The 55,608-nt window shown below is 61.4% G+C and carries 56 protein-coding genes and 4 pseudogenes (2 of these 60 only partly in view); 40 read left to right on the top strand and 20 right to left on the bottom strand.

Annotated features, from left to right (window positions below; translation table 11 throughout):
• The 8 genes and pseudogenes from miaB to trmB all read left to right on the top strand — a co-directional run.
• A protein-coding gene (gene miaB / locus FZ934_RS18270) for a tRNA (N6-isopentenyl adenosine(37)-C2)-methylthiotransferase MiaB (RefSeq protein WP_153272229.1) crosses the window boundary here: on the top strand, positions 1–1,196 show its 3' portion. Its footprint begins 214 nt before the window's first position; the window shows 1,196 of its 1,410 coding nt (coding positions 215–1,410); the start codon falls outside the window, past its left edge; the stop codon is at positions 1,194–1,196.
• 18 nt (positions 1,197–1,214) lie between these two features.
• Positions 1,215–2,267 carry a PhoH family protein gene (locus FZ934_RS18265; RefSeq protein WP_153272228.1) on the top strand — a complete coding sequence of 351 codons (1,053 nt, stop codon included), beginning with the start codon at positions 1,215–1,217 and terminating at the stop codon, positions 2,265–2,267.
• Complete coding sequence (ybeY, locus tag FZ934_RS18260; RefSeq protein WP_153272227.1) at positions 2,267–2,782, top strand: rRNA maturation RNase YbeY; 516 nt, start codon at positions 2,267–2,269, stop codon at positions 2,780–2,782. The genes FZ934_RS18265 and ybeY overlap by 1 nt, the downstream gene beginning before the upstream one ends.
• Complete coding sequence (locus FZ934_RS18255; RefSeq protein WP_153272226.1) at positions 2,779–3,930, top strand: hemolysin family protein; 1,152 nt, start codon at positions 2,779–2,781, stop codon at positions 3,928–3,930. The genes ybeY and FZ934_RS18255 overlap by 4 nt, the downstream gene beginning before the upstream one ends.
• Before the next feature lie 77 nt (positions 3,931–4,007).
• On the top strand, positions 4,008–5,612 hold the full coding sequence (gene lnt, locus FZ934_RS18250) for an apolipoprotein N-acyltransferase (protein WP_153272225.1): 1,605 nt from the start codon (positions 4,008–4,010) through the stop codon (positions 5,610–5,612).
• A 152-nt stretch (positions 5,613–5,764) separates the two neighbouring features.
• Positions 5,765–6,184, top strand: a complete 420-nt coding sequence (locus tag FZ934_RS18245) for a helix-turn-helix domain-containing protein (protein WP_113361223.1) — start codon at positions 5,765–5,767, stop codon at positions 6,182–6,184.
• A 182-nt stretch (positions 6,185–6,366) separates the two neighbouring features.
• A pseudogene (gene metK / locus FZ934_RS18240) lies at positions 6,367–7,619 on the top strand (methionine adenosyltransferase).
• On the top strand, positions 7,616–8,317 hold the full coding sequence (trmB, locus tag FZ934_RS18235) for a tRNA (guanine(46)-N(7))-methyltransferase TrmB (protein ID WP_153272224.1): 702 nt from the start codon (positions 7,616–7,618) through the stop codon (positions 8,315–8,317). Before metK ends, trmB begins: the two are co-directional and overlap by 4 nt.
• Before the next feature lie 7 nt (positions 8,318–8,324).
• On the opposite strand, the gene FZ934_RS18230 is transcribed toward trmB, so the two are convergent.
• Positions 8,325–8,582, bottom strand: a complete 258-nt coding sequence (locus tag FZ934_RS18230; RefSeq protein ID WP_056816791.1) for a DUF1150 family protein — start codon at positions 8,580–8,582, stop codon at positions 8,325–8,327.
• A gap of 49 nt (positions 8,583–8,631) precedes the next feature.
• A complete protein-coding gene (locus FZ934_RS18225) occupies positions 8,632–9,063 on the bottom strand; it encodes an Hsp20 family protein (RefSeq protein ID WP_113361217.1) in 432 nt (143 codons plus the stop codon).
• A 263-nt stretch (positions 9,064–9,326) separates the two neighbouring features.
• Between FZ934_RS18225 and FZ934_RS18220 the strand changes: the two genes are divergently transcribed.
• Positions 9,327–10,271 (top strand): nucleoside hydrolase, encoded by a 945-nt coding sequence (locus FZ934_RS18220; protein ID WP_153272223.1) that lies wholly within the window; start codon positions 9,327–9,329, stop codon positions 10,269–10,271.
• A gap of 51 nt (positions 10,272–10,322) precedes the next feature.
• On the opposite strand, the gene grpE is transcribed toward FZ934_RS18220, so the two are convergent.
• Positions 10,323–10,952, bottom strand: a complete 630-nt coding sequence (gene grpE, locus FZ934_RS18215; RefSeq protein WP_153272222.1) for a nucleotide exchange factor GrpE — start codon at positions 10,950–10,952, stop codon at positions 10,323–10,325.
• A 219-nt stretch (positions 10,953–11,171) separates the two neighbouring features.
• On the opposite strand from grpE, the pseudogene FZ934_RS18210 reads away from it, so the two are divergent.
• Positions 11,172–11,605: pseudogene (locus FZ934_RS18210) on the top strand (GFA family protein).
• A gap of 4 nt (positions 11,606–11,609) precedes the next feature.
• On the opposite strand, the gene hrcA reads toward FZ934_RS18210, so the two are convergent.
• On the bottom strand, positions 11,610–12,698 hold the full coding sequence (gene hrcA / locus FZ934_RS18205) for a heat-inducible transcriptional repressor HrcA (protein WP_153272221.1): 1,089 nt from the start codon (positions 12,696–12,698) through the stop codon (positions 11,610–11,612).
• Positions 12,699–12,874: 176 nt separating this feature from the next.
• Between hrcA and rph the strand changes: the two genes are divergently transcribed.
• From rph to hemW, 4 genes are read left to right on the top strand one after another with little or no spacing between them, the layout of a single operon-like run.
• Positions 12,875–13,594 (top strand): ribonuclease PH, encoded by a 720-nt coding sequence (gene rph / locus FZ934_RS18200; RefSeq protein WP_153272220.1) that lies wholly within the window; start codon positions 12,875–12,877, stop codon positions 13,592–13,594.
• On the top strand, positions 13,591–14,007 hold the full coding sequence (locus tag FZ934_RS18195; protein WP_153272219.1) for a VOC family protein: 417 nt from the start codon (positions 13,591–13,593) through the stop codon (positions 14,005–14,007). Before rph ends, FZ934_RS18195 begins: the two co-directional genes overlap by 4 nt.
• A 7-nt stretch (positions 14,008–14,014) precedes the next feature.
• Positions 14,015–14,659 (top strand): RdgB/HAM1 family non-canonical purine NTP pyrophosphatase, encoded by a 645-nt coding sequence (gene rdgB, locus FZ934_RS18190; RefSeq protein ID WP_153272218.1) that lies wholly within the window; start codon positions 14,015–14,017, stop codon positions 14,657–14,659.
• Between the two features lie 8 nt (positions 14,660–14,667).
• Positions 14,668–15,870 (top strand): radical SAM family heme chaperone HemW, encoded by a 1,203-nt coding sequence (gene hemW, locus FZ934_RS18185; RefSeq protein ID WP_153272217.1) that lies wholly within the window; start codon positions 14,668–14,670, stop codon positions 15,868–15,870.
• On the opposite strand, the gene aac(6') is transcribed toward hemW, so the two are convergent.
• Positions 15,871–16,341: an aminoglycoside 6'-N-acetyltransferase gene (gene aac(6') / locus FZ934_RS18180; RefSeq protein ID WP_153272216.1), complete on the bottom strand. Its 471-nt coding sequence runs from the start codon at positions 16,339–16,341 to the stop codon at positions 15,871–15,873.
• Positions 16,342–16,400: 59 nt separating this feature from the next.
• Positions 16,401–17,318, bottom strand: a complete 918-nt coding sequence (locus FZ934_RS18175) for a DMT family transporter (RefSeq protein ID WP_194273814.1) — start codon at positions 17,316–17,318, stop codon at positions 16,401–16,403.
• A 217-nt stretch (positions 17,319–17,535) separates the two neighbouring features.
• On the opposite strand from FZ934_RS18175, the gene gcvA reads away from it, so the two are divergent.
• Positions 17,536–18,420 carry a transcriptional regulator GcvA gene (gene gcvA / locus FZ934_RS18170; protein ID WP_153272214.1) on the top strand — a complete coding sequence of 295 codons (885 nt, stop codon included), beginning with the start codon at positions 17,536–17,538 and terminating at the stop codon, positions 18,418–18,420.
• A gap of 264 nt (positions 18,421–18,684) precedes the next feature.
• The gene (gene fhuF, locus FZ934_RS18165) at positions 18,685–19,416 is read left to right on the top strand and encodes a siderophore-iron reductase FhuF (protein ID WP_194273734.1); all 732 of its coding nucleotides are present in this window, start codon (positions 18,685–18,687) and stop codon (positions 19,414–19,416) included.
• Positions 19,417–19,579: 163 nt separating this feature from the next.
• On the opposite strand, the pseudogene FZ934_RS18160 reads toward fhuF, so the two are convergent.
• The 5 genes and pseudogenes from FZ934_RS18160 to mutM all read right to left on the bottom strand — a co-directional run bounded on the left by FZ934_RS18160 (position 19,580) and on the right by mutM (position 25,320).
• Positions 19,580–20,661 (bottom strand): annotated as a pseudogene (locus tag FZ934_RS18160) (saccharopine dehydrogenase C-terminal domain-containing protein).
• Positions 20,662–20,782: 121 nt separating this feature from the next.
• Positions 20,783–22,336 carry a chromosomal replication initiator protein DnaA gene (gene dnaA / locus FZ934_RS18155; protein WP_153272212.1) on the bottom strand — a complete coding sequence of 518 codons (1,554 nt, stop codon included), beginning with the start codon at positions 22,334–22,336 and terminating at the stop codon, positions 20,783–20,785.
• Positions 22,337–23,177: 841 nt separating this feature from the next.
• Positions 23,178–23,456 carry a 30S ribosomal protein S20 gene (rpsT, locus tag FZ934_RS18150; RefSeq protein WP_056816740.1) on the bottom strand — a complete coding sequence of 93 codons (279 nt, stop codon included), beginning with the start codon at positions 23,454–23,456 and terminating at the stop codon, positions 23,178–23,180.
• A 185-nt stretch (positions 23,457–23,641) separates the two neighbouring features.
• The gene (locus tag FZ934_RS18145) at positions 23,642–24,415 is read right to left on the bottom strand and encodes an enoyl-CoA hydratase (protein WP_113361189.1); all 774 of its coding nucleotides are present in this window, start codon (positions 24,413–24,415) and stop codon (positions 23,642–23,644) included.
• 14 nt (positions 24,416–24,429) lie between these two features.
• The gene (mutM, locus tag FZ934_RS18140) at positions 24,430–25,320 is read right to left on the bottom strand and encodes a bifunctional DNA-formamidopyrimidine glycosylase/DNA-(apurinic or apyrimidinic site) lyase (RefSeq protein ID WP_153272211.1); all 891 of its coding nucleotides are present in this window, start codon (positions 25,318–25,320) and stop codon (positions 24,430–24,432) included.
• A gap of 151 nt (positions 25,321–25,471) precedes the next feature.
• Between mutM and ubiE the strand changes: the two genes are divergently transcribed.
• Positions 25,472–26,248 carry a bifunctional demethylmenaquinone methyltransferase/2-methoxy-6-polyprenyl-1,4-benzoquinol methylase UbiE gene (gene ubiE / locus FZ934_RS18135; protein ID WP_153272210.1) on the top strand — a complete coding sequence of 259 codons (777 nt, stop codon included), beginning with the start codon at positions 25,472–25,474 and terminating at the stop codon, positions 26,246–26,248.
• 56 nt (positions 26,249–26,304) lie between these two features.
• The gene (gene ubiB / locus FZ934_RS18130; protein ID WP_153272209.1) at positions 26,305–27,879 is read left to right on the top strand and encodes a 2-polyprenylphenol 6-hydroxylase; all 1,575 of its coding nucleotides are present in this window, start codon (positions 26,305–26,307) and stop codon (positions 27,877–27,879) included.
• A gap of 20 nt (positions 27,880–27,899) precedes the next feature.
• On the opposite strand, the gene FZ934_RS18125 is transcribed toward ubiB, so the two are convergent.
• Both FZ934_RS18125 and FZ934_RS18120 read right to left on the bottom strand, forming a co-directional pair.
• Positions 27,900–28,286: a VOC family protein gene (locus FZ934_RS18125; RefSeq protein WP_153272208.1), complete on the bottom strand. Its 387-nt coding sequence runs from the start codon at positions 28,284–28,286 to the stop codon at positions 27,900–27,902.
• A gap of 8 nt (positions 28,287–28,294) precedes the next feature.
• Positions 28,295–29,575, bottom strand: a complete 1,281-nt coding sequence (locus FZ934_RS18120; protein ID WP_153272207.1) for an MFS transporter — start codon at positions 29,573–29,575, stop codon at positions 28,295–28,297.
• Between the two features lie 96 nt (positions 29,576–29,671).
• Here FZ934_RS18120 and FZ934_RS18115 point away from each other — a divergent pair, with 96 nt between their 5' ends.
• Positions 29,672–30,544 (top strand): LysR family transcriptional regulator, encoded by an 873-nt coding sequence (locus FZ934_RS18115; protein WP_153272206.1) that lies wholly within the window; start codon positions 29,672–29,674, stop codon positions 30,542–30,544.
• Here the strand turns inward: FZ934_RS18115 and FZ934_RS18110 are convergent, their stop codons facing one another.
• The gene (locus FZ934_RS18110; RefSeq protein ID WP_153272205.1) at positions 30,545–31,450 is read right to left on the bottom strand and encodes a LysR family transcriptional regulator; all 906 of its coding nucleotides are present in this window, start codon (positions 31,448–31,450) and stop codon (positions 30,545–30,547) included.
• 123 nt (positions 31,451–31,573) lie between these two features.
• Between FZ934_RS18110 and FZ934_RS18105 the strand changes: the two genes are divergently transcribed.
• The 5 genes from FZ934_RS18105 to coaBC all read left to right on the top strand — a co-directional run bounded on the left by FZ934_RS18105 (position 31,574) and on the right by coaBC (position 35,819).
• Positions 31,574–32,338, top strand: a complete 765-nt coding sequence (locus FZ934_RS18105) for an SDR family oxidoreductase (protein WP_113361172.1) — start codon at positions 31,574–31,576, stop codon at positions 32,336–32,338.
• Between the two features lie 105 nt (positions 32,339–32,443).
• Positions 32,444–33,193, top strand: coding sequence for an SDR family oxidoreductase (locus FZ934_RS18100; RefSeq protein WP_153272204.1), 750 nt, complete (start codon positions 32,444–32,446; stop codon positions 33,191–33,193).
• A gap of 422 nt (positions 33,194–33,615) precedes the next feature.
• The gene (locus FZ934_RS28200) at positions 33,616–34,065 is read left to right on the top strand and encodes an EamA family transporter (protein ID WP_246737815.1); all 450 of its coding nucleotides are present in this window, start codon (positions 33,616–33,618) and stop codon (positions 34,063–34,065) included.
• Positions 34,062–34,538: a hypothetical protein gene (locus tag FZ934_RS28195; protein ID WP_246737814.1), complete on the top strand. Its 477-nt coding sequence runs from the start codon at positions 34,062–34,064 to the stop codon at positions 34,536–34,538. The genes FZ934_RS28200 and FZ934_RS28195 overlap by 4 nt, the downstream gene beginning before the upstream one ends.
• Positions 34,539–34,607: 69 nt before the next feature.
• On the top strand, positions 34,608–35,819 hold the full coding sequence (gene coaBC, locus FZ934_RS18090) for a bifunctional phosphopantothenoylcysteine decarboxylase/phosphopantothenate--cysteine ligase CoaBC (protein WP_153272203.1): 1,212 nt from the start codon (positions 34,608–34,610) through the stop codon (positions 35,817–35,819).
• On the opposite strand, the gene FZ934_RS18085 is transcribed toward coaBC, so the two are convergent.
• Positions 35,806–36,621, bottom strand: a complete 816-nt coding sequence (locus FZ934_RS18085; RefSeq protein ID WP_153272202.1) for a class II glutamine amidotransferase — start codon at positions 36,619–36,621, stop codon at positions 35,806–35,808. The genes coaBC and FZ934_RS18085 overlap by 14 nt on opposite strands.
• A 41-nt stretch (positions 36,622–36,662) precedes the next feature.
• On the opposite strand from FZ934_RS18085, the gene FZ934_RS18080 reads away from it, so the two are divergent.
• The 7 genes from FZ934_RS18080 (at position 36,663) to otsA (ending at position 44,071) form a co-directional block, all read left to right on the top strand.
• Complete coding sequence (locus FZ934_RS18080) at positions 36,663–36,851, top strand: hypothetical protein (protein ID WP_153272201.1); 189 nt, start codon at positions 36,663–36,665, stop codon at positions 36,849–36,851.
• A gap of 32 nt (positions 36,852–36,883) precedes the next feature.
• Positions 36,884–37,795 carry a pirin family protein gene (locus FZ934_RS18075; RefSeq protein ID WP_113361162.1) on the top strand — a complete coding sequence of 304 codons (912 nt, stop codon included), beginning with the start codon at positions 36,884–36,886 and terminating at the stop codon, positions 37,793–37,795.
• A 444-nt stretch (positions 37,796–38,239) separates the two neighbouring features.
• Positions 38,240–38,908: a FadR/GntR family transcriptional regulator gene (locus FZ934_RS18070; RefSeq protein ID WP_153272200.1), complete on the top strand. Its 669-nt coding sequence runs from the start codon at positions 38,240–38,242 to the stop codon at positions 38,906–38,908.
• Entirely contained in the window at positions 38,905–40,194 is a 1,290-nt protein-coding gene (locus FZ934_RS18065) for a CynX/NimT family MFS transporter (protein ID WP_153272199.1), read from the top strand. Before FZ934_RS18070 ends, FZ934_RS18065 begins: the two co-directional genes overlap by 4 nt.
• Positions 40,195–40,279: 85 nt before the next feature.
• A complete protein-coding gene (locus tag FZ934_RS18060) occupies positions 40,280–41,779 on the top strand; it encodes a S10 family peptidase (protein WP_432443595.1) in 1,500 nt (499 codons plus the stop codon).
• Between the two features lie 133 nt (positions 41,780–41,912).
• Positions 41,913–42,647: a trehalose-phosphatase gene (gene otsB, locus FZ934_RS18055; RefSeq protein ID WP_246737906.1), complete on the top strand. Its 735-nt coding sequence runs from the start codon at positions 41,913–41,915 to the stop codon at positions 42,645–42,647.
• Positions 42,648–42,694: 47 nt separating this feature from the next.
• The gene (gene otsA, locus FZ934_RS18050) at positions 42,695–44,071 is read left to right on the top strand and encodes an alpha,alpha-trehalose-phosphate synthase (UDP-forming) (RefSeq protein ID WP_153272196.1); all 1,377 of its coding nucleotides are present in this window, start codon (positions 42,695–42,697) and stop codon (positions 44,069–44,071) included.
• Here the strand turns inward: otsA and FZ934_RS18045 are convergent.
• On the bottom strand, positions 44,068–44,982 hold the full coding sequence (locus FZ934_RS18045; protein ID WP_153272195.1) for a choline sulfate utilization transcriptional regulator: 915 nt from the start codon (positions 44,980–44,982) through the stop codon (positions 44,068–44,070). The genes otsA and FZ934_RS18045 overlap by 4 nt on opposite strands.
• 112 nt (positions 44,983–45,094) lie before the next feature.
• On the opposite strand from FZ934_RS18045, the gene FZ934_RS18040 reads away from it, so the two are divergent.
• Genes FZ934_RS18040 through FZ934_RS18030 form a run of 3 tightly spaced genes read left to right on the top strand, consistent with a single transcriptional unit; the run spans position 45,095 to position 47,832 of the window.
• Complete coding sequence (locus tag FZ934_RS18040) at positions 45,095–46,030, top strand: choline ABC transporter substrate-binding protein (RefSeq protein WP_432443622.1); 936 nt, start codon at positions 45,095–45,097, stop codon at positions 46,028–46,030.
• Positions 46,031–46,051: 21 nt separating this feature from the next.
• Entirely contained in the window at positions 46,052–47,566 is a 1,515-nt protein-coding gene (gene betC, locus FZ934_RS18035; protein WP_153272193.1) for a choline-sulfatase, read from the top strand.
• 56 nt (positions 47,567–47,622) lie between these two features.
• Positions 47,623–47,832, top strand: a complete 210-nt coding sequence (locus tag FZ934_RS18030) for a TOBE domain-containing protein (protein WP_113361144.1) — start codon at positions 47,623–47,625, stop codon at positions 47,830–47,832.
• Here the strand turns inward: FZ934_RS18030 and tsaA are convergent.
• Positions 47,833–48,356 (bottom strand): annotated as a pseudogene (gene tsaA, locus FZ934_RS18025) (tRNA (N6-threonylcarbamoyladenosine(37)-N6)-methyltransferase TrmO).
• A gap of 314 nt (positions 48,357–48,670) precedes the next feature.
• On the opposite strand from tsaA, the gene FZ934_RS18020 reads away from it, so the two are divergent.
• Positions 48,671–49,384, top strand: coding sequence for a hypothetical protein (locus FZ934_RS18020; protein WP_153272192.1), 714 nt, complete (start codon positions 48,671–48,673; stop codon positions 49,382–49,384).
• Between the two features lie 4 nt (positions 49,385–49,388).
• Here FZ934_RS18020 and FZ934_RS18015 read toward each other — a convergent pair whose 3' ends face one another.
• The gene (locus FZ934_RS18015; protein ID WP_153272191.1) at positions 49,389–50,972 is read right to left on the bottom strand and encodes a peptide chain release factor 3; all 1,584 of its coding nucleotides are present in this window, start codon (positions 50,970–50,972) and stop codon (positions 49,389–49,391) included.
• 91 nt (positions 50,973–51,063) lie between these two features.
• Between FZ934_RS18015 and dut the strand changes: the two genes are divergently transcribed.
• Positions 51,064–51,534 (top strand): dUTP diphosphatase, encoded by a 471-nt coding sequence (gene dut, locus FZ934_RS18010; RefSeq protein ID WP_153272190.1) that lies wholly within the window; start codon positions 51,064–51,066, stop codon positions 51,532–51,534.
• Entirely contained in the window at positions 51,534–52,433 is a 900-nt protein-coding gene (locus tag FZ934_RS18005; RefSeq protein WP_153272189.1) for a GNAT family N-acetyltransferase, read from the top strand. Before dut ends, FZ934_RS18005 begins: the two co-directional genes overlap by 1 nt.
• Positions 52,434–52,436: 3 nt before the next feature.
• Here the strand turns inward: FZ934_RS18005 and FZ934_RS18000 are convergent, their stop codons facing one another.
• Positions 52,437–52,892, bottom strand: a complete 456-nt coding sequence (locus FZ934_RS18000; protein WP_113361133.1) for an Lrp/AsnC family transcriptional regulator — start codon at positions 52,890–52,892, stop codon at positions 52,437–52,439.
• Positions 52,893–52,998: 106 nt separating this feature from the next.
• Between FZ934_RS18000 and FZ934_RS17995 the strand changes: the two genes are divergently transcribed.
• Positions 52,999–53,895, top strand: a complete 897-nt coding sequence (locus tag FZ934_RS17995; RefSeq protein WP_153272188.1) for a DMT family transporter — start codon at positions 52,999–53,001, stop codon at positions 53,893–53,895.
• Between the two features lie 6 nt (positions 53,896–53,901).
• Here the strand turns inward: FZ934_RS17995 and FZ934_RS17990 are convergent, their stop codons facing one another.
• On the bottom strand, positions 53,902–54,420 hold the full coding sequence (locus FZ934_RS17990; protein WP_113361129.1) for a Dps family protein: 519 nt from the start codon (positions 54,418–54,420) through the stop codon (positions 53,902–53,904).
• Between the two features lie 227 nt (positions 54,421–54,647).
• Here FZ934_RS17990 and FZ934_RS17985 point away from each other — a divergent pair, with 227 nt between their 5' ends.
• Entirely contained in the window at positions 54,648–55,265 is a 618-nt protein-coding gene (locus FZ934_RS17985; RefSeq protein ID WP_153272187.1) for a LysE family translocator, read from the top strand.
• 131 nt (positions 55,266–55,396) lie between these two features.
• Positions 55,397–55,608, top strand: partial view of a cysteine synthase A gene (gene cysK, locus FZ934_RS17980; protein ID WP_194273733.1) — the 5' portion only. Its footprint extends 751 nt past the window's final position; 212 of the gene's 963 nt are visible here — the first part of the coding sequence; its start codon is at positions 55,397–55,399; its stop codon lies off the right edge, out of view.

The raw sequence follows: 55,608 nt of genomic DNA, 5'->3' as shown, positions 1-55,608 counted from the left end.
AGGCCGCTGAAAAGGTCTATTCTGCGCTCGGTCGCCTGCGCGACATGAAAAAGCAGCGCAACAAGGAAGGCCGCGAATTCATGATCGGCGTCGCCGGCTGCGTTGCGCAGGCCGAGGGCGAGGAAATCTTGCGCCGGGCGCCCGCTGTCGATGTCGTCATCGGCCCGCAGACCTATCACCGCCTGCCGGAAGCGCTGCGCAAGGCGAAGGAAGGGCAGCGGATCGTCGATACCGAATATGCCCTCGAAGACAAGTTCGAGCATCTACCGATCGCCGAAGCCAAGAAGATCCGCTCGCGCGGCGTGACCTCCTTCCTCACCGTGCAGGAAGGCTGCGACAAGTTCTGCACCTTCTGCGTCGTGCCCTATACCCGTGGTTCGGAAGTATCGCGGCCGGTCAGCCAGATCGTCGAGGAAGCCGAGAAGCTCGTCGAGGGCGGCGTGCGCGAGGTCACCCTGCTCGGTCAGAACGTCAACGCCTGGCATGGCGTCGGCCCGAACGGCGAGGAATGGACGCTTGGCGACCTGCTTTACCGGCTGGCTGCAATCCCAGGACTTGCGCGCCTGCGCTACACGACGAGCCATCCGCGCGACATGGACGATCGCCTGATCGAGGCGCATCGTGACCTGCGCGCCCTGATGCCTTATCTGCACCTGCCCGTTCAGGCCGGTTCCGACCGCATCCTGAAAGCGATGAACCGGCGGCATACGGCCGCCGAGTATCTGTCGCTGATCGAGCGCATTCGCGCCGCCCGTCCCGATATAGCGCTGTCGGGCGATTTCATCGTCGGCTTTCCGGGGGAGACAGACCAGGATTTTGAGGATACACTGCAGCTAGTGGAGAAAGTCCGCTATGCGCAGGCCTTCTCTTTCAAATACTCGACACGGCCGGGCACGCCCGGCGCGGAGCTGAAGGACCAGGTGCCGGAAGAGATCAAGGCAGAACGGCTGGAACGCTTGCAGGCGCTTCTCTTGAAGCAGCAGCTGGAATTTGCCGAATCCTGTGTCGGGAAAACGATCGAACTGTTGCTTGAAAAGCCCGGTCGCATGCCAGGACAGCTTATAGGCCGTTCTCCATGGCTTCAGTCTGTGAATGTTGATGCAAAAGCATCGCGAATCGGTGACATTATTAAAGTGCGAATCACCGGAACCGGAACCAACAGCCTGTTTGCCGAGATTGCAGAGGCTGAGGTCTAACCCAAGGAGCCTGACCGCTTGAACGGACAAGAATTGGTTTCTTCTTCACCGCGCCACCCACGCATAGCGAGCGACGCCAATCACTTCGTCCTGACGTTCGAGAACAATCGGTTCGCCAGTGAGCTTTTCGGTCAATTTGACCAGAACCTGAAGCTGCTCGAGGAGCGTCTCAACATCGATGCCCGAGCGCGCGGCAATTCCGTGGTGATTACCGGCGACATCGTTACCACCAATCAGGCACGACGGACGCTCGATTATCTTTACGAGAAGCTTCAGAAAGGCGGCAGCGTGGAAAGATCCGATGTCGAAGGCGCGATCCGCATGGCGGTCGCAGCAGACGATCAGCTGAGCCTGCCGACCCTGGAGCGTAAGGCCAAGCTGACGATGGCGCAGGTTTCCACGCGCAAGAAGACAATCATCGCCCGCACGCCGACCCAGGACGCCTACATCCGCGCACTGGAGCGCTCGGAGATGGTTTTCGGTGTCGGGCCGGCCGGTACCGGCAAGACCTATCTCGCGGTCGCGCATGCAGCGCAGCTGCTGGAGCGTGGTGCCGTTGAAAAGATCATCCTGTCTCGTCCGGCCGTCGAAGCGGGTGAGCGGCTCGGCTTTCTGCCGGGCGACATGAAGGAAAAGGTCGATCCTTATCTTCGCCCGCTCTACGATGCGCTCTATGACATGATGCCGGCCGACAAGGTCGATCGTGCAATCACCGCCGGCGTCATCGAAATCGCTCCGCTTGCCTTCATGCGTGGACGCACACTCGCGAACGCCGCAGTCATTCTCGACGAAGCGCAGAACACGACATCGATGCAGATGAAGATGTTCCTGACGCGTCTCGGCGAGAACTCGCGCATGATCATTACCGGCGACCCGAGCCAGGTCGACTTGCCGCGAGGCGTGAAATCCGGACTGGTCGAGGCTCTTCAGCTGCTGAACGGCGTGGAAGGCATCTCGATCGTCCGCTTCCGTGATACCGATGTCGTGCGTCACCCGCTTGTCGGCCGCATCGTTAAGGCTTACGACTCGACCTACATCGCGGAAGCAGAGGACGCCAGCCGGCAGGATTGATGCCCGAACTCGACATACAGATCAGCATCGAGGAAGGCGACTGGCCTTCCGAAGATGTGTTGCATGCATTGGCGGATCGGGTGCTGGAGACGGCGGCCACCTACTTGCGTGAGACGGTCAAGCAGCCTTTTCCGAAAATGGTGCCCGAGGTCTCGCTGGTTTTCACCGACGACGCCTCCATCCAGGACATCAATGCCGAATGGCGTGGGAAGGACAAGCCGACCAACGTACTATCCTTTCCGGCCTTCCCGGTGAAGCCGGGCAAAGTGCCGGGGCCAATGCTCGGCGATATCATCATCGCAAGAGAGACCGTGGAGCGGGAGGCCGTCGAACTCGAGAAGAGCTTTGATGACCATCTCACCCATTTGATGGTACACGGTTTCTTGCATCTCTTCGGCTACGATCATAATAATGATGCTGAAGCCGAGATAATGGAGGGGCTAGAGACTCGCATTTTGGCGGAACTCGGCCTATCTGACCCATACGAGGGTCAAGACCTTAAAATGGAACCATGAGCGACTTTACGACGAGACCGGCCGCAGAGGCCAAGGACGCCGACCAATCCTCCTCCTCAGACGAGGGTGGAAGTAGTAGCAGGCAGTCCGGACGATCCCAATCCTTCTGGTCGCGCGCTGCGCGCATCCTGAGACCGCAGCAAGGCTCTCGCCTCCGTGAGGACATCGCCGATGCGTTGATGACCGACGCGGCCGACGGTGATGTCTTTTCGCCCGACGAACGGGCGATGCTGCACAACATCCTTCGCTTCCGCGAAGTGCGTGTTGCCGATGTCATGGTGCCCCGCGCCGACATCGAGGCGGTCGATCAAAACATCACCATCGGCGAATTGATGATCCTCTTCGAGGAATCCGGCCGGTCCCGCATGCCTGTCTACGCCGATACTCTCGATGATCCGCGTGGCATGGTCCATATCCGCGACCTGCTGTCCTACATCGCCAAGCAGGCGCGCAACAAACGCCGCGGCAGCACGAAGGCCGCGAAACCGGCCGATCCGCTTGTCGAGGTTTCGCCTGAACACCTGCAGAAGACACCTCGCGTCGCCAGACCGAACTTCGATCTGTCTCGCGTGGATCTTCAAAAGACGCTGACCGAGGCCGGTATCGTCCGCAAGATTTTGTTCGTTCCGCCGTCCATGCTCGCCGCCGATCTGCTGCGCCGCATGCAGGTGAACCGCACCCAGATGGCGCTTGTCATCGACGAATATGGCGGCACCGACGGATTGGCATCGCACGAGGACATCGTCGAGATGGTCGTCGGCGATATCGACGATGAGCACGACGACGAAGAGGTGATGTTCAAGCGTATCTCCGAAGACATGTTCGTTGCCGACGCGCGCGTCGAGCTCGAGGAGATCGCCGAGGCGATCGGCTCGGATTTCGACATCGCCGAACAGGTCGACGAAGTCGACACGCTTGGCGGCCTTATCTTCTCCGAACTCGGCCGCATTCCTGTGCGCGGCGAGGTCGTGCAGGCATTGCCCGGTTTCGAATTCCACATTCTGGATGCCGATCCCCGACGCATCAAGCGCGTGCGGATTACCCGCAAGCGCCAGGCTCTCCGCCGGCGCGTTAAGACGGACGGCGATGGCTTGTCCGGGCCGGAGCATGGCGATGATCGACAGACCGAGGTTCCCACGGCAAACTGATCGCCACAAGCCACGACAAACAGTGCCTTTTTTGAAAGACTGCGGTCCTGATTGATTCGCGGCTTGGCGGGGTGTGCATGGAGCGACTTGCGGACAAGGTTATCCTGGTCTGGGGTTTCAGGAGAATGCTGCTGGCAGTGTTTGCCGGCGCATTCGGAGTCCTGGCGCTTCCGCCGATCGGCTTCTTTGCCGCGATGTTCGTTTCGTTCACGCTGCTGGTGTGGCTGATCGATGGCTCGGCGGCCGCGCCGAACAGCAACCCCATTGGACGCCTCTGGCCGTCCTTCGTCATCGGATGGTTGTTCGGCTTCGGCTATTTTGTCGGCGGCCTTTGGTGGCTTGGCCATGCCCTGATGATCGATGCGGAAGAGTTTGCCTGGGCATTGCCGCTTGCAATCTTCGGCCTGCCTGCCCTTCTCGCCATCTTCTACGGCCTTGCGACCGCGCTGGCACGTATCTTCTGGTCCGACGGCATAGGTCGAATTGCAGCACTTGCCGCTAGCTTCGGATTGCTGGAATGGGCGAGAAGCGTGGTCTTCACCGGCTTTCCCTGGAATGCAATCGGTTACGCAATGACGCCCGTTCCGCTGATGATGCAGTCGGCACATGTGATCGGCATCATGGGGATCACCGCTCTTGCCGTTTTCGTCTTCAGCGCGCCGGCCCTTCTCGGAACACGACAGGGAGCCAAGCTCGGCGTGCCGCTCGCCGCCCTGATCTTTGCGGCGCATCTCGGCTATGGCGCCTATACGCTCTATGGCCCTTCCACCCCAACCCAGAAAGCCGACGACAAGAGCCCGGTCGTTCGTCTCGTCCAGCCGATGATCGAGCAGACTGCGAAAATGGACAGCGATGGGGATCGCGCTGCGATCTTCGAGAAGCACCTGAAGCTTTCGGCCGAACCGCCGAAGGATGGCGGCAAGAAGCCTGATATCATCGTCTGGCCGGAAACATCCATCCCCTTCATCCTCACGGACAATCAGGACGCTCTTACGCGGATTGCGGACACCCTCGACGACAACCAGATCCTCCTCGCCGGCGCGGTACGCGTCGAAGACATGGGACCGGGGAACCCGCCGCGCTACTACAATTCGATCTACATGATCGACGGTCGCGGCCAGATCATCGGCGCCGCCGACAAGGTTCATCTTGTGCCCTTCGGCGAATACATGCCGTTCGAGAGCATCCTGAACGAGTTTGGCATACAGAACATCGTGGAGATGCCGGGCGGCTTTTCGTCCGCCGCCAACCGCCAACTCCTGACGCTACCCAGTGGCCTCAAGCTTTACCCGCTCGTCTGCTACGAGATCATATTCCCCGACGAAATGACCGGTGACATCGGTTCGGCCGCGGCAATTCTTAATATCACCAACGATGCGTGGTTCGGTGCGACGCCCGGACCTTACCAGCACTTTCAACAGGCGCGTGTGCGCGCCGTGGAGACCGGTTTGCCATTGATTCGCGATGGCAACAGCGGGATTTCGGCTCTCGTCGACGCCAAGGGCCGCGTGATTGCCGGTCTCGCACTCAATGAAACGGGTTTTATCGACGCAACCCTTGATGGAAGTGCGTTTAGTAGCTCTTCGACATATGCACGGCAAAGGTACTTCTGGTTGATCGAAATACTTCTGTTTGTAATTGCGACCGGTTCGCGTTTTGGTTTTGTTTTCAAGCAGAATTGACCCAAAACCCCTAAAATTGCATAGTGGTTGCGATCGGCGTTCTTAACGTATGTTTCAGGGTGATTAATCAAAGCTTTGCAACGTGGCGTTTTGGGGATGGGTTTGGGCATGCCGGTTTGAACAAGGTTGAAAATTATTGTTAGGGCAGGACCATGATTGAAAATAAGAAGAAGCCGAACCCCATCGACATCCACGTCGGCAGCCGCATTCGCCTCCGTCGAACAATGCTTGGAATGAGCCAGGAAAAACTAGGGGAAAGCCTCGGCATTACATTCCAGCAGATCCAGAAATACGAAAAAGGCACCAATCGCGTCGGTGCCAGCCGCCTCCAGAATATTTCCAGCATCCTGAACGTACCGGTCTCGTTCTTCTTCGAAGACGCACCCGGCGAACACTCCGGCATGCTGACCGGCATGGCAGAGGCCTCCAGTTCCAACTACGTGGTCGACTTCCTCTCCTCCTCCGAGGGCCTGCAACTCAACCGGGCCTTCGTCAAGATCACCGACCCGAAGGTCCGGCGGAAGGTGGTCGAACTGGTCAAGGCGCTCGCAGCCGAAGCCGACAGCGAATAATCGCCTATAAAAATAGAGAGTTTTGGGAAAGCGGTCTAAACAGCCGCTTTTTCTGCATTTTGGGGCATATTTTGCCACTTTGCCGCAGACATAAAGATATATTTATGTCCTTCTACGCTTGTTTTTCGCGCCTGAACTGGGTACCTACTACGCAGCTTTTGTTCTTTGAGGGAAATCCCGAAATGCGCGCCAATTATCTCTTCACCAGCGAGTCAGTTGCCGAAGGTCATCCGGACAAGGTGTGTGACCGTATCTCCGACGAGATCGTGGATCTGGTCTACCGCGAAGCGGCGAAGACCGGCGTCAACCCCTGGGGCGTGCGCATTGCGTGCGAAACGCTGGCCACCACCAACCGCGTCGTCATCGCCGGTGAAGTTCGCCTTCCGCCGAGCCTGATGAAGAAGGACAAGGACGGCAACGACGTCATCAACCCGTCGAAGTTCAAGGCCGCCGCCCGCCGCGCCATCAAGGACATCGGTTACGAACAGGACGGCTTCCACTGGAAGACGGCGAAGATCGACGTGCTCCTGCACTCGCAGTCAGCCGATATCGCCCAAGGCGTCGATAATGCCGCCGACCAGCAGGGCGACGAAGGTGCCGGCGACCAGGGGATCATGTTCGGTTACGCCTGCAAGGAAACGCCTGACCTCATGCCGGCGCCGATCTACTACTCGCACAAGATCCTGCAGCTGCTCGCCACCGCCCGCAAGAAGGGCGACGGCGATGTTGCCAAGCTCGGCCCGATGCTAAGAGCCAGGTGACTGTCCGCTATGTCGACGGCAAGCCGTCTGAAGTGACCTCGATCGTTCTTTCCACCCAGCATCTCGACGACAGCTGGGATTCCAAGAAGGTTCGTGCCGTTGTCGAACCCTACATCCGCGAAGCTCTCGGCGACCTGCCGATCGCCAGCGATTGCAAGTGGTACATCAACCCGACCGGCAAGTTCGTCATCGGCGGCCCTGACGGCGACGCCGGCCTGACCGGTCGCAAGATCATCGTTGACACCTACGGCGGTGCCGCTCCGCACGGCGGCGGCGCATTCTCCGGCAAGGACACGACCAAGGTCGACCGCTCCGCTGCCTACGCTGCGCGCTACCTCGCGAAGAACGTCGTTGCCGCCGGCCTTTCCGACCGCTGCACGATCCAGCTCTCCTACGCCATCGGCGTTGCACAGCCGCTGTCGATCTATGTCGACCTGCATGGCACCGGCAAGGGCGTGACGGAAGATCAGGTCGAAGCCGCGATCCGCAAGAACATGGACCTGTCGCCGACGGGCATCCGCCGTCACCTCGACCTTAACAAGCCGATCTACGCCAAGACTTCGGCCTACGGCCATTTCGGCCGCAAGGCTGGTCGCGACGGCTCGTTCTCCTGGGAGCGCACGGACCTCGTGAAGGGCCTCAAGGAAGCCGTCAAGGTCAAGGAAGCAGCATGACCGACATGGAACGCCGCGGACGCGCGACCGAAGCCTTCTTCGGTCGTCGCAAAGGGAAAGCGCTTCGCGAACAACAGGCGGAGAAGCTGAACACCCTGCTTCCGGCGTTCATCATCGATCTCTCAGCGGCTCCACCGGAGCCGCTGAAGGACCTCTGGCCGGTGCCCGTCGAAAAGCTGCGGCTGGAGATCGGCTTCGGCGGCGGCGAGCATCTCATTCATCGCGCGCTGGAAACGCCCTCGACAGGATTCATCGGTGTCGAGCCGTTCATCAATTCCATGCAGAAGCTGCTGTCGAGCGTCGACAACGCCGGAGCTCGCAATGTCCGCGTCTACAACGACGATGCGACGCAACTGCTGGACTGGCTGCCCGATGGCTCGATCGACCAGATCGATCTGCTTTATCCGGATCCGTGGCCAAAGCGTAAGCACTGGAAGCGCCGCTTCGTCTCAAAGACGAATCTCGACCGTTTCCACCGCGTGTTGAAGCCTGGCGGGCTGTTCTGCTTTGCCTCTGATATCGATACTTACATCAACTGGACGCTCTTGAAGTGCCGCGACCACGGCGGCTTCGAGTGGCTGGCACAAAACGCCGCCGACTGGCTGACGCCCTACGAGGGCTGGCCGAGCACGCGCTACGAGGCGAAAGCGCGTCGCGAAGGCAGATCGTCCGCCTATCTCACATTCAAGCGAGTCTGAGCCTGCGTTAGTGCAGGCTCACCGTTTTCAGTTCATCTTCCGCAGCCTTGAAGAAGGTGCTGGAACGATTGTCCGTCAGCAGGATCGGCGTGCCGTCTGCGCCGAACAGCGCCCAAAGGTCGACGCTTGGATCGATATCCGGCGCTTCGGGAAAGCATCTGGATACGTCTTCAGACCGTATTTTGCGGATGTATGCGACCTCGCCGTTGCCGATACCGGCAAGTTCGGTTTTGGTCAGGTGCGAATTGGCTTCTTTCATCAACATTCCTGTACCTCCATGAGAAGGGACCAACGGCTCAAACAGTGCCGTTGTTCTACTGTGAGACCGAAATGTTAATTTTCTTCACCATACGGGCCGGTTCCGGCCGAATGAGATCTACTGAAAGGAGACCGTTCTTAAGACTTGCGCCGAGAACCTGCATGCCGTCGGCCAGCACGAAGGTGCGCTGAAACTGGCGCGCTGCAATGCCGCGATAGAGGTAATCCCGCTCGCCCTGATCGACCTGGCGACCACGAATCGACAGTTGATTTTCCTCGACGGACACGTCGAGTTCCTCTTCGCTGAAGCCGGCAACGGCGAGCGTGATCCGCAGCCGCTCCGGATCGCCTGCTGAGCGATCCGCGGCAATGCGTTCGATATTGTACGGCGGATATCCATCGCTGGCCTTGGAAAGGCGCTCAAGCGTTTTTTCCATGGCATCGAAGCCCAGAAGCAACGGGCTGGCGAAGGGTGTAATGCGGCTCATAGTCATCAAGTCCTTGATTCAAGCGACCTTGCCGGACCTGACGCTCAGCATCCGGATAGTTCTAATATGGGAACTGCGACGCCCCTACGCAAGGCAAAGCTCGGTGCGGCCCGTTTGCATTCGCTTGACAAAGCTGACGGCGCCTCGCATCAAATCGTGCCCGCAGCGGCTGCGCCGATTTGCAGCGGGCGATGGACCAATGGTGCAAACCAAGAAGAAAAGCACCTAGGAGGATGACACCTAGGAGGATGGGAACAACTGGAATGGCAGACCCGAGAAAGATAATTATCGATACCGACCCAGGTCAGGACGATGCCGCCGCGATCATGCTGGCCTTCGGAAGCCCGGAAGAGCTTCAGGTCCTGGGCATCACGACGGTCGCCGGCAATGTGCCGCTCTCCTATACCAGCCGCAATGCGCGCATTGTCTGCGAACTCTGCGACCGCACCGATACGAAGGTCTTCGCAGGCGCCGACAAGCCGATCGCGCGCAAGCTGGTGACCGCCGAGCACGTGCACGGGAAGACAGGCCTCGATGGCCCTGTTCTCGATGAACCCACGATGCCGCTGCAGGCACAGCATTCGGTCGACTTCATCATCGAGACGCTACGCAGCGAGCCGGAGGGCGCCGTTACGCTCTGCACGCTCGGACCGCTCACCAATATCGGCCTGGCATTCCAGAAGGCACCTGACATCATCCCGCGCGTCCGCGAACTGGTGATGATGGGCGGCGGCTTCTTCGAAGGCGGCAACATCACCCCGGCGGCCGAATTCAATATCTACGTCGACCCCGAGGCCGCGGACATCGTGTTCCGCTCTGGCGTCCCCATCGTGATGATGCCGCTTGACGTCACGCACAAGCTCTTGACCCGCAAGGACCGCGTCAAGCGCATGGCCGATCTCGGCACGCGCCCGGCAATCGCCATGGTCGAGATGCTGGAATTCTTCGAGCGCTTCGATATCGAGAAGTACGGTTCGGACGGCGGCCCGCTGCACGATCCGACCGTGATCGCCTATCTCCTGAAGCCGGAGCTTTTCAAGGGCCGGACCTGCAACGTGGAGATCGAGGTGAAGTCGGAGCTGACGGTCGGCATGACCGTTGTCGACTGGTGGCACGTCACCGACCGCAAGCGCAACGCGCAGGTCATGCGTGACGTTGAAGCGGACGGCTTCTTCGATCTGCTGATCGAGCGCTTCGCCCGCATCTAAAGCTTATAAGGGCGCCGGAAAGATCAGGCCCGCGGGAGCGGGCCGATCGGATCAAGCGTCCTTCTGGTCGAAGATCGAATTGGTTTCGGGTTCGACAAGCTTCGGGCCGCCCTTGGCGACGCCGACCATGGCAGGACGCAGAACGCGCTCGCCAATTGTGTAGCCAGCCTGAACGACCTGAACGACCGTATTGTTGGGCACTTCGGGGTTCGGAACTTCGAACATCGCCTGATGGAAGTTCGGATCGAACTTCTGGCCAACCGGCTCCAGCTTGCGGACGCCGTGACGCTCAAGCGCCGACAGCATCGAGCGCTCGGTCATCTCGACGCCTTCGATCAGCGTATTGAGACCGGCATCGCCAGCAGCCTTGGCTTCTTCCGGGACAGCATCGATGGCGCGACGCAGATTGTCCGAGACCGCCAGCATGTCACGGGCGAAGCCAGCGGCAGAGTAGGTCTTGGCGTCCTTGACCTCACGCTCCGTGCGGCGACGCAGATTGTCCATTTCGGCAGCCAGGCGCAGATAACGATCGCGCAGCTCGGCATTTTCAGCCTTGAGGAGAGCCAATGGATCGGGCTGCGCCGTGTCTTCGGTGGCCTCGTTTTCGACGTTTGCGGCCGCGTCTGCTGCAGCTTCGGCCGCGGCGGCGTCAGGTCCGTTCTTCGTCGTTTCGTCAGTCATGACGTTCTCCGGTAATTGGTGTCTTTCAGGATGTGCCCGATATCGAGCTTTGGCGGGCAAAAATCAAGTCTGCGTGACCGAAAAGCATGCGATGCTGGCCAGGCAGAGTCCTCTTCCCTGGTATCAGCCGCCTTGACTTGCTCCCGCTAAAGTTCTTTTATTTTAGTGATAACTAAATATCCCAGTGCTTCGACCTTTTCCGGTCAGGGAGCTGCCACCATGAACGATCAGAAGAGCTATTCGGGGCGCTGCTTTTGCGGTGCCGTGGAGATTGTCGCTACCGGCGAACCGGTGGCGATGGGCTATTGCCATTGCGCCTCCTGCCGGCATTGGTCGGCGGGCCGGTCAACGCCTTCACGCTGTGGCAGCCGCAGTCTGTCCGCGTTACCAAGGGCGGGGAACATGTCGAGGGCTATCAGAAGTCCGATACAAGCGTGCGAAAATTCTGCGAGCTATGCGGCGGCCATCTCTATACCGAGCATCCGACGTGGGGCGTTACCGATGTCTACGCGGCACTCTTGCCCGACTTCAAGTATGTCCCCGCATTGCATGTGAACTATCAGGAAAGCGTGCTGCGGATCCGCGACGGGCTGCCGAAGTACAAGGACATGCCGGCTGAGATGGGCGGTTCGGGCGACCTGCTGCCGGAGTAGCGGCCTATTTCGTACCACGTGACAGGCGCGTCATCAGCTGGGCGGTGTAATCGACCATCGGGACGATGCGCGAATAGTTGAGCCGCGTCGGGCCGATGACCCCTACGGCGCCGACAATGCGGTCGTCGTCATCGCGGTAGGGCGCAACGATCAGCGACGAGCCGGAGAGCGAGAAAAGTTTGTTTTCCGAGCCGATGAAAATCCGCACACCCGGGCCGCTTTCGGCAAGATTGAGAAGCTCGAGCAGACTGTCCTTCTTCTCGAGGTCGTCGAACAGCATACGCAGGCGGTCGAGATCGTCCGCGCCGGCGAGACCCTCCAACAGATTGGCACGACCGCGAATGATGAGCTGCGCCGGCTTGCCTTCGTCGGCGCTGCCGGACCAGACGGCGATGCCACGCTCCACGAGCGCCTGTGACAATGTATCGAGCTCGCTGCGCACCTCGTCCTTCAGCCGGCTCAGCTGATTGCTCAGCTCCGGCAGCGTCTGGCCGGTCATGTGCGCATTGAGGAAATTGGCGGCCTCGGTCAGCTGCGACGACGTCACGCCGGCTGGAAGCTCGATGATACGGTTTTCCACCTGGTCGTGATCACCAACGAGCACCGCAAGCGCCTTGGTCGGCTCAAGCCGGATGAATTCGACATGCTTGAGGACGGGATCGCTCTTCGAGGTAATGACGAGACCGGCACCGCGCGAAATGCCCGACAGCATTCGGCTTGCCTCGTTCATCATCAGTTCCATCGGATTGTCGCGGCTCTCGGCGCGCACCTGCCGGTCGATGTTGGCACGGTCCTCGGCGGAGAGGTCTCCCACCTGCATGAAGGCATCGACAAAGAAGCGGAGCCCGATCTGCGTCGGCAGGCGGCCGGCGCTCACATGCGGCGAATAGATGAGCCCGAGTTCCTCCAGGTCGCTCATGACGTTGCGCACGGAGGCTGGCGACAGCGACATCGGCAAAATCCGCGACAGATTGCGGGAGCCGAGCGGCTCACCCGTTTCCAGATAGCCCTCTACGATGCGGCGAAAGATTTCCTTGGAGCGTTCATCCAGCGCAGCCACGGCATCTGAAACCGACGTCGATCTGAACTCCATGAAACTTTGTGTATCCGTGCTGACAATGATCCGACAAAATATAGCCAATCTCAGAGCAGCGGCAAAAGGGAAATTGCAAATGAGCGCTGCCAATCGTAGAAGCTCTCAACAACATAAGCACGCATGACTTGTCCAAGATGATTGATCGTCCCGGCATCATGCTTCAGGAGAATTCTATGCGGCCCTCAGGCAGAAAAACCGACCAGATGCGCAAGGTCTCGTTCGAGCGCAACTTCTCCAAGCACGCGGAAGGCTCCTGTCTGGTGAAGTTCGGCGATACGCATGTGCTGTGCACGGCTAGCGTCGAGGAAAAGCCGCCGGCATGGCTGCGCAATACCGGCAAGGGCTGGGTCACGGCTGAATACGGCATGCTGCCACGCGCGACCGGCGACCGCATGAAGCGCGAGGCTGCGACCGGCAAGCAGGGTGGCCGCACCCAGGAAATCCAGCGTCTGATCGGCCGTTCGCTGCGCGCCGTCGTCGATCTCAAGGAACTTGGCGAACGCCAGATCACGCTCGACTGCGACGTCATCCAGGCGGACGGCGGAACGCGCACAGCGTCGATCACCGGCGCGTGGATTGCGCTCTACGACTGCCTGAAGTGGATGGAAAGCCGCAACATGCTCAAGGTCGAGCGGGTGCTGAAGGACCATGTCGCCGCGATTTCGTGCGGCATCTTTGCCAATCAGCCGGTCCTCGATCTCGACTACCTCGAAGATTCCTCTGCAGAAACCGACGCGAACTTCGTGATGACGGGCACCGGCGGCATCGTCGAAATCCAGGGCACGGCCGAGGGCACGCCCTTCACCGATGAGGAATTCGCATCGCTGATGGCGCTCGCCAAGGGCGGTATCGCCGAGCTCGTCGCCATGCAGAAGCAGGCCATCGCCGGATGAACGACATGCTGGAAGGCATGCTGGAGACGGCGCTCTATGCTGAGGATCTCGACACGGCCGAAGCCTTCTATGAAGGCATTCTCGGTCTTGCGAAGATCTCGCGGAGCGGTGACCGGCATGTCTTCTTTCGCTGCGGTGCAGGCGTGCTGCTGATCTTCAATCCCAAGGAAACGATCAAGCCGCCCGCACCCGGCTCCCTGCAGGTACCGCCGCACGGGACAACTGGTTCGGGACATGCCTGCTTCCGTGTCTCAAGGGAAAATCTCGATGCGATGGCCAGCCGGCTCAAGTCCGAAGGCGTTGCCATCGAGTCCGAAGTCACCTGGCCGCAAGGCGGCCGATCGATCTATTTCCGCGACCCCGCGGGCAACAGCCTCGAATGTGCTGAAGCCAGGATCTGGGGCATCGAATAGGACCACCATGCGCAAGCTCGAAACCAAGACCATCGTCGTTGCCAGCCACAATGCCGGCAAGATCCGCGAAATCCAGGACCTGATCGGACCGCTCGGCTTCACCGCGAAATCGGCGGCTGAACTGAATTTCGTCGAGCCAGATGAGACCGGAACGACCTTCGAGGAAAATGCAAAGATCAAGGCGCTGGCGTCGGCGGAGGCTTCCGGCCTGCCGGCGCTGTCGGACGATTCTGGTCTGGTTATCGACGCCCTTGGCGGCGATCCAGGCGTTTACACCGCCAATTGGGCCGAAACACCCGATGGCACCCGCGATTTCGCAATGGCCATGCAGAAGGTCGAGACGGCTCTGGAAAAGGCCGGCGCTTCGAAGCTGGAACAGCGCACCGCGCGCTTCGTCAGCGTTCTCTGCCTTGCCTGGCCTGATGGTCACACCGAACTCTTCCGGGGCGAGGTCGAGGGCGCTGTCGTCTGGCCGCCGCGCGGCAGCCAGGGCTTCGGCTACGATCCGGTCTTTCAACCCGAAGGCTATGAGACTACCTTTGGCGAGATGAGCGCGGAAGAAAAGCACGGCTGGAAGCCGGGCGACGCAGAAGCCCTGTCGCACCGCGCCCGCGCCTTCAAGATTTTCGTCGAAACCTGCCTGGAAGCCTAAGGGCGAACGTGGACACTTTGGAACAGCCTAACCTGACGCGCTATGCGGCCCTTCTGCCCGATACCGGTGAGCCCGGCTTCGGCGTCTATGTGCATTGGCCGTTCTGTGCCGCCAAGTGCCCCTATTGCGACTTCAACAGCCATGTCCGCCACCAGCCGGTGGATCAGGAGCGCTTCACGGCCGCCTTCCTGAAGGAGATGGCGACGGTGCGCCAACTGAGCGGACCGAAGACCGTCACGAGCGTCTTCCTCGGCGGCGGCACGCCATCGTTGATGGACCCCTCGACGGTTGCGGCCATTCTCGACGGCATCGGCAAGCACTGGCATATGTCTGATGGTATCGAGATCACCATGGAGGCGAACCCCTCCAGCGTCGAGGCCGAGCGTTTCCGCGGCTATCGCGCCGCCGGCGTCAACCGCGTCTCGCTCGGCGTCCAGGCGCTGAACGATCGGGACCTGAAGTTTCTCGGACGGCTGCACGATGTTGCCGATGCGCTGAAAGCGATCAAGCTCGCGCGCGACATCTTCCCGCGCATGTCCTTCGATCTGATCTATGCCCGCCCGAACCAGACGGTCGAGGAATGGGAGCGCGAACTGAAGGAGGCGATCTCCTACGCGGTCGATCACCTCTCGCTCTATCAGCTGACCATCGAAGAGGGGACGCCCTTCTTCGGCCTCCACAAGGCCGGCAAGCTTATCGTTCCGGATGGCGATCAGTCGGCGCTGCTCTATGAGGCGACGCAGGAGATCACGGCCCGCGAAGGGCTGCCTGCCTACGAAGTCTCGAACCACGCCCGCCCGGGCGCGGAGAGCCGCCACAACCTCACCTATTGGCGCTACGGCGACTATGCCGGCATCGGACCAGGCGCCCACGGGCGGCTGACACGCGGCAGCATGAAGATTGCCACCGCGACCGAACGCAAGCCGGAAAGCTGGCTCGATCTCGTCGAGCGCGACGGGCACGGCATGCTCGATCAGGAACAGCTTGGCTACGATGAGCAGGCGGACGAACTGCTGCTGATGGGGCTGCGCCTGAAGGAAGGCGTCGATCTCGCCCGCTGGCAGCAGCTTTCGGGCCGCGACCCGGACCCCAAGCGGGAAGAATTCCTGCTGGAGCATGGCTTCATCGAGCGGATCGGCAATTCCCGGCTTCGCTGCACGCCGTCGGGCATGCTGATCCTCGATTCCGTCGTCGCCGATCTCGCCTGTTAGCTAAAGCGGCTGCCTGAAATAGACGACGCGCTGGGTCTCCTCGAAACCGAGGGCGGCGTGGAAGCGGTGGCTGTCGATATTGTCCAGAAGCGCATCCGAGGCGAATTCCGTACAGCCGGACGCATTGCCGAAGCCGCGGACGGCCTCAAGCAAGGCCCGCCCCACACCGCTTCGCCGAGAGGCTTCTTCGACATAGATACCCTCGAGGAAAAGAACCGGCGACGATTTGCAGCCGTTGACATAGTCACGCCGCAGGCAGGCTTCGGCGAACCCGATCGCACTGCCATCCGGTGAAAAGGCCAGAAAGCAGCGGAAATCGGCACTGTCATCATCGATGAGCCGCTGCAGTTCCGCGGCATGTTCTTCCGTAGACTGGTCCGACCACAAGGCGGCGCGAAGCTTCGCCCACACGTCGATATCGTCGCCCGACGCACGCTCGATCCTGATGGTATTGCTTGCCTGATGGTTCATCTCGCCCCCTATCCCGGCATTCGAGATAGTGGCTACCCTGAGGCTTTGCAATCTCTCCCTCAAGCCACCCGTCCGCGCCAACGCGAGAACAACCGCCCGTCTATCGCCGCCAACCCGACTGCAATCATCGCCATGCCGATCAGATGCTTGGCCTGCAGCTGTTCGCCAAGAATTGCCGCGCCAAGCAGGATGGCGCTGACCGGGATCAGGAAGGTCACAAGCATCAGATTGGTCGCGCCAGCGGTTGCCAGAATGCGGAAGAACAGCACATAGGCGATCGCGGTCGACAACAGGGCCAGGCCCAGCAGCGCGATCCAGGTTTCCGTCGACGGCGCGGTCAATGTCCAGGGCTGATCGACGACAAGAGCGATCGGCAGCATCAGCACGGTCGAGGCCGTGACCTGCCCTGCCGCAGGGATGAGCGGCGCCATGCCCATCTGGCGGAAACGGCGGCCGAAGATGCCGGCAAAGGCATAGGACAGCGCAGCGCCGAGCACGGCGAGCTGTGCCAGCACGTTCGAGCCGAGATCCCGCAGCACATCGAAACCGATCATGTAGGCAACGCCGGCAAAGCCGACGAGAACGCCGAGCAAGCGGTTGCCGGTCATCTTTTCATCGGCGGTGAGGAAGTGCGCGACAACGACACCGAAGAGCGGCGTCGTGGCGTTCAGGATGGAGGCAAGGCCGCTCGCAATATGGGTCTGACCCCAGACGATGAGGCAGAACGGGATCATGTTGTTCAGGATGCCCATGCCGAAGAAGGCTGCCCAGGACTTGCTGTCGCGCGGCATGACATGGCCCGTCGCCCTGACAATCACGTTCAGCGCAAGCGCCGCGATCAAAACCCGACCGGTGACGATCGTGAACGGTGGCAGCGTCTTTACCAGAATGCCGTTGAAGAGGAAGGAGCCGCCCCATAGCAGGGAGAGCACCAGCAACATTCCCCATTCGGCAAAGCCCATCTGTTTTTGCTGCATCATTCTCTCCCTTCGTCAGCCTGCCTATGGCCTACATGCCATCGCAGCCTGCCGCCACCCGATTGTTGCGCGGCGACGATATCGCCATGTCCGATTTATTCTCGCTCATCCACCAGCGCGAAGCGGCTTCAAGGTGAGCTTTCATGCTGATATTATTGCTACGCCGCCTGTGCGACAAACGAGTCTTTCTCGGTCCATGATATAGCTGAGTTAAACCATGAGCGATTATCTCCCCTCCCTTTCGGCGCTTCGCGCCTTCGAAGCCGCCGCCCGGCATCTCAGCATGACACTGGCTGCAAGAGAGCTCAACGTCACGCCGGGCGCCGTCAGCCTGCAGATCCGCGATCTGGAAGCGTCGCTCGGCGTCAAGCTTTTTGAACGAAAGACCCGTGCGCTGGATTTGACGGCAGAGGGAGCGGATTATTTTTCGACGCTCAGAGCTGCCTTCCGCCTGGTCAGGGAAGCGACGGCGGCGATTACGGCACGCGGACGCGGCGCCGTTCTCAACGTGACCTGCACGGCGGGGTTTGCCACCTATTGGCTGGTGCCGAGGCTCGGTCGCTTCGAGACCCTGCATCCGGAGATCGACGTTCGCATCAGCGCGTCGCACCGCGTCCTCGATTTCCGGCGTGATGGTATCGACCTCGCGATCCGTCACGGGCTTGGCGGCTATGAAGGGCTCGTCAGCGAACGCCTCGTTGATGATGAGCTGGTGCCGGTCTGCACGCCGGCTCTTGCCGCCGAGCTTGGAGAGAAGCCAGCCCCCAATGCGCTTGCCAGCTTCCAGCTAATCCATGATGTCTATCGTCATGACTGGCAGCTCTGGCTGGAGGCTGCCGGGGCGAGCGCAGTCGATCCCTCGCGCGGACCGATCTTCATGCACGGCAACGGCGCCTATGACGCGATGAGGGCCGGGCACGGATTTGCGCTGATGCGGAAATCCTTCGTGGAGGCTGAGCTTCGCGACGGCGCGCTCGTCGCTCCCTTCCCGATCGGCGTCGCCAGCCGGCTTGCATTTCACCTTGTCTACCCGGGACCGGCGCTCGAGCGACCGGCCGCCGCCGCGTTCCGCCGCTGGCTGCTGACGGAGGCAAAAGGCTGACGTCCCGGCTGCAGAAGGCAACAGAAGAAAGTGGAATAGAAAAGTCATCATTTCCTATTCCAATGCCCGCATTTCTTGAGTATTTAACTCTGCATATCTGAGATGTGCGGCGTATCGACCGATGAAAAACCAGACAAGCCATGAGCAGTCGAGACAGCGGCGCGAACTGCAGCCAGCCGAGGGGCTCGCCGTCGCCGGATTCTGCGTGACTGCCGCCGGATTCTGCGTGACTGCGCACTGATGGCGAGCGCTGCCCGACATATCATGCCCATGGAGAGCGAACCTGTCGGCCTCTCGCCGGCATTCGTCGGTGACCATGCCTGGTGCCAGGAACGCATGATGCTGTCTGCGGACCTGCCTGACGGCATTCCGCTGCCCACCTTCTTCGCGGCCGGTGGCGAGTTCGAGCATGCCATCGAGCGGTATATGGCCAAGAGTAACGGCACCGATCGGCGCGCGGTCGTTTCGATGTGGTCGCTCTATTATTTTTCCGGCCTGACCATTCCCTACCTCCTGGCGCGGCGGCTCGCCAACCAGTCGCTGCCGGTCGATTTCCGCAGTATGACGATTGCGCTGCATCCGGATGGATTGCCGCGGGCTTTCGGCGTTCCGCACAAGGGAACGACATGCGCGGCGACAGACGACAGCTTCGAGAGTGTCTCCGATCTGATGGAGACGCATCTGAACGAGACGGTCGCGAGATTGAAAGGTTGCGGGCTTTCAGCCAAGCTTTGCTGGAACAATGCCGCCGTCTACGTCGACTATGTCATGCGACTGACGTCAGCGGACAAGTCGATGGAGAACGACCTGCCGCTTTTCATTCGCGGCTGCCTGCCCGATGGGGGCGTCAATCCGTTCTGTGGCTGCGTGCACTACGTCGAGGATGAGGGAGAACGTGTTGCCAGGCGCAAGATCTGCTGCCTGCGTTACATGCTGCCGGGCATCCCGAGCTGCGGCAAGCGCTGCGCCTTGCCGAGCCAGCGAACGCCATCCTAGCCCTGGAGTAACGGCAGCGGAAACGCCGGCCCCATAGGGCCGACGTCCGGTGCAACGATCGACTACAGCATCGGCCCGAAAATCCAATCGATTTTCGGAAAGCCTGATGCGTAGATTCAACAAGATAGAGCGTCTTTGTGCGTCCTTAAGGACGCACGGCGCTCTAGCGGTGTTTGTGGGCGCCGCCCTTGAACAGGCTGCCGGTCGGCGTCTGCAGGAACATCTCCAGCGGGATATGCTCCTGATGCAGAAAGCCGCTGTTCGGCAGCAATCCGTCGCGGACCATCTCGATCACGGCAACAACAGAGGCAGACGTCGTCCAGGCGATGGCGGTGCGCCGCGCGCCTGCGATCTCGATCGGGTAGTAGGCGCGGACGAACTCCTTGCGGCGGAGACTGCCCGCCTGCGTGCCTTCCGCAGCGACGTGTACATAGACCACATCGTCATCGACAGGCGGTTTCGCATTCGTGAGGATTTCGCCTGCGAGGCCGCGCTTGTCGCGCATCAGCAGTTCGTGGAAGAAGAAGTTCATCAGGTCCATATGGCCCGGATAACGCATCGTCTTGTAGTCGAGATTGTCGACCTTGCCGAGCAAGGTATCGCACATCGTGCCGAGACCGCCTGATGTCGTGAAGGCCTCGAGCTTGACGCCTTCGACATAGATGGTTTCCAGCCACTCCATCGGCGAGACGAGCTTGCGCACGCCGCCTTCAATGACTTCGCAGTCATTGAGATATTCGTTGACGACGCCCTCAGGTGACCAGTTGAAGGCGTAGCCCAGAAGCCCGGTCGGATTTTGCGGCAGGGCGCCGACGCGCATCCGGATCGAGCGGCAACGGTCGAACTCATCGGCAAGGCTCGCGCCGACAATGCCGACGAAGCCGGGGCGAGACCGCATTGCGGTGCCATCAGGCCGCGTGCCGTTTTTGAAAGCTCGATGATGAAGTTCGTGGTCGGAACGTCTTCGGTCAGGTCAAAATAGTGGATGCCTGCCGTGTGGGCCGCGCGAGCCAGCGCCATGTTGAGATGATACGGCAGGCACGACAGCACCGCCTCGACATTAGACAGCAACTCTCCAATCACCACCGGGTCGGAAATATTGCCGCTCCGGAATGCGAAAGGCAGCTCGCCGACGGGCGGCTGCGCATCGACACCGATGACCTCGAAGCCCCCTTCGTGCAAAAGCGTTGCCGCCAGCCGTCCGACCTTGCCCAGGCCGATGACGGCAATTTTCGTGAAAGTCATTCTTTTCCTCCTAAGCGCCGCACTCCTCCTGCGGCGTACTCAGGCGGTATAGAATAAAACCCTTATAAAAGAAAATGGCCGGGATTGCTCCCGGCCATAGAACATTGTGAACAAGCCCAGCCTATTCGTTGATAAGGCGCTTGAGCAGCTCGATCTCGTGCGACAGCTTGGTGTCTCCCGAAATCAGTTCCTCGATCTTGCGCACGGCGTGAAGAACCGTGGTGTGGTCGCGTCCACCGAAACGGCGGCCGATCTCCGGGAACGAACGAGGTGTCAGCGTCTTCGACAGGTACATGGCGATCTGCCGCGGCTTGACGATGACGCGCGTACGGCGGTTCGAAACCAGTTCCTGACGCGAGACGTTGTAATGCCGTGCGACGATGCGCTGGATGTCCTCGATGCGAACCCGGCGCGGCTCGCCAGAGCCGACAAGGTGAGCAAGGAGTTCATCGACGCGCTCGACCGTCAGGTTCGGCTCGAAGGAGCGACGGAAGAGCAGCTGGTTGAAGGCGCCTTCCAGCTCGCGGCCACTTGCCGTGATGCTGCGTGCAACGTGGTTCAGCAGTTCTGGCGACATATCCAGCGACGGATCTTCCGTGCGTGCTACCGCCAGACGGCGCTTGAGGATTTCAAGACGCATCTCGTAATCCGGACCGTCCAGCTCGATCGCCACGCCACCCTGCAGACGCGAACGAACGCGCGGATCGAGCGATTCCAACTCCCAAGGCGCACGGTCGGCTGCGACGACGACCTGCTTGGCGCTGTCGAGCAGCATGTTCAGGAGATGGCAAAACTCGTGCTGGATCATCTTGCCCTGCAAGAACTGCATGTCGTCGATGATCAGAAGGTCGATGTTGCGCAGCGAGTCCTTCAGCGTCAGCGCGTCATTGTCGCGGATCGCAGTCGCGAAACGCCACATGAAGTATTCCGCCGTCAGGTAGACGACGCGCAGCTGGCGCGGGTTCTGTACGGCTGCATTGGCGATTGCCTGCAGCAGATGGGTCTTGCCGAGACCGACCGTGGAATGAACGAAGAGCGGGTTGAAGCGCACTGCGCCCTGGCCTGCTTCGGCAATGGTCTTTGCGGCCGCAAGAGCGACGCGATTGGAGCTGCCTTCAACGAAGGTGTCGAAGGTGAAGCGGTTATCGAGCGGCGAACCGAACAGCGGCTGGCCGGCGGTTGCGGGACGCGATGCTGCCGCCGCGGAGACCGTCTGCTGCACGATCTGGCCAGCGGGCTGGGCGATCGTCGTGCGCCGAGCTGGCGAACCACCGGATACCGGCTCCTGTGCAGCGGCTTCTTCGGCCGGCTTGCCTGTGCCGCGAGCGGCGGTGCGGACAAGAATCTCGACCTTGAGAATTTCCGCGTCCTCAGCCTGGAAAAGGCTGGTGATGAGATCAAGATAACGGTTGTTGATCCAAGACTTCAAAAAAGTCGTCGGCACCGTCAACCGCACGACACTCTTGGAAACCGAATGCAGCTTTAGCCGGGCAAACCAGCTTGCATAGACATCGGGACCGACCTGCGCCTTTAGGCGAGCACTGACACGTTCAAAAAGTATGCCATTCTTCATGTCTCCCTTTTCCCCCGCCGCTTCTGGGCAAATAGAGCCAAATGCCTGCGATGCTTTGTCCGTATCGTCCAGAGCATTCGCCGCCAATGAATTCATGTGCATATTGCCGCCTTCCAATTCCACCGGGCGGCCTATTCCGTCGCCCGATCATTTCCCCGCTATGGCCTGCCGTGGCACCCTCATGCCCCACCGCTGGCCGGTTCACTCAAACGCCTGCCCCACAACAGGGGGCGACTATGCCGGGGATGAAGAAGCGAGCCTCATGCATGCTTGCCTCATCCGCGTTGCCGGTTTCCGCTCCTCGTCCAAGCGGTTGCCAGCTTACCTGCGCAAAGATCTCCTCTCCCAAGACCTCACGCAAAGCGTGTACTGTGAACGCACAAACGATCCCGTTCCGCGACAGCCAAAGTCGCGGTCCAATTTGCGCCAGTGCGTGAAAATCCGAGGGTACTTCCCTCGTCACAAAAGACACAAAGCAATCAGCCTGCCGACGTGGCAGTTTCAAGACCAAGCCTTAAACAGGTGATGTCCGAGCCCCTTGTTGAGCGGCATTTAGGCAGGATCGATGGCGGAGATCAACGATGAATTTTACGCAAAATTAAGACGGCCCCGTTGACTCCGGCGCCAGTTTTTGGGCGTCACGCCAGTGTCAAAAAAGAATCGCTTTTGAATCAAGGAGATTCCCATTTCTGGCAATTTTGACACGCATAAAAAGAAAAAAAGAAAAAAGCTTCTTGACTCGTTTTGGACCCCGCTACGGAAGGTCCGAGTCGTCAGACTTGACAGCATCCTGTTGCAAGCCATTGTTTTTAAACATTTTTTTGTGTCATCCACCCGACATGAAATCGTCGCTGAATTAACCAAAACTTTGGCCGCTGGCGGAATCGAAAAAGCCCGACAAAGTTGCCGGGCTAATCATAACGAAGCGTTTGTTAACGAAAGATTATGCGGTTGCGGAAACCGACAGAGCCTTCACACGAGCTGCCAGGCGCGAGACCTTGCGGGAAGCCGTGTTGGCGTGAACAACGCCCTTGCTTGCAGCGCGAGCCAGTTCCGGCTGCGCGGCGAGGAAAGCTTCCTTTGCCTTGGCAGCATCACCAGATGCGAGTGCCTCTTCGACCTTGCGAACGAAAGTACGAACGCGCGAGCGACGAGCCTTATTGACGTCGGTACGGCGGGCGATCTTGCGGGTCGCTTTTTTCGCCGAAGTTGTATTGGCCATGGATGCCTCTCTAAGAATTCGAACAAACTCCGTCATCACCGCGGGCCCTGCGGCCACTTCATACAGCAATGCGGGAGCATAAGCGGAAAACCGGAGTGGCTTCCCGAACCGTGGGCGGGCATATAACCCTAAAGCCGACCCACGTCAACGCGCATTTTCAAGGAAACGCCGCCTTTGTCGAAGGTTCAGCGGTTCTTGAAGTCAGGCTTACGCTTTTCGATGAAGGCCGTCATCCCCTCTTTCTGGTCTTCGGTCGAAAACAGAGAATGGAAAAGGCGGCGCTCGAAACGCAGGCCTTCGTCCAATGTCGTCTCCAGCGCCCGGTTTACCGCCTCCTTCGCCATCAGCACGGACGGACGCGACAGGGAGGCAATCTTGGCGGCTGCTTCCAAGGCCTCGTCCAGCAGACGCTCCGGCGCCACCACACGCGAAACGAGTCCCGCACGCTCGGCTTCGGCGGCATCCATCATCCGGCCGGTGAGGATCAGGTCCATCGCCTTATATCTGCCGACCGCGCGCGTCAGCCGCTGCGAGCCGCCCATGCCGGGGATCACGCCAAGGGTGATCTCGGGCTGGCCGAACTTGGCCGTTTCCGAGGCGATGATGATATCGCACATCATGGCAAGCTCGCAGCCGCCGCCGAGCGCAAAGCCGCTGACGGCCGCGATGACGGGCTTGCGCACCTTGGCGACGTCGTCCCAGCCGCTCATCAGGTCGCGGCTGTAGACGTCGACATAGCTAAGCGGCTGCATTTCCTTGATGTCGGCGCCGGCGGCGAATGCGCGCTCGGACCCGGTCAGCACCATGGCGCCGACGGCGTCATCGGCCTGGAAGGCTTCGTAGGCCTGCAGGAGCTCCTTCAGCACCGTCGAGTTCAGGGCGTTCAGCGCCTGAGGGCGGTTCAAGGTGATCAACCCGACCGCACCACGGGTTTCGACGATGAGCGTTTCATAGGCCATGGACAGTCCTCCCGTTATTTCTGGCAAACAGGGCAATAGAAGGTCGAGCGCCCCGCCTGAACGATGCGTGCGACCGTACCGCCGCAATCGGGCGTGCGGCAAGGTAGACTTTCGCGGTCATAGACCGAGAAGGAATGCTGGAAGTAGCCGAGCGAGCCGTCGGTTTGGATATGGTCCCGCAGCGACGAACCGCCGGCCTTGATGGCGTCGGCTATGACGTCGCGGATCGAGGCCACCAGAAGATTCATCTGCTTGGTCGGCTTGCCCGTCTTGGTGACGATGGTCGCGGCAGCACGGGTTGGGCTCAGGTGCGCGCGCCAGAGCGCCTCGCAGACGTAGATATTGCCGAGCCCTGCGATATTCTTCTGGTCGAGCAGCGCGCTCTTCAGCGGCTGCGCCTTGCCCGTGAAACGCTCCGCCAGATAGGCAGCACTGAGCTCGTTGCCTGTCGGCTCCGGCCCAAGACCTGACAGGAAGGGATTGAGGTCAAGCTCGGAGCGCTGCGTCATATCCATGAAGCCGAAGCGGCGCGGGTCATTATAGATGACGCGGCTGATGCCGTTCGGGCCCTCGAGATGGAAGATCGCGTGGTCGTGCTTTTCATCCTTCGAGCGCGGATGATGAAAGTCGCCGGGCACTTCGGACACTGGTCCCACCTCAATGCGGAAGGAGCCGGACATGCCGAGATGCGAGATGATCGTCGTGCCATCGTCGAGATCGATCAGCAGATACTTGGCGCGGCGGCCGAGCGCCACGATGTTGCGGCCCGTTGCGCGGGCCTCCAGGCCATCCGGAAAGGGAAACCGCAGATCCTTGCGACGCAGCTCCAGGCGGGCGATCCGCGTGCCTTCCATCGTGGGGGCAAGCCCGCGTCGGACGGTTTCGACTTCTGGCAATTCCGGCATCTTAACCCATCTATATCTAACATGTTTCAACCACGGGCGTTGTGCGCTATAGCGCCAAGGTGCCGCGGCCCCGACCGTGGCCCACAGATAGCGCCGCGCGCGTCCGTTCGCTATGGTCGCCGCGCCGATTTCAGATAGATGGAGTATTTCGATGTCAGAAAGCCGTACCTCCGCCGAAGGCGGCATGGAAACATCCTACGGCTTCCGCGAAGTGGCGGATGGTGAAAAGCAGGGTCTCGTCAACGAGGTCTTCCACAAGGTCGCCAAGCGCTACGACATCATGAACGACGTCATGTCGGTCGGCATGCATCGCGTCTGGAAAGACGCGATGATCTCGGCGTTGAATCCACGCAAGGAGCCCGGCTACAGGACGCTCGACGTGGCCGGCGGCACCGGTGATATCGCCTTTCGCATCATTGAAGCTTCGAACCGGATGGCGCATTCGACCGTGCTAGACATCAACGGCTCGATGCTATCAGTCGGCGCCGAGCGCGCCGCCAAGAAGAAGCTTTCCGACAACCTGACTTTCGTCGAGGCGAACGCCGAGGATCTGCCGTTCGAACCCAACAGCTTCGACGCCTACACGATCGCCTTCGGCATCCGCAACGTGCCGCGCATCGACGTGGCGCTGAGCGAAGCCTATCGCGTGCTGAAGCGCGGCGGTCGTCTGCTCGTGCTCGAGTTTTCGGAAGTGGACATGCCGCTTCTCGACCGCGTCTATGACACCTGGTCCTTCAACGCCATTCCGAAGTTCGGCAAGGCGATTACCGGCGAGGCCGAGCCCTATCAATATCTGGTCGAATCCATCCGCAAGTTCCCCAACCAGGAAAACTTTGCCGAGATGATCCGCGGCGCCGGTTTCTCGCGCGTCAGCTTCACCAACTACACCGGCGGCATCGCAGCCCTTCATTCCGGCTGGAAGCTCTGACGCATGGTTTCGCAGGCATCGTTCACCGCCCCGCATCCGCAGGCAGGCGTTCCCGCATGAGTACATTGGGAGCATATTTCCGGCTCTGGCGCGTCGGCTGGATTCTCGTGCGCGAAGGCGTGATTTCCGCGCTGCCGTCAGAAGATCTTCCGCCGGCTGTCGGTATCGCCAAGTCCGTGGCGGGCGTTTTCGCACGCAACCGCTCGAAGTCGAAGAAGCGCAGCGACAGGCTTGCTCAGGCCGTCGAGCGCCTCGGCCCGTCCTACGTCAAGATCGGCCAGTTCCTGGCAACGCGACCCGACGTCGTCGGTGTGGAATTTGCCGACGATCTGTCGCAGCTGCAGGACCGGATGGCTTTCTTCCCGCCGGAGGCGGCGAAGGCCAGCATCGCCAGTTCGCTCGGCCGTCCGATCGAGGAGCTTTACGCAAGCTTCGGCGATCCGATCGCGGCGGCATCGATCGCGCAGGTCCATCCGGCCGAAGTCGATACGCCTTCGGGCCGCAAGAAGGTGGCCGTGAAGGTCGTGCGCCCGGGCGTTCGCCAGCGCTTCACCCACGACATCGAGGCGATGTACCTCGTCGCTCACATGCAGGAGCGCTTCATGCCTTCCAGCCGGCGGCTACGGCCGGTGGAGGTAACGAAGACGCTGGAGCAGACCACCAAGGTGGAGATGGATCTTCGCCTGGAGGCTGCGGCACTCTCGGAGATTGCCGAGAACACGGCGAAGGACCCCGGGTTTCGGGTGCCGACCGTCGATTGGGAACGCACCGGCCGCGATGTCATCACCATGGAATGGATCGATGGCGTCAAGATGTCAGATGTCGAGGGGCTGCGTGCTGCCGGCCATGATCTCAACGCGCTTGCCGATACGCTGATCCAGTCGTTTTTGCGCCATACGCTGCGCGACGGCTTCTTCCATGCGGATATGCATCCGGGCAATCTCTTCGTCGACGCGCAGGGCGACATCGTTGCCGTCGACATGGGGATCGTCGGTCGTCTCGGCAAAAAGGAACGCCGCTTCCTCGCGGAAATCCTCTACGGCTTCATCACCCGCGATTACATCCGCGTGGCCGAGGTACATTTCGAAGCGGGCTACGTGCCTGGCCATCATAACGTCGAAAGCTTCGCCCAGGCGATCCGCGCGATCGGCGAGCCGATCCACGGCCAGCCTGCGGAAACAATCTCTATGGGCAAGCTGCTGACGCTGCTCTTCGAGGTCACCGAACTGTTCGACATGGCGACGCGCCCGGAACTGGTGATGCTGCAAAAGACGATGGTGGTCGTCGAAGGGGTGTCACGCATCCTCAATCCGCGTTTCAACATGTGGAAGGCATCAGAGCCCGTCGTCGGCGACTGGATCCGCAACAATCTCGGCCCGAAGCGCATCGTCGCGGACCTCAAGGACGGGCTGAAGGCAGCTGTGAAGCTGGCGGAAGCTGCCCCCGAGATCGCGGCGAAAACCGAGAAGTTCCATCACGAGCTTCTCTATATGAGCGAGCATGGATTGCGGTTCGACGCCAGCACGGCGGAGGCGATCGGCAAGTCCGAAGCGCGCCACAACCGCTCCGGCCGGTTTGCTCTGTGGATCATCGCCCTGACGCTGATCTACATCGCCTGGACGTTGAGCTGAGGTGCAGCAAAGGCGCAGCCTCAGGATACCGGATTTGAGATCTCGATGAGATTGTTGTCCGGGTCGCGGAAATAGACCGACATGATCGGTCCGGTGGCGCCAGTGCGCGCGACCGGGCCTTCGAGGATTTCCACCGCTTCGGCGCGCAGATGCGCGACAACAGCTGCCAGCGGCGTTTCCGCGATGAAGCACAAGTCCGCGGAGCCCGGCGTCGGCCGTGCAGCCTTGGGTTCGAACTCCCGCTTCACCTGATGCAGATTGATCTTCTGATGCCCGAACTTGAGAGCCTTGCGCCCCTCGCCGAAGGTTTCGACGGACATGCCGAGCACGCGCGCATAGAAGGCGCAACTCGCCTCTATGTCGGCAACCGTCAGAACGAGATGGTCGAGGCTGGTGATGCTGATCATGCGGCAGGCTACCGCCGCGACAGGCGGGCGGCAACCAGTGCGGCGATCATGCCGACCGCCAGCAATGCCAACGTGAAAAGAACCACGGCGTTCCAGCCATCGGCGCTCCAGAAGTACCCTCCTGCCGATCCGGCAACGCTCGAGCCGACGTAGTAGGACAGCAGGTAGAGCGACGACGCGTGCCCCTTCGTGCCACGCGCAAGCCGACCGACGAGAGCGCTTGCCACCGAGTGGGCAACGAAGAAGCCCGATGTCAGCAGCACAATGCCGAGGATGATCAGTGGCAGGGACGAACTCAGCGTCGCAGCCACGCCGGCAGCGGCCATGGCGATGCCTGCCGGCAGCACCACGAAGTGGCCGATGCGATCGCCGAGCATTCCCGCGATCCAGGAGGCGGCGATGCCGAACAGGTAGACGGTGAAGATCAGGCCCAATTCGGTCTGGTTGAGGCTATACGGCGGCAGCACCAGGCGGAAGCCGATGTAGTTATAGACCGTGACGAAGGTGCCCATCGCCAGGAAGCCGATGGCAAACAGAAACGGCAGTGCCGGATTGCTGACATGACCGATCCAGGCGCGCAGATGGAAGCGCGCATCAAATCCCCGACGCGGCGTAAAATTCCGCGATGCGGGCAGCAGCAGGAAGAAGCCTACTGCGGCAGCAAGACCAAGAAAACCAAGCGTTCCCAACGCGATACGCCATGAGAAAAATTCAGCGAGCGTGCCGGTCACGACGCGGCCGGCCATGCCTCCGAAGGCATTGCCTGCGATATAGAGCCCCATGGATGCGCCAAGACCGCGCGGATCGATCTCCTCCGACAGGTAGGCCATTGCGACGGCCGGCACACCGCCGAGCAGAAGCCCTTCGAGCGCACGGATCACCAGCAGAGCGTGCCAGCTCGGCACCAGCGAGCAGGCTATGGTGCAAAGCGCTGCGCCGAGCAGGGACGCGAACATCAGACTGCGGCGGCCGAAGCTCTCCGACACGGCGGCCGCACAGAAGATCGCAAAGGCAAGAAACCCTGTCGACAGCGACAGCGAGAGGGAACTTGCCGCGGGGCTGATGTGAAAATCCGCGGCGAAGATCGGCATGAGGGGCTGGACACAATAGAGCAGCGAGAACGTTGCGAAGCCCGAGAGGAAGAGCGCGATGCTGGCCCGGCGGTAAGGTGCCGTTCCGCGAAAAAGGTACTGCTTTTCCTTGGGCTCGGGTTGAGCCTGGACCAGTTGCAAATTGGGGAGGGAGGGAGATTCGAGGACGTCTAGCTGCTTGTCTGCGGCGCGGGGCATGGGGGCACCAACCTTTCACGCCTTCTGATCTAGCCAAGCGGTCATCATTTGTCCAATATATGGAACTGACGTTCTTGATAGGTTTTGGAGATACCAATGGAGTTGCGCCACATCCGATATTTCCTTGCCGTGGCGGAGCAGGAGAACTTCACCCGGGCGGCGGCGAAGCTCGGTATCGGCCAGCCACCGCTCAGCCAGCAGATCCGGGATCTCGAACAGGAAATCGGCGCGATGCTGTTTCATCGAGTGCCGCACGGCGCCGAACTGACGGAAGCCGGCCGCGCCTTTCTTCCTGAGGCGATGGCGGCGGTTGCGGCAGCCGAGAAGGCAAAGCTTGCAGCGCAACGCGCCACGCGTGGAGAGACCGGGCGGCTTGCCCTCGGTTTCACGGCTTCCTCGGCCTTCAATACGGCCGTCAGCGGAACCATCCGCCGTTTTCGCGGTCACTGGCCTGATGTGTCGTTGTCGTTGACCGAGATGAACAGCAACTGGCTGATGGAAAAGCTGATGCGCCAGGAGATCGATGCGGCTTTCATCCGGCCGGGGCTGGAGGATCCCAAGGATGTCCTGCTCAAGCGGCTGGCAGACGAGCCGATGCTGGTCGCACTCCCCGGACACCATGAACTGGCGAAGCGGCGCGCCGTACCGCTGGCAGCGCTTGCGGGAGAGCCGTTCATCCTCTTTCCGCGCACCGTTGGCCTCAGTCTCTACGACGACATCGTGCGCGGTTGCCGGGATGCCGGGTTCGAACTCGTCGTGACGCAGGAGGCGCCGCAAATTCCCTCCGTCGTCAATCTGGTCGCGGCCGATCTCGGCGTCTCGATCGTTCCGGCGTCGATCGCCCACCTTGCTCTCGATGGCGTGGCTTATCGCCCAATCGAGGGGCCTCCACTGGTCGCCCGGCTGGGGCTTGCCATGCTCAAGGCGCAGCGCTCGCGCGTGGTCGCCAACCTGATGAGCCTTGTCTGATCAGCCCGCCGGATCCCAGTAGGGCGGATCCTTGAAGGTCTTGCGCAGGTGATCGGCAACCGCCCGCAGCTTGGCGGATGGATTGCGGCCTTCCGGGTGCGCCATGTAGATGAATTCGGGCTCCGGCCGATAGCCGACGTCGATTTCCTCGAGCAATCCCTCCTTGACCGCCGGCCCGGCAATGAACGCCGGCAGCAGTGCGATGCCGAGGCCGGCCACGGCGGCATCCCGTATCATGTCGCCGTTGTTGATGCCGACGGCGAGCTTGGCACGCACGACAAGCGCTCCCTCCGGCGTCTGAAAACGCCAGTCAGCCACGCCGCGATTGGTATAGTAGATACCCTTGTGCCGATCGAGATCCGCCAGCGCGGCCGGCCGGCCGGCGCGGGCGAGATAGTCGGGCGCCGCGACCAGAAGCCTGCGGCTGCGGCTGAGCTTCCAGACCACCAGACGCGAGTCGATGATCGGACCATGCCGGATGACGGCGTCATAGCCTTCCGACGACACATCGACGCGGCGGTCGTCGATATCGAGCGTCAATTCGATGTCCGGATGCGCCGCGAGGAACGGATAAAGCGCTGGCCCGAGGTGCATTCGCCCGAAGGTAACAGGGGCCGCAATCCTGATCGGACCCGCGAGGCTTCCTCGCCGCACCGCCATGTCGGCAGCCGCCTCCTCGATCTCGCGAACAATCCGCGTGGCCCGCTCGAGGAAAGCAGTGCCGTCCTCGGTCAGAGTTAGCTTCCGCGTCGTCCGGTGCAGCAGCATGCCACCCAGCGACCGTTCGAGTTCGGAGAGGCGTTCGCTGACCACCGACTTCGAAAGCCGCAAGCGTCGCGCAGCCTCGCTGACCGAGCCGGCCTCCACTACGGCGACGAAAGCGACAACTCCCTCAATCCTGATCATCGTTCGGCAATTCCGAATTCGAGTTCCGTAATTTGCACACTAATCCGAACGAAAAGAAAATGCCATCTTCCACTCATCGAAGGGCGGCCGCAGCCGCCTCAACCCGAAAACGGAGATGGACCAATGAACAGATTGATTGGAAAAGTTGCTATCGTTACCGGCGCAAGCTCCGGCATCGGTCGCGAAACAGCAAAGCTCTTTGCTGCCGAAGGCGCCAAGGTCATTGTCGGCGCGCGCCGCAAGCCGGAGCTCGACAGCCTTGTCGAGGAAATCAAGGCTGCAGGCGGTGAAGCCGTCGCCGTTGCCGGCGACGTCCGCTCGGAAGACTATCACAAGGAACTGGTGTCGACCGCCGTCGCTCACTACGGCAAGCTCGATATCGCCTTCAACAACGCCGGCACGCTTGGCGAGGCCGGCCCGAGCACCGGCGTTTCGGAGAGCGGCTTTGCAGAGACGCTGGCGATCAACCTGACGGCATCCTTCCTTGCCGCCAAGCATCAGATCGCGCAGATGGAACAGAACGGCGGCGGCTCCGTCATCTTCACCTCGACCTTCGTCGGCTACAGTTTCGCCTTCCCGGGCGTTGCCGCCTACGCCGCCAGCAAATCCGGCCTGATCGGCCTGACGCAGGCGCTTGCCGCTGAGTTCGGACCGAAGAACGTGCGTGTCAACGCGGTGCTGCCCGGCGCCGTCGATACGGACATGTACAGGGAGATGAACGACACGTCCGACAAGCAGAGCTTCATCACCAACCTGCACGCCTTGAAGCGGGTTGCGGCCCCGGCAGAGCTTGCCCGCTCGGTTCTCTACCTCGCATCCGACGATGCAAGCTTCGTAACCGGCACGGCCTCGCTCGTCGATGGCGGCGCATCGATCACCCGCACCTGACAACCCGGCTAACCGCTCCGGTTGCAATACGTGCCGGAGTGGTTAGCCTGACCAAGATTCTCTTTCACACGGGCCGCTGGCCCGCTGCTCACAAGGACAAAGACAATGGCACGCTTACAAAACAAGACGGCGCTCATCACGGGCGGCACCAGTGGCATCGGGCTCGAAACGGCCCGTCAATTTATCGCGGAAGGGGCGCGTGTCGCCATAACCGGCAGCAGCGCCCGCAGCGTCGAGGCCGCCCGCGCCGAATTCGGCGACAAGGTTCTGGTCATCCAGGCAGACGCCGGCGACGTCGCAGGCCAGAGGGTTGTTGCAGGCGCAATCAGCGACGCTTTCGGCCATCTCGACATTCTTTTCGTCAACGCAGGGATCGCCGAATTCGGCCCGATCGAACAGTGGGGCGAAGACGCCTTCGACAAATCGATCTCGGTCAACGTCAAGGGCCCCTTCTTCCTGGTCCAGGCTCTGCTGCCGATCTTTTCGAAACAGGCCTCGATCGTTCTCAACACCTCGATCAACGCCCATATCGGAATGCCGAATTCCAGCGTTTATGCCCTGACCAAGGGCGCACTCCTGACGCTCGCGAAAACCCTGTCCGGCGAACTGGTCGGTCGCGGCATTCGCGTCAACGCCGTCAGCCCTGGCCCGATCTCGACACCGCTCTACGGCAAGCTCGGCATGTCGGAAGCCGACTCCGCCGCGATGGCTGCTCACATCCAGTCGCAGATCCCGGTCGGTCGCTTCGGCGATCCGGATGAGGTCGCCAAGACGATCGTCTTCCTCGCCTCCGACGAGGCACGCTTCATCGTCGGCAGCGAACTTGTTATCGACGGTGGCATGAGCAACCTCTGACACCTTCCAATCCGATGCTCTGAAGGCCGCGGCCCCTGCCGCGGCCTGATCTTGTTGACTTTGCCCCTGTGTGCCGTCACACCGGACTTGATCCGGGGTCTAGCGCGCGCAAGTCCTTGCGCGCAAAAGGTCCTTTCTCACCGCAGACGCGGTGCTGCTGGATGCCGGCTCGAGGCCGGCATGACGGAGAAAACGATCGTTCCTCAAAAGAACACCTCGCGGAAGTCTGACACCGTGCGCCCCTAACGCAGCTTTTTCCAAATGCTAGGGAGTTCTCCTCTATCTCATCGGAAAGCGGGCTTAGCCAAGACGGTGTCGCACTCTGACGCTTGCGCTAATCCGATCTCCGGCATAGTGCCTCTGACATCGGTGATCCGATTCCTTCCTCTTTCATTGGATTGGGGCCTGCCCCGGAGATATCCATGCTGATCGGTATTCTTTGCGGCATCGCGACATGTGCGTTGTGGGGGCTGACGTTTGTCGTTCCGCGCGCCATCGCTCCCTTCACGACCCTGGACCTGACGGTCGCGCGCTACGGTCTTTTCGCGCTCGCAAGCGTGGTGCTGATGGTCTATCCGCGTTTTCGTCCGCGAGGAATGCCGCCGCGCATGGTGATCACCGCGCTGCTTCTCGGCGGCGTCGGCTATGTCGGCTATTTCGTCAGCGTTTCCTATGCCGTACGATTTGCGGGCGCCGCCATCCCGCCACTGGTCATCGGCACGATGCCGGTCCTGCTCGCGCTGATCGCGAATTTCCGCGACCGCTCGGTTTCCTGGCGGCTTCTCGCGGTGCCCTTGCTGCTGATTGCGCTCGGCATCGCCTGGGTGAACGTTTCGGTCTTCGCGTCGGCCCCGAGGGCGACCATTCCATGATCGTTCTCGGCATCGGATCGGCAGGCATCGGCCTCGTTCTCTGGGTCATCTACGGCCTGGCGAGCACTGCGGCGATGCAATCCGCCAATGCACCTGACATCCTGCAATGGACCGGCCTTCAGGGAATCGGCGCAGGTCTCGGCAGTCTGGTGCTGATCCCGCTGACGTCGCTCAATCACTCGATCAGCTATACCGAGATCGACCTTGTCAGGTTCATTCTCTGGTCGCTCCTGATGGGCATTGCCGGCGCCTGGCTTGCCACGCTGCTCTGGATGATCGCGTCCCGGCGCCTGCCGCTTGCGCTCGCGGCGCAGCTGATCGTGGCGGAGACACTGTTCGGGCTCGTCTTCGGTTTCGTCTTCGAGCAGCGCTGGCCGACTGTTGCTGAAGCCGGCGGATCGCTGCTGCAGCTCGCCGGCGTCTTCGCTGCAATCGCCATCTTCAGCAATGCCGCCCGACGGCAAGCAGCCTGAGGCCGATTGCTTATTATACGCCAAGGGCTTAGGGTCCATTCACAGTGACATGTGAGACGGACAGGAGCCATGGTTCTCAACGGCAAACGCATCCTCCTCATCATTTCGGGCGGCATCGCAGCCTATAAGAGTCTCGACCTTATTCGCCGGCTGCGGGAACGCGGCGCCTCGGTTCGCCCGCTGATGACAACGGGCGCGCAGGAGTTCATCACGCCGCTTGCCGTCGGCGCCCTTGCCGCAGACCACGTCTTTATGGATCTGTTCTCGCGCCAGGACGAACAGGATATCGGTCATATCCGGCTCGCCCGCGACTGCGATCTCGTGCTGATCGCGCCTGCGACGGCCGACCTTCTTGCCAAGATGTCGGCCGGGCTCGCCGATGATCTCGCCTCTACCGTCCTGCTCGCGACAGACAAGCCGGTGCTCGCCGCACCGGCGATGAACCCGCATATGTGGGCGCATCCGGCAACCAAGCGCAACATTCAGACGCTGCGCGCTGACGGAATTCGTTTTGTCGGGCCGATGGCTGGAGAGATGGCCGAGAGCCGAGAGGCCGGTGTCGGCCGCATGGCCGAGCCGCTCGATATCGTTGCCGCGGTGGAAGCGCTGCTCGACAAAGGTCCGAAGCCGCTCGCCGGCCGAAAGGCGGTCGTCACGTCGGGACCGACGCATGAACCGATCGATCCGGTCCGCTATATCGCCAACCGCTCGTCCGGACGGCAGGGTCACGCCATTGCCTCGGCGCTTGCGAAACTCGGCGCCGAGGTCACGCTGGTTTCCGGTCCGGTCACGATACAGGATCCGCCTGGGGTCACGGTCATTCATGTCGAGCGGGCGGAAGAAATGCGGGATGCCGTGCTTGCCGCCTTACCGGCGGACATCGCCGTGATGGTGGCAGCCGTCGCGGACTGGCGCGTGGCGTCGGCGTCCGACCAGAAGATCAAGAAGCATCCGGGCGAATCCATCCCGACGCTCGCATTGACCGAAAACCCCGACATCCTGAAGACGATCGGCCATCACACCATGCGGCCGAAGCTCGTCGTCGGTTTTGCGGCCGAGACGCAGGACATCGACAACAACGCCAGGACGAAGCTGGACCGCAAGGGCGCCGACTTCATCGTCGCGAACGACGTTTCACCGGCGACCGGTATCATGGGCGGGGTGCGAAACAGGGTGAAGATCGTCGGCCGCGACGGCATCGAGCAATGGCCCGATCTGACCAAGGAGGACGTCGCAGCCAAGCTCGCCGCCCTTATTGCCGAGCGCCTCAGGCAGGCATAGCGACAGCAACTCGAGGCATAGCTTCGGTCGGCTTCTCGGCGCCGAACGGCGTGATATCGATCCCGTCCTCGCCGAGCACGACGGCACTTCCATTCGGGATCTCAGCCCATGCGTCGACATCGTCGTTGAGCGGCTCGGACACGAGGCAGAAGCCGCCGCCGAGGGTCGAGGCGTACAGCGTGGGCGCCTTGCTGTCGGTCGCATAGCGGATGGCGTAAAGCGATTTGCCGTCGGAGAATGCGGTCGTGTAGCGAACGAGTGCCGATCCGAGGATATTGAGCGACAGCCCTTCCACGAAGCCGATCATTTCGGCCATGGCGGCAATGGGTGTCTGGCGCAAACCGAACTGCAGCGCCAGCAGGAACATCAGCTCGGAATCCGTCGTGCCGCCGCGTGCGTTGAACAACTCGTCGTCAAGCATCGCTTCCATCGGCCGGCGCAGGCGCTCGAAGCCTGATATCTGGCCGTTGTGCATGAACGACCAGTTCTCGAAGACGAAGGGATGACAGTTGTCGCGACGCGTGCCGCCGCCGGTTGCCGCGCGCACATGCGCCAGAAAGAGCGGTGAACGGATCTGTCGGGCAAGGCTTCGCAGATTGCAGTCGGACCATGCCGGCAGGGTATCACGGTAGCGGCCGGGCTCGGATCGATCGCCATACCAGGCGACGCCGAAGCCGTCGCCGTTCGTGGGCGTCTTGGCGCGCGTGGCGCAATGGGACTGTTCGATCAGGGAGTGCGCGGGCGAGGACACCAGCTCCTCGAGGTAGAGGGGGTCTCCGCGATAGGCTGCCCAGCGACACATGCTCTTCCACTCCTGAACCCGCTCTCCGCAAGAGCAGGCGAATGCTGAAACGCGACGACGATTGTCGAATCCGATGGTTAATAAGAACTAAACAGATCCGTGGCTTGCAAGCGGAAGATGACGAAATTCTGACGGTCGACGTGATCAAATTGCGCGATGCAACATCTTCTTTTGTGAACAGTGCGTTCCCGTGGGTGCCGATTTCGCAGGATGAGGCTCAGCCGCTATAGTCGCGGCAAGTTCAATCCCAAGCGAGGATGCCATGTCGATCCGTCCCGTAAAGCATATCAGCACCGCAACCCCGACCATGGAAGGCGCCGGCGTCAAGCTGCATCGCGTCTTCGGTTTCGGGGACCCGTCGATGACCGATCCGTTCCTGATGATGGACGATTTCCGCAACGACAATCCGGCCGAATACATCCGCGGCTTTCCGTGGCACCCGCATCGCGGCATCGAGACGATCACCTACGTGCTTGCCGGTACCGTGGAGCATGGCGACAGTCTCGGCAATCGCGGCCTGCTTGGCGCCGGCGACATCCAGTGGATGACGGCCGGCAGCGGCATCATGCACCAGGAAATGCCGAAGGGCGACTTTGCCGGGCGCATGCATGGCTTCCAGCTCTGGGCCAACCTTCCCTCGTCGATGAAGATGACGGCGCCGCGCTATCAGGACGTCAAATCGGCGGATATCCCTGTCGTCGTCGATGACGACGGCACGGCGGTTCGGGTCATCTGTGGCGACTTCTGGGGCAAGGCCGGTCCGGTCGACGGGATCGCGGCGGAGCCGATCTATCTCGACGTGTCAGTGCCTCCCGGCAAGAAAAAGCGCCTGCCGGTCGATACCTATCGCAATGCCTTCGCCTACATCTTCGCCGGCTCGGGCACATTCCGGGATGCCTCGAAGCCTTTCGGCGTGCGCGTCGAAAAAGAGGTCAACGGAGAGGAACTCAACATCCGCGACATGTCGGGCAACCGCACGCTTGTCGTATTCGACAGTGGCGACGAGGTGACGGTGCAAGCCGGCGATGAAGGCATTCGCTTCCTGCTCGTTTCGGGCAAGCCGATCGAGGAACCGGTCGCCTGGCACGGGCCGATCGTGATGAACTCGAGAGACGAGATCATGCAGGCAATGCGCGAACTGCAGAACGGCACCTTCATCAAGGCCGCACATTGAACACAGGTGATCCACAGGCCGCGCGCCCGAATTCGGGCGGCGCCTTCGGATCGCACATCATTGTAAATGTTCAGAGATCTGGCTGTGTTTCCCGAACGGCGGCGTTTGGGCGACAAACGCGTCAAAACCACCTTCCGGGTTTTTTCTTGCATCTATGACGAATCGTCCTACCTTCATTCTATCGACAACAGAACGAAAGGAAGGTGATCCAATGTCTAATGAGATTTCAGACCTCGTAACAGGCATGGAAGTGGTGATGAAGGCGAGGCAGCCCTCGCTCTAACCCCACCTTCCTGGGATCGCTTTGACGGTCCGGCCAGTTACAGGCCAGAACTCATGGAAAGGGTCGCTTCGCGCGGCCCTTTTCCGTTTTTGGCAGATCGATTGACGCGGCTGACAGCATCGATTATTCATAAAGTCATCAGATGACTTTATGAGACACCCATGCAACCTCTGACCAAGACCAATCTGGCAATTGCTGCCATACGCAGCGAGATTGTCGCGAAGCGCTGGGATATCGGCGAAAAGCTCCCGAACGAAGCGACGCTCTCGGCAATGCTCTCCGTCAGCCGCGGCACCATCCGCGAGGCTGTCCGCGTGCTGGTATCCCAAGGTTTCCTCGAGACGCGGCAGGGTTCTGGTACCTATGTGCTATCGACGACCGACACAACTACGCCGCTCAGCATGGCACGGCGGGCGAGCCTGCGGGATCAGTTCGAAGCTCGCTGCGCGCTCGATGTCGAAGCGGCGCGTCTCGCCGCGCTGCGGCAGACGCCTGCAATCATCGCCGAGCTCAGGCGCCTTCTGGAACGGCGCGGGAATTTCGACGGCGGCGACAAGGCGGCCTTCATCGCGCGTGACCTTGCCTTCCACAAGGCTGTCATCGCCGCCTCGGGCAACCGGGCGATGATCGACATATACGACTTCTTCGCCGCCTCGATCGCCGAGACGATCGAAGCCACGCTCGGCGCTGACATCCCCGAGCCCGACATGCAGGCGCATGCCGATATCATCGACGCCATTGAGACGGGCGAGCCAGCCAAGGCCGACGCCGCGGTACGCCGCTTCATGGCCCCTATTCTGAGCGCCCTAGACCGAAAGATCCTTTCATGACCTCCCCATTGCAAGAGTCCGCGCGCACCTACGATCTCGCGGACGAGCAATTGATCGATGCCGAAGCAGACAGCGTTCCGCAGCCGGAAGCGCCGATTGGACTAAGCAGCATGCGCCGCTTCGTGCTTGGCGCCAGCCTTGTCCTCATTGCCTTCAACCTTCGTCCTGTTTTCTCCAGCGCCTCGGCGCTGTTGCCGGAGATTAGAAGCGAGCTTGGTCTTTCGGCACTCGGCGCGAGCCTGCTGACGACCCTGCCGGTCGTTTGCCTGGGTGCCTTCTCTCCGCTGGCGCCGCGCCTTTCGCAGCGCATCGGTTCCGAGCGCACGCTGCTTTTCGTCCTGTTCCTGCTTGCGATCGGAACGGCGATGCGCGGCGCTTCGTCGGTGCCGCTGCTGTTCATCGGAACGGCGCTTGCCGGCGCCTGCATCGCCGTCGGCAACGTGCTGCTGCCCGGGCTTGTGAAGCGTGATTTCGCTGACCGCGCGGCATTGATGACAGGGTGCTACACGATGGCGCTCTGCGCCGGGGCCGCGAGTGCTGCCGGATTGACCCTGCCGCTGGAGCGCGCCCTCGGCGGCTCGATGGCCGACGCCCTGGCCGCCTGGGCGCTACCGGCGCTCGTCGTCGGTGCGATCTGGCTGCCCCAGGTGCTGACGACCAAGAACGCGACACGACGGAGCGGATTTGCTGTCGAAGGGCTGTGGCGCGACCGGCTCGCATGGCAGGTCACGCTGTTCATGGGACTGCAGTCGGCTCTCGCCTACTGCGTCTTCGGCTGGCTCGTTCCGATCCTGCGTGAGCGCGGACTTGACGGCGTCACGGCCGGCGCGATCGTTTCCGCCTCCGTGATGGTCCAGGCCGCGGCTTGCCTGGTCGCGCCGCAGATCGCCGTCAGAGGCAAGGATCAGCGCCTGATCAATGCTTCGCTCTGCGTCATTGCGGTCGTTGCCCTGCTCGGCCTGCTTTTCGCGCCGCTCTCCACCGTCTGGCTGTGGGCCGTATTGCAGGGGATCGGTCAAGGCGGGCTTATCGCGGTTGCCATGACTACGATCGTCTTGCGCTCGCGCGACCAGCACATTGCCGCTCATCTTTCCGGCATGGCGCAATGCGTCGGATACCTGCTTGCGGCGGTCGGTCCGCTGATCGTCGGGCTGCTGCGCGGGTGGACGGGCAGTTTCGCCTGGTGCGCCGTGCTCTTCGTCGCTCTCGGAGCAGGTGCCGCGATCAACGGCTGGAATGCCGGTCGAGCCTCCTATGTCGGGGCGCGGACGGTCGAGAAGCAGTAAACGCGCCATCACCGACTGTTGATCCCGCCGCCTGCCCGGCAATGCTAGGCTCACGCCTGTCAATGCCATTGCCGGAGGAATGATCGTGCGGCTTCGATACATGTTTTTCGTCGCGACGCTGCTTGTCGCGCTGCCGCCAGGGTTGGCCGGCGCCGCAGAAGGCAGCGCGCCGCGCGAAGGCGTCCTGCGACTGTTGCCTGGTGATTCCGTCACGCAACACGAAATCACGATCGCTACGCAGAAGCTCAGCTATACGGCGACGGCAGGCACGCTCGATCTCTTCGGCCAGGACGGCACCCAGAGCGCCGCGATCTTCTACACTGCTTACGTCAAGAAAGACGGCGATCCCGATCGGCCGCTGACCTTCGCCTTCAACGGCGGGCCGGGCGCCGCCTCGGCCTTTCTTCACCTCGGCCTGGTCGGACCGAAAATCGTCGATTTCGGCCCCAAGGGCGACGACGGCGCCGGTGCGAAGCTCACCGACAATCCGCAGACCTGGCTCGACTTTACCGACCTTGTCCTGATCGATCCGATCGGTACCGGCTGGAGCCGGACGGCGAAGGCCGACGACGCGTCCAAATACTACAATGTGAACACCGACGCCGACACGATCGCCAAGACGATCGCCCTTTACGTCGCGCACAACAATCGCTCCGCATCGCCGAAGTATCTGCTCGGCGAGAGCTATGGCGGCTTCCGCGCTGCAAAGGTCGCGGATGCCTTGAAGGACAATCAGGGCATTATCGTTTCCGGCGCCGTCATGCTTTCACCGTTGATCGAGGGCCAACTAATGTTCGGTGCCGACCAGTTTGCCCTCGGCGCCGCTCTGGAACTGCCCTCTCTCGCCGCAGCCGAAATGGATCGGCGCAACAGCTTCGATCCTGCGCGCCAACGAGACGCAGAGCATTTCGCGCTGACCGACTATCTGACGACGCTCGCCGGCGCTCCTCCGACCGGAGACGCGGGCAAGGCATTCTACGGGAAAGTTGCCGACCTGACCGGGATCGACGCTGCTATCGTTGAGAAGAACCGCGGTTTCCTCGGCGGCTCGTTCGCAAAGCAGGCCGCCAAGGGACTTGTGGCCAGCCCCTACGACGCCGCTTTCACATCGCTGGATCCTTACCCGGAGTCGGATGAAAGCCGCGGCGACGACGCCATTCTCGACGGTTTTACCCGCGCCTATGGCGGCATATTCGCCAACTACGCCCGCAACGAACTCGGCTTCCATACCGACATGACCTACTCGCTGCTCGACAGCGACATCAACAGGCGCTGGGAATGGGGCGGCCGGGGTGGCGGATCTCGATTGCAGGCGAGCATCACCGACGACATCCGGGAACTGCTGGCTTCCAACCCGTCCTTCCGTCTGCTTGTCGCCCACGGCTACAGCGACCTCGTCACGCCGTATGGTGTGAGCCGCTACGTCATCGACCATCTGCCGACGTCGCTGACAACAGGGCGCGTGGCGCTGAACGTCTATCCGGGCGGCCATATGTTCTACACCCGGACCGAACAACGCGCTGCTTTCACGGCGGATGCGAAGGCCTTTTACACAGCGCGGCGGCAAGCTTCGCCGGCGGACTGAACGATGGCGCCCCGACCGTCCTTGGGACGCGTTGGGGTTGTTTCCTGGGATCGCCGACCTAGTTAGTCCTCATGCCCGATGCAACGACACCTGCCGCCGCCCCGACCTCGCCACAGGTTTCCGGGCCGAAGACCTGTGGCAGATCATTTTACTTTCGCCTGAAGATTACGCGCTGTTTCTCGATATCGACGGCACATTGCTTGATCTCGCGGCCACCCCCGATGACATCACCGTGCCTGCCGCCCTGCCGGCGCAGCTTCACGCCTGGTCGCAACGTCTTGACGGCGCGCTCGCCCTCGTCACTGGCCGGGCGCTGACCTATGCGGACAAGCTCTTTACGCCTCATCGTTTTCCGATCGCAGGCCTTCACGGCACCGAGCTGCGGAACGCGGATGGCGCCGTCACCAGAAGCGAGACCTCGCCTGCCTTCGATCGGTTCAAGCTGGAGCTTCAGCAGGCAGCGGAGGCGCTCGATGGCGTTCTCATCGAGGACAAGGGCGCAGCCGTTGCCGCCCATTATCGGCTGGCGCCGGAAAGGCAGGCTGAAGTCGAACGCTTGATGGATAGAGCAACAGCGGTCGTGGGCCCAGGGTGGGCTCTCCAGCGCGGCAAGATGGTGATCGAGCTTCGACCTGCCAGTGCCGACAAGGGCATGGCCATCGAGACCTTCCTGTCCAAACCGCCGTTTGCCGGCCGGCGCCCGGTTGCGATCGGTGATGACGTGACCGACGAGGCGATGTTTGCTGCCGTCAATCGGCTCGGCGGTCACGCGATTCGAATCGGCAGCCCCTCGCCCACAACCGCCGCATCGCTGTCGCTGCCCTCGGCAGCCGCGCTGAGGGAACTGATCGCTCGTATCTCCGTTTGATGAACGGTGCCACCTCGTCGCCTCTTCCACGCTGAAAGGAATCCTAAGTGAGCCGTCTCGTCGTTGTTTCCAACCGCGTCCCCGTTCCTGAAAAAGGCGGCGCAGCGGCCTCTGCCGGCGGGCTTGCCGTGGCGTTGCTGGCCGCACTGCAGGAGCGAGGCGGGATCTGGATGGGCTGGTCGGGCAAATCCAGCGGTGACAACGAGCCCGGGCCGCTTTCCCTGGAGGAACAGGGCAAGATCACCTTCGCGCTCACCGACCTCACCGAAAAGGACGTCGATGAGTATTATTTCGGTTTCGCCAACCGCGTGCTCTGGCCGATCTGCCACTACCGGCTCGATCTGGCCGAGTATGGCCGCAAGGAGATGGCCGGCTACTTTCGTGTCAACCGCTTTTTCGCACATCGCCTGGCGCCGCTGCTGAAGCCGGATGACACGATCTGGATCCACGACTATCACCTGATCCCGCTCGCCGCCGAACTTCGGCAGATGGGCGTCAAGAACCGGATCGGCTTCTTCCATCATATTCCCTGGCCGCCCGCGGACGTGCTGGCTGCCATGCCGGTTCACGAGGAGATCATGCGCGGACTTGCGGCGTACGACCTCGTCGGCTTCCAGACGGATCATGACCTGGAGAACTTTGCCGGCTGCCTGCGTCGCGAGGAGATGGGCGACGCGCTTGGCGACGGGCGCTTCAACTCCGGCGACAAGATTTTCAAGGGCGGCGTCTACGGGATCGGCATTGAAACCGAAGCCTTCGCGAAATTCGCGCGGAAGGCGGTCAGCCACGCGATGGTGCACAAGGCCAAGGAAAGCATCATCGGTCGCGACCTGATCATCGGCGTCGACCGGCTGGACTACTCCAAGGGGCTGACGCAGCGCATCGATGCTTTCGAACGCTTCGTGCTCAACAACCCGGCGCACCAGCGCAACGTTACCTATCTGCAGGTCACGCCGAAGTCCCGCTCCGAAGTGCCGGAATATGAGCAGATGCAGCGCACGGTCGCGGAACAAGCGGGACGCGTCAATGGCGCGCTCGGGACGGTGGATTGGGTGCCGATCCGTTATATCAACCGGTCGCTCAGCCGGCCGATCCTGGCGGGTCTCTACCGGCTGGCGAAGGTCGGGCTGGTCACGCCGCTTCGCGATGGGATGAATCTCGTCGCGAAGGAATACGTGGCCGCGCAGAATCCGGATGATCCCGGCGTGCTGGTACTGTCGCGTTTCGCCGGTGCCGCGCGTGAATTGAAGGGCGCGCTGCTGGTCAATCCATACGACATCGTCGGTACGGCGAACGCGATTGCCCGGGCTCTGAACATGCCGCTGGAAGAGCGGCAGGAACGCTGGCAGCGGATGATGGACTATCTGCTCGAGCATGACGTATCGCGCTGGTGCGACGATTTCCTGAACGACCTCGCCGCCTAGCCGTCCACTCCCGAAATCCCCTCCTCCATCATCAGCCACACTCCGAGCCTTTCGCTCTGTGGGCTGCCTTTCTTCGGCCGCAGCAGCCAGTAGCCGCGGTCCGGCGCCTCGAGTTCCGGGCCGGCGATGGCGAGGATGCCGGATTCCAGAAGCGAATCCACAAGACCCATCCAGCCGAGCGCCAGCCCCTGCTCGCCAAGCGCTGCCTGGACGACCAGCGAATAGGTGTTGAAGCTGATATCCCCCTGGACAGCGTAGGCTTCCCGATTGATCCGCAGCTGCGCGAAATAGCTCTGCCAGTCGAACCACGGCGAGGGCGTTGCGGTGTCGAGATGGATGAGACGACTGCGGACAAGGTCACCGGGATCCGCGAAGGGGCCGTTCCGATCCAGAAAGCCACGGCTGCAGACCGGGGCCACGCGCTCCGGCAGGAGAAGCACAGCGTCCCGCCCAAGTTCGGCCCGTGACCCGAAGGCGACGGCCAAGTCTCCATCCTCCAGGCTATCGCGCTCGATCCTCTGCGTTGCAACGATCTGGATATCCATGTCCGGATAGATCAGCCGAAAGCCATGCATGCGCGGGATCAGCCACAAGGAGGAGAAAGCGTAGTCGGTATGGAGCCGCACTGCCGGCCTAGCAGTCCCCTTGCGGAAATGGCGGGCAAGCTGGTCGATCTCATCGACGTTTCTCGCGGCGATATCGAAGAGCCTCTTGCCCTCCTGCGTCAGCACGACGCCGCGATGCTGCCGCTTGAGCAAGGTCATGCCGAGATGCTCTTCGATCCTGCGAATCTGGTAGCTGACGGCGGGCTGCGTCAGCCCGAGGCTAGCTGCTGCCGCAGACAGGCTACCGGCCTTCCCAATTTCGACGAAGATACGCATCCACCCGAGATCGACAGGACGCTCAGCCATAAAAAATCCTTTGGGCAACGATCGAAAAAAGCCGACTTCACAAGACAGAGGATAGCGACTTCAATAAAGCCATCAAATGACAAAAAGGGGAAATGCGATGACAGGAATTTCTATGGTCCGCCGTCTTGCCACCGGCGTTGTCTTCTCTGCTCTGGCGATCGGTTCGGCTGCCGCGGCGGACGATGCCTCCTGCAAGGTGATCCGCATGTCGGACCCGGGCTGGACCGACATCACGGCGACGAACGGCGTCACCTCAGTCATCCTGACAGCGCTCGGCTATGAGCCGGATGTGAAGACCCTGTCCGTCCCGATCGGCTATCAATCGATGAAGAACGGCGAGATCGATGTCTTCCTGGGCAACTGGATGCCAGCACAAAAGGCCTTCATCGACGACCTGACCGCCGCCAAGGCGATCGAAGTCATGAACAAGAACCTCGAAGGCGCGAAGTTCACGCTTGCGGTCCCGACCTATGTTGCCGACAAGGGCGTGAAGGACTTCGCCGATCTGCAGAAGCATGCGGACGAGTTCGATCATAAGATTTACGGCATCGAGCCGGGTGCGCCTGCCAACGCCAACATCCAGAAGATGATCGACGCCAACGACTTCGGGCTCAAGGACTGGAAGCTGGTTGAATCCGGCGAGCAGGCAATGCTGGCTCAGGTCGATCGCGCCGGAAAGGACAAAGGCGCGGTCGTGTTCCTGGCCTGGGCGCCGCATCCGATGAACGAGAAGTTCCAGATCTCCTATCTGTCGGGCGGTGACGCCTATTTCGGCCCGAACTATGGCGGCGCGGAAGTCTATACTCTGGCGCGCACCGGCTGGTCGGAAAAGTGCCCGAATGCGGCGACGCTGGTGAAGAACCTGAAGTTCGAGATCGCCATGGAAAACGCGCTGATGGGCTCGATCCTTGGCGGCGAGGACCCGAAGGCTGCGGCAACCGCGTGGCTGAAGGCCAACCCGGCCGCAATCGACCCTTGGCTGTCAGGCGTCACCACGCTTGACGGAAAGCCTGCTGCCGACGCAGTAAAAGGCTCTCTCGGCCTCTAATACCTCAAGGACCTGACTGACATGGCGCGCCCGAATTTCCTCATCCTGATGGTCGACCAGTATAACGGGACGCTGTTTCCCGACGGGCCGGCCGAGTTTCTTCACGCGCCGCATCTGAAAGCCCTGGCGAAGCGCTCCGTGCGCTTTGCCAACACCTATACGGCAAGCCCGCTCTGCGCACCGGCGCGGGCTTCCTTCATGTCCGGCCAGCTTCCGAGCCGCACCCGCGTCTACGACAACGCCGCGGAATTCGCGTCCGACATCCCGACCTTCGCGCATCATCTGCGCGCAGCCGGCTATCACACCGCGCTGTCGGGCAAGATGCATTTCGTCGGCCCCGACCAGCTGCACGGCTTCGAGGAACGGCTGACGACCGATATCTATCCGGCCGATTTCGGCTGGACGCCCGATTACACCAAGCCCGGCGAGCGGATCGACTGGTGGTATCACAATCTCGGCTCGGTGACGGGCGCCGGCGTCGCCGAAATCACCAACCAGATGGAATATGACGACGAGGTCGCCTACAACGCGACCCGCAAGCTCTACGACCTCTCGCGCCGCCAGGACGATCGTCCCTGGTGCCTGACCGTCAGCTTCACGCATCCGCACGATCCCTATGTTGCGCGCCGCAAGTTCTGGGATCTCTACGAGGATTGCCCTCATCTCGACCCCGAGGTCGGCACCATCCCGTTCGATAAGCAGGATCCGCATTCGCAAAGGCTGCTGAAAGCCTGCGACTACGACGCCTTCGAGATCACGCCGGAGCAGGTGCGCAACGCGCGGCGCGGCTACTTCGCCAACATCTCCTATATCGACGAGAAGGTCGGCGAGCTGCTCGATGTGCTGGAACGCGGCCGCATGGCCGAGGATACCGTCATCGTCTTCGTGTCAGACCACGGCGACATGCTGGGCGATCGCGGGTTGTGGTTCAAGATGTGCTTCTTCGATGGTTCTTCTCGCGTGCCGCTGTCGATCGCAGCGCCCGGCTGGGAACCGGCGCTGATCAGCCAGCCGGTTTCGACGCTCGACGTGACGCCGACACTGGCCGCGCTCGCCGGCATCGACATCACCAAGCTCAAGCCCTGGACCGACGGCGAGGACCTGACGCCGCTGGCCACAAGAACCGGCACGCGCGGACCGGTGCCGATGGAATATGCCGCCGAGGGCTCGATCGCGCCGCTGGTCGGCCTTCGTGACGGCAAGTTCAAGCTGACACTCTGCGACAAGGACGCGCCGATGCTGTTCGACCTCGACGCGGACCCGAAGGAATTGAAGAACCTCGCCACCGATCCTGCCTATGCCGACACGCTGGCGCATCTGACCGCGCAGGCGGAGAAGCGCTGGAACCTCGCGAATTTCGACGCTGCCGTGCGCGAAAGCCAGGCGCGGCGCTGGGTGGTCTACGAGGCGCTGCGCAACGGCGCTTATTATCCCTGGGATTACCAGCCGCTGCAACGCGCCTCGGAACGCTACATGCGCAACCACATGGATTTGAACGTGCTGGAAGAAAACCAGCGCTATCCGCGTGGCGAGTGAGATTGCGGGGTAGACGATGAGCCGGTAAGTAGGGCCTTCGCAACCAGGAGAGTTTCATGAAAATCAGCGCACGCAACCGCCTCAAGGGCAAGGTCGTCGAAGTTACCTTGGGCGCCACGACGGCGCATGTCCGCATCGACGTCGGCGGCGGCTCGATCGTCACTGCATCGATCACCAACGAGGCGGTCAAGGAACTTGGCCTTGCCGTCGGCTCCGAGGCCTATGCCGTCGTCAAGGCATCCGACGTGATGGTCGCCGTCGACTGATTACGCCTTCTGGCAGTAATGCGCCGTTCCGTCGTCGCCGGTCTGGAAATCACCAGGCTGCGGCGGCGCGATCGGTTTGAACAGACTGCGATCCGGCTTCAGGTCGAGCAACGGCGTGCCGTCGAGGCAATCCATGCCACGTACCAGAAGCGTCGACCCTTCCACCGCTTCGAGCTTCACGATCGAAGTGCCGATCGGATTGGGGCGGACGGGGAGCGAAGCGAGAAGGTGCCGTGCACCTTGCCCGAGTTGGCCGGGCTCTGCAGTACGAGGTCGCGGCGCGAGCGATCCAGCCAATAGAGAATTTCCAGCCGCTCGAAGGCCTCGACGCCTTGCAGCGCCAGTGCCCAGGTTTCGAAGATTTCGATCCGGCAGATCGGCCCGTCATGCCGGCCCTGACGCGGCGTTTCCATGCGCGAGGTCCAAGGGGTACGGATGCGGCCGATGAAGACCAGACCCGCATCGGTCGGCGGCGGAGCATCCACCGCCACTTCGTTTTCCCGGATTTCGTTTTCGCGCACCATCAGTTTTCTCCCGCATCCAGGCGTGGCGAACAGACGGGCGCATTGCCGCCCGGCAAGACGCCGATGGCCACATCAACATCATAAAAGCTGCTTGATCCGCTGCGACGTCAACACCGTTCGCGACGGCCCAAAGCGATTTTGTATTTCGTCTCGCCGCGACCGACCCTCGCTGGTAAAAATTTGAAATATGCAACTTTAAGGAAATAATTCGACACTGATAAACGCATGCCTGTTATTGCGATATCGAAAACAACCGAGAGGGGCGTATTTTGCGGCGATGGATCAGTGCTCGAGACTACGCGGTTGGTGCAGCAATGCGCTTCGGCATCTTTGTCGCGATAACGTTGGGCTTCCCGTTCTTCGTCTATGGTGTAATTGAGATAACAGGCGCTCGCGGAACTGGCGGTGCCGCCGGCGCATTGGCGCTGGTTATCGGCCTATACCTGAAGCCCTTGATCTACCTGCAGTTCGCCCTGTCATTGCTCCGCATCTCGATCAGGCGGGCCAGAGCTCTCGGTATTTCGCCGCTGATTGGGATCAGCGTCACCTTGCTTGTCCTAGCGGACTTCGCGTTCGGGATAAGTTTCGGATCGTTTTGGGCCGTCGGCTTCTCCCTAGGCATCCTCGCCATGCCTCTTCCCGTCTCACTGCTTATGGCGGCGATCACCGTCGTCACGCTCAGCCTTCTCAAGGATTTCGACGAGCCGCCGGCAAACGGCAGGTTCGAGAGGCTATATCAGCTCTGGAGCGCGGCGCTGTTCGTGTCAGTCGCGATCTGCCTGCTTCGTATATTGCCCTATGTCTCGATAGTGCTGTTCGGCAGCACCAGCATCGCCATAGCGGCCTCGCGAGCCGTCGCGTTCCTCAACTATGTTCTGATTTACCCCTTTGGGCAGCCTCTGGTTTTCGCGGCCCTGTCCGCCGCGCTGATCGTCGCCTGGAGGCGCCCACCTGAGGCGGGAGGCCCCTCAGCAAACGACCCATCGTCCGGGCGCCAAACGCCGATGTTCGGACAACGTGCCGGATGAAATATCACGCCGCCTTGGCGACGTGATATTCCTTGATCGCAACCATCTTGATCGCCGGGAAACGTTCGGCCTCGTAGCGCAGCGAGAAACTGTCCTGGGCCAGGAACACCGGGTCACCATCGAGATCGCGGGCGATATCGCCGCGCTTGACGTTCAAGAACTTCTCAAGCTCGGCCGGCTGGTCCGACGAGATCCAGCGGCAGACGGAGAAGCGCGACATTTCGAAAGAGACCGGCAGCGTGTATTCGGCCGACAGGCGCTCCTTCAAGACGTCGAGCTGCAGAGCACCGACGACGCCAACGATAGCCGGCGAACCATCTTCCGGGGAGAACAGCTGCACGACGCCTTCCTCGGCCATCTGCTGTAGGGCTTCCTTGAGCTTCTTCGCCTTCATCGCATCTTCCAGACGCACGCGGCGGAGGATTTCCGGCGAGAAGTTCGGCACGCCCTGGAACACCAGCGCCTCGCCTTCTGTCAGCGTATCGCCGATGCGCAGCGTGCCGTGGTTGGGGATGCCGACGACGTCGCCGGCAAAGGCCGTATCAGCCAGCTGGCGCTGCGAGGCGAAGAAGAACTGCGGTGCGGTGAGGCCGAGCTGCTTGCCGGTCCGGGCGAGCCGCGCCTTCATGCCGCGCTCCAGCTTGCCGGAGCAGATGCGGGCAAAGGCGATGCGGTCGCGGTGGTTCGGGTCCATGTTGGCCTGGATCTTGAAGACGAAGGCCGTCATCTTGTCTTCGGCGGCGTGAACCGTCCTGATATCGGCGACCTGGTCGCGCGGCGGCGGTGCGAAGGCGCCGAGCGCGTTGATGAGATCGCGAACGCCGAAGTTTCGCAGCGCCGAGCCAAAGAACACCGGGGTCATATGGCCCTCGAGAAAAGCCTTGCGGTCGAAGGGACGGCAGGCTTCCATCGCCAGTTCGGTTTCCTCGACGAAGGCGGCGCGCTCGTTTTCCGGCAGGCGGTCAGCGACGGCCTGCGGGCCGTTGACCGGCGTTCCCTCGACTTCGGTGTCGGAGCCGCGAACGGTATTGTTCGCGAGGTTGTAGGAGCCGCAGAAGGTCTTGGAGCGGCCGATCGGCCAGGTGACCGGGGCCGTGTCCAACGCCAGCTTTTCCTCGACCTCATCCAGGATCTCGAAGGGATCGCGGCTTTCGCGGTCCATCTTGTTGATGAAGGTGATGATCGGGATATCGCGCATGCGGCAGACTTCGAAGAGCTTCAGCGTCCGCGGCTCGATACCCTTGGCGGCGTCGATGACCATGACGGCCGCGTCCACCGCCGTCAGCGTGCGGTAGGTGTCGTCGGCGAAGTCTTCGTGACCGGGTGTGTCGAGAATGTTGAAGACATTGCCTTCATATTCGAAGGTCATGACCGAGGTGACGACCGAGATACCGCGCTCGCGCTCGATCTTCATCCAGTCCGAACGGGTCTGGATGCGATCCTTCTTCGCCTTGACTTCACCGGCGAGCTGGATGGCGCCGCCGAACAGCAGCAGCTTTTCGGTCAGCGTCGTCTTGCCCGCGTCCGGGTGGGCAATAATAGCGAATGTGCGGCGACGGGAGACCGCCTCGGCGAGACTTTCGGCCATAATGTGAATCCTGTGGAATTGCGGGCTATCTAGCGATTAAAGGCCGCGATTGCAATTGACCTTGGCCGCATGGGCGAAAACTAATGCCATCATGATCATTCACTCCGAGAACCATCCCACACTCAATCTCGTCCGTTTGCCTGATGGCGTCGGGCTGGAACTGCCGTCATACGAAAGCAAGGGTGCTGCCGGCATGGACCTGCGCGCAGCCGTCGACGTCGGCAACCCGATGATCCTGGAACCCGGCAAGCGTGCCCTGGTGCCGACGGGTTTCATTTTCGAGATTCCTGAAGGCTTCGAGGGTCAGGTGCGGCCGCGCTCCGGTCTGGCGCTGAAGCACGGCATCACCTGCCTGAACACGCCCGGCACGATCGACAGCGATTACCGCGGCGAGGTGAAGGTCCTGCTGATCAATCTCGGCGAAGTGCCGTTCGAGATCACCCGTGGCATGCGCATCGCCCAGATGGTGATCGCTCCGGCGATCCAGGCTGCCGTCCACGAGATTACCGAAAGCAGCGTGACGGCACGCGGCGGCGGCGGCTTCGGCTCGACCGGCGTGTGATGACGACCGATCCGCGCTACCCCTCCCTCACTTTCCGGCAGGCCTATTTCGACGATCCTGCCGCATGGGCGGCTCTGGTCAGCCTGCTCCAGGATACGTTCGGTATCGATCTCGATCCGTTGCGGCGACTTGGCGGGGCCGACCCGACCAGCATGCCGCTCGGCTGGTTCGATGAGGACGGCACGCTGGTTGCCAATCTCTCGGCATTCGCGATGCCGATCGTGATCAACGGCAGAGTTGTCAGAGCCGGAGCGTTCCAATCCGGCGCCGTGCGGCCCGAATGGCGCGGGCGCGGGCTTTATCGCGACGTGACCCGGAAGGCACTGGACTGGTGCGCGGCGCAGCAGTTCGAGGCGATCGTGCTCTACACCGACAAACCTAAACTCTACGAACCCTACGGTTTTCGCGCCCTGCCGTTCTACACGTACTCCGGCCCGATGCCGGACGCGCCTGGATCGGCGGCTAGAGCACGCAGCCTCGACCCGATGGTTGCTGAGGATCTCGATCTGCTGCGACAGGCGCTACTGACGCGAACGCCTGTCTCGGACATGATTGCCGTGTGCGAGAGCGCGGCGATGTTTCTCATCAATACCCAGTTCGATCCCGATGTGAGACTAAGCTGGCTGGCGAATGAGAGGGCGGTCATCGCCTGGAAATCCGAGGCGGAAGGCCATTTCACGCTGGTCGATGTGGTCGCGGAGACCATTCCGCCGCTGTCAGCGATCCTCAGCGGCCTCGGTATCGAGGCAACCTCGGTCGCGGTGCTGTTCTCGCCGGACAAACTCGGCTGCGAACTCCTCGCCCAGCCACTTCAGAGCTATACGCATTTCATGATCCGCTCCGAGACGCCGTTTGCGCTCGACGCACCCGCGATGCTGTCGCCGATGGCGGATTTCTAGATCTCAGGATAGCGGCGGCAACCGGCGCTTCACCGGCGACGCCTTGATCATCGACGTATTGGTTTCGGCCCTCTCGGCAATCTTGTCTAGGATCGTATCCAGTTGCTCCATCGAGCGGGTGACGAGCCGCGCGATGAAGCAGTCATCACCCGTCACCTTATCGCATTCGATAAACTCCGGTGTCTCCTGGATGATCCTTTCGACGAGATGCAACTGCCCCGGCAATGGCCGCACCCGGACGATCGCCTGCAGCGGGTAGCCGAGAGCGGCAGGCTCGATATCGACAGTAAAGGCCGAGATGACCCCGCGCTCCTGCAGGCGGCGCAACCGTTCCGCCGCGCTAGGGGAAGACAGTCCGACCAGCTGTGCCAGCTCTTTCAGCGACATGCGCGCATCGCCGGCAAGCGCGGCGAGCATTCGCTGGTCAACCCCATCGAGCTCCTGATTAGGAAATCCCATCAAAACTCCTTGAAATATTAGGGCCGCCGCCATCACAGCCTAATAGAAAACATATCAAGCTCTCCCGCGTGACAATATTATAAGACACAGCTCAGGGGGACAATCCATGCAAAGCGATATCCGCGTCGGGACCATCCAGATGACGGCAGCGATGTTGATCTCGGGAACGATCGGCTGGTTCGTAGTGATCTCGGGCCAGCCGGTCAGCGCCGTCGTGTTTTGGCGATGCCTGTTCGGCGCGATCAGCCTGCTTGCCGTTTGCGCCGCGATGGGCGTGCTGCGCCCGGGGATACTGAGCTGGCGATCCTTCGGCATCGCAGTCTTCGGTGGTGTCGCAATCGTGCTCAACTGGCTGCTGTTGTTCGCATCCTATGCCCATGCGTCGATCTCGGTGGCGACGACTGTCTACAACACGCAGCCATTCATGCTGCTGGCGCTCGGCGCGATCTTTCTCGGCGAGAAGATCACGACCACGAAGCTCTTCTGGCTGACGCTCGCCTTTGCCGGCATGGTCGCGATCATCGAAGCCAAGCCGACGGGAGAGACGGGCGATGGCTCTTATGGGTTGGGGATTGCGATGTCTCTGGGTGCTGCCTTCTTCTACGCGCTGGCGGCGCTCGCCGCCAAATGGCTGCGCGGAACACCGCCGCATCTGATCGCGCTGATACAGGTCGCAACCGGCGTGCTGATGCTGCTGCCCCTGACCGATTTCTCGAACCTGCCATCCGGTGCCGCCACGTGGTCGATCCTGTCGACGATGGGCGTCGTCCATACCGGCGTTATGTATGTGCTGCTCTACGGTGCGATCCAGAAACTGCCGATCCATCTGACCGGTGCCCTGTCCTTCATCTATCCGATTGCCGCGATCGTGGTCGACAGGTTCGCCTTCGGCCACGCGCTCCAGCCGTTGCAGATCGCTGGCGCGGCGATCATCCTTCTGGCGGCTGCGGGGATGAACCTCGGATGGATGCCGACGCGAATGCTCAGGCTTCGCGCCGGCTGACAGGCGCTATTTCGACTGACGTGTCATCTCGAACAGGAACCAGTGGCGGCGCTCGGCCTCGTCGATCCAGTTTTCGAGCAGGCTGGTCGTAGCGACGTCCTCGTGTTCCGAGCAGACATCATGGGTTTCGCGTAGGATGGAGATCAGCTGTCTGTTGTCGTCGCGCAGCTCGGCCAGCATGTCTTCCGGCGTCACATAATCCGCGTCGTTGTCGTTGATGCGCTGCAGGCGCGCGATGTGGCCAATCGAACGCAAGGTCGTGCCGCCGATCTTGCGCGCGCGCTCGGCGATCGCGTCCGTTGCGTTGAACAGCTGCTCGCCATGTTCATCGAGCAGCAAATGATAGTCGCGGAAATGTGGTCCCGACATGTGCCAATGGAAATTCTTCGTCTTCAGGTAAAGCGCGAATACGTCGGCAAGCAGCGCCGCAAGGGCACCCGAGATATCCTGAATGGCATTGCTCTTGAGATCGGTGGGCGTTGCAAGGGGGGCGACCTTGCGTTTTTCGACTGCGGTGGGGCTCATCAGGTTTCTCCTTCGCCGAGGCAGAGCGGTTGGACTGGGATTGAACGATCCGGCGCCGTGAGCGTAGCAGTCAATTTTGACGCGACCATCTCATCGACCGCTACACATCGCCAGTGAACTAGAACCAACAGGTGCGGCGTCAATAGAGGCGGTTTGAACGCCGCATGATTGGCCTGTTGAAAGCTTTTCATCACAGGCGTAGAAGATGGCCACCCAGGGAGGCTGCCATGTCATTCACCGCACTTTTCGCCTATGCGGCGGCACTGTTCATCGCAGCCGCCATTCCAGGCCCCGGCATCACGGCGATCGTCGCGCGTGCGCTGGGCTCGAATTTCCGTGAGACATTCTTCATGGGGCTGGGCCTCGTCCTCGGCGACATGACCTATCTGACCGCTGTCATCCTCGGCCTTGCCTTCGTCGCGCAGACCTTCACCGAGGTCTTTATCGTCATCAAGATCGCCGGAGCACTCTATCTCGGCTTCATCGCCTACAAGCTCTGGACCGCCGGGCTGCTGCCGCAGAACATTGCGGCGAAGAAATCGAGCAGCATGTCGATGAGCTTTCTTTCAGGGCTACTCGTGACGCTCGGCAACCCCAAGACCATGCTGTTCTATGTGGCGCTGGTTCCAACTCTGATCGACATCAGCGCCATCGGCCTGCGTGAATACGGCATTCTGCTCGTCACGACCTTTGTGGTGCTGCTCAGCGTTTTGATCCCGTACATGGCGCTCGCCTCGCGCGCCCGGATACTGCTGAAGCAGCCACGGGCGCTGCAGGCGCTGAACCGCGTGGCGGCGAGCATCCTGGCCGGGACAGCCGCCTTCATCGCCGCGCGCGCAGCCTGAAAAAATCATCCGGCAAAGATCGCTCCAGCGGGATTTTTTCTCATCCGCCGGAACCGTGCCGTGGTGATCGATCTGGCCTCGGCGCCGCTTCGACCCTATTGTAACGAAGTGTTTCACAACGGGAGATCGCCATGTCGAAGAAACCGGGCCGCGGCCGCATCTATTCCTCCATCACCGAAACCATCGGCGACACCCCGATCGTGCGGCTCGACAAGCTTGCCAAGGAACACGGCGTCAAGGCCAACCTATTGGCAAAGCTTGAATTTTTTAACCCGATTGCATCCGTGAAGGACCGCATCGGCGTGGCGATGATCGAGTCGCTGGAGTCGCAGGGCCGGATTTC

Origin of the sequence: Rhizobium grahamii (genome assembly GCF_009498215.1) — a bacterium.
GTDB classification, from domain to species: Bacteria; Pseudomonadota; Alphaproteobacteria; order Rhizobiales; family Rhizobiaceae; genus Rhizobium; species Rhizobium grahamii_A.
This window is presented reverse-complemented; position numbering and strand designations above follow the sequence as displayed.

Excerpts from the sequence above, each read along its gene's own strand:
- ybeY (WP_153272227.1), top strand. The coding sequence starts at position 2,267 with ATGCCCGAACTCGACATACAGATCAGCATCGAGGAAGGCGACTGGCCT.
- FZ934_RS18255 (WP_153272226.1), top strand. The coding sequence starts at position 2,779 with ATGAGCGACTTTACGACGAGACCGGCCGCAGAGGCCAAGGACGCCGAC.
- lnt (WP_153272225.1), top strand. The coding sequence starts at position 4,008 with ATGGAGCGACTTGCGGACAAGGTTATCCTGGTCTGGGGTTTCAGGAGA.
- FZ934_RS18245 (WP_113361223.1), top strand. The coding sequence starts at position 5,765 with ATGATTGAAAATAAGAAGAAGCCGAACCCCATCGACATCCACGTCGGC.
- trmB (WP_153272224.1), top strand. The coding sequence starts at position 7,616 with ATGACCGACATGGAACGCCGCGGACGCGCGACCGAAGCCTTCTTCGGT.
- FZ934_RS18230 (WP_056816791.1), bottom strand. The coding sequence starts at position 8,582 with ATGTTGATGAAAGAAGCCAATTCGCACCTGACCAAAACCGAACTTGCC.
- FZ934_RS18225 (WP_113361217.1), bottom strand. The coding sequence starts at position 9,063 with ATGAGCCGCATTACACCCTTCGCCAGCCCGTTGCTTCTGGGCTTCGAT.
- FZ934_RS18220 (WP_153272223.1), top strand. The coding sequence starts at position 9,327 with ATGGCAGACCCGAGAAAGATAATTATCGATACCGACCCAGGTCAGGAC.
- grpE (WP_153272222.1), bottom strand. The coding sequence starts at position 10,952 with ATGACTGACGAAACGACGAAGAACGGACCTGACGCCGCCGCGGCCGAA.
- hrcA (WP_153272221.1), bottom strand. The coding sequence starts at position 12,698 with ATGGAGTTCAGATCGACGTCGGTTTCAGATGCCGTGGCTGCGCTGGAT.
- rph (WP_153272220.1), top strand. The coding sequence starts at position 12,875 with ATGCGGCCCTCAGGCAGAAAAACCGACCAGATGCGCAAGGTCTCGTTC.
- FZ934_RS18195 (WP_153272219.1), top strand. The coding sequence starts at position 13,591 with ATGAACGACATGCTGGAAGGCATGCTGGAGACGGCGCTCTATGCTGAG.
- rdgB (WP_153272218.1), top strand. The coding sequence starts at position 14,015 with ATGCGCAAGCTCGAAACCAAGACCATCGTCGTTGCCAGCCACAATGCC.
- FZ934_RS18175 (WP_194273814.1), bottom strand. The coding sequence starts at position 17,318 with ATGCAGCAAAAACAGATGGGCTTTGCCGAATGGGGAATGTTGCTGGTG.
- gcvA (WP_153272214.1), top strand. The coding sequence starts at position 17,536 with ATGAGCGATTATCTCCCCTCCCTTTCGGCGCTTCGCGCCTTCGAAGCC.
- fhuF (WP_194273734.1), top strand. The coding sequence starts at position 18,685 with ATGCCCATGGAGAGCGAACCTGTCGGCCTCTCGCCGGCATTCGTCGGT.
- dnaA (WP_153272212.1), bottom strand. The coding sequence starts at position 22,336 with ATGCACATGAATTCATTGGCGGCGAATGCTCTGGACGATACGGACAAA.
- rpsT (WP_056816740.1), bottom strand. The coding sequence starts at position 23,456 with ATGGCCAATACAACTTCGGCGAAAAAAGCGACCCGCAAGATCGCCCGC.
- FZ934_RS18145 (WP_113361189.1), bottom strand. The coding sequence starts at position 24,415 with ATGGCCTATGAAACGCTCATCGTCGAAACCCGTGGTGCGGTCGGGTTG.
- mutM (WP_153272211.1), bottom strand. The coding sequence starts at position 25,320 with ATGCCGGAATTGCCAGAAGTCGAAACCGTCCGACGCGGGCTTGCCCCC.
- ubiE (WP_153272210.1), top strand. The coding sequence starts at position 25,472 with ATGTCAGAAAGCCGTACCTCCGCCGAAGGCGGCATGGAAACATCCTAC.
- ubiB (WP_153272209.1), top strand. The coding sequence starts at position 26,305 with ATGAGTACATTGGGAGCATATTTCCGGCTCTGGCGCGTCGGCTGGATT.
- FZ934_RS18125 (WP_153272208.1), bottom strand. The coding sequence starts at position 28,286 with ATGATCAGCATCACCAGCCTCGACCATCTCGTTCTGACGGTTGCCGAC.
- FZ934_RS18120 (WP_153272207.1), bottom strand. The coding sequence starts at position 29,575 with ATGCCCCGCGCCGCAGACAAGCAGCTAGACGTCCTCGAATCTCCCTCC.
- FZ934_RS18115 (WP_153272206.1), top strand. The coding sequence starts at position 29,672 with ATGGAGTTGCGCCACATCCGATATTTCCTTGCCGTGGCGGAGCAGGAG.
- FZ934_RS18110 (WP_153272205.1), bottom strand. The coding sequence starts at position 31,450 with ATGATCAGGATTGAGGGAGTTGTCGCTTTCGTCGCCGTAGTGGAGGCC.
- FZ934_RS18105 (WP_113361172.1), top strand. The coding sequence starts at position 31,574 with ATGAACAGATTGATTGGAAAAGTTGCTATCGTTACCGGCGCAAGCTCC.
- FZ934_RS18100 (WP_153272204.1), top strand. The coding sequence starts at position 32,444 with ATGGCACGCTTACAAAACAAGACGGCGCTCATCACGGGCGGCACCAGT.
- FZ934_RS28200 (WP_246737815.1), top strand. The coding sequence starts at position 33,616 with ATGCTGATCGGTATTCTTTGCGGCATCGCGACATGTGCGTTGTGGGGG.
- FZ934_RS28195 (WP_246737814.1), top strand. The coding sequence starts at position 34,062 with ATGATCGTTCTCGGCATCGGATCGGCAGGCATCGGCCTCGTTCTCTGG.
- coaBC (WP_153272203.1), top strand. The coding sequence starts at position 34,608 with ATGGTTCTCAACGGCAAACGCATCCTCCTCATCATTTCGGGCGGCATC.
- FZ934_RS18085 (WP_153272202.1), bottom strand. The coding sequence starts at position 36,621 with ATGTGTCGCTGGGCAGCCTATCGCGGAGACCCCCTCTACCTCGAGGAG.
- FZ934_RS18080 (WP_153272201.1), top strand. The coding sequence starts at position 36,663 with ATGCTGAAACGCGACGACGATTGTCGAATCCGATGGTTAATAAGAACT.
- FZ934_RS18075 (WP_113361162.1), top strand. The coding sequence starts at position 36,884 with ATGTCGATCCGTCCCGTAAAGCATATCAGCACCGCAACCCCGACCATG.
- FZ934_RS18070 (WP_153272200.1), top strand. The coding sequence starts at position 38,240 with ATGCAACCTCTGACCAAGACCAATCTGGCAATTGCTGCCATACGCAGC.
- FZ934_RS18065 (WP_153272199.1), top strand. The coding sequence starts at position 38,905 with ATGACCTCCCCATTGCAAGAGTCCGCGCGCACCTACGATCTCGCGGAC.
- FZ934_RS18045 (WP_153272195.1), bottom strand. The coding sequence starts at position 44,982 with ATGGCTGAGCGTCCTGTCGATCTCGGGTGGATGCGTATCTTCGTCGAA.
- FZ934_RS18040 (WP_432443622.1), top strand. The coding sequence starts at position 45,095 with ATGGTCCGCCGTCTTGCCACCGGCGTTGTCTTCTCTGCTCTGGCGATC.
- betC (WP_153272193.1), top strand. The coding sequence starts at position 46,052 with ATGGCGCGCCCGAATTTCCTCATCCTGATGGTCGACCAGTATAACGGG.
- FZ934_RS18030 (WP_113361144.1), top strand. The coding sequence starts at position 47,623 with ATGAAAATCAGCGCACGCAACCGCCTCAAGGGCAAGGTCGTCGAAGTT.
- FZ934_RS18020 (WP_153272192.1), top strand. The coding sequence starts at position 48,671 with ATGCGCTTCGGCATCTTTGTCGCGATAACGTTGGGCTTCCCGTTCTTC.
- FZ934_RS18015 (WP_153272191.1), bottom strand. The coding sequence starts at position 50,972 with ATGGCCGAAAGTCTCGCCGAGGCGGTCTCCCGTCGCCGCACATTCGCT.
- dut (WP_153272190.1), top strand. The coding sequence starts at position 51,064 with ATGATCATTCACTCCGAGAACCATCCCACACTCAATCTCGTCCGTTTG.
- FZ934_RS18005 (WP_153272189.1), top strand. The coding sequence starts at position 51,534 with ATGACGACCGATCCGCGCTACCCCTCCCTCACTTTCCGGCAGGCCTAT.
- FZ934_RS18000 (WP_113361133.1), bottom strand. The coding sequence starts at position 52,892 with ATGGGATTTCCTAATCAGGAGCTCGATGGGGTTGACCAGCGAATGCTC.
- FZ934_RS17995 (WP_153272188.1), top strand. The coding sequence starts at position 52,999 with ATGCAAAGCGATATCCGCGTCGGGACCATCCAGATGACGGCAGCGATG.
- FZ934_RS17990 (WP_113361129.1), bottom strand. The coding sequence starts at position 54,420 with ATGAGCCCCACCGCAGTCGAAAAACGCAAGGTCGCCCCCCTTGCAACG.
- FZ934_RS17985 (WP_153272187.1), top strand. The coding sequence starts at position 54,648 with ATGTCATTCACCGCACTTTTCGCCTATGCGGCGGCACTGTTCATCGCA.